Here is a 57,671-nt window from a genome sequence, read left to right on the forward strand (position 1 = left end):
AGTCTCAGTTGGAGTGATTTATGCGAAGAAGCCATCTGGTGGGCAGATCACGGCAATCATGTTTCGGAATTTGAGCGGGAAGCAACTATGGATATGCATGCTGTCTTTACCTATGATCCCGAAGCCAGAGAATACTTCAAACCCAACGGACGGCTGGTAAAAATCGGTGAACGTTTCCCCAAACCGGGTCTGGGCGACACCCTGCGCGGCTTCGCCAGGGAAGGACCCGACTATATGATCCGGGGCGATTGGGCCAAAGCTTACGTGGCAAAGGCCAATTCGCTCGGCTGGCAGATCAATCTTGCTCATATGACAGAAAATCCGCCCCGTTGGGTCGAGCCATACCGTTTTCGGATAAAAGATTACGAGATCGCCTGCCTGGCTTTACCGCAGCAGCAAGGGCAGCAGCAAGCCCTGATTTTAGGAATTCTGGATCAGCTGCATCTCGAGCAATACGAACCTTATTCCGGCGAACATCTCTATTACATGGCGCAAGCCTTACGCATCGGAAATTTTCATACCGGTTACATGAATGACCCCGTCATAGCCAATCCGGATTTTGATCTCTTCCGGGATCCTGCTTATCATGCTTATCTGGCCCGTCTGATCGAAAGCAACAAAGCCAAAGTCGATTTAAGCGAGCATCTGAAACTGACAGTCAAACCCGGTCCGCGCGGCAGTCTGGCCAGTGAGTGCTTTGCTTCTGATGACCGGCCGAGGGCAGCCTGCGGCAGCTGTGAAATCAGCATTGTCGATACCTACGGTAATTGGCTGCAAATCATGAATACCATTCAGGGCAGCGGCATTGCCGGTGCAGTGGTGGGCGGCGTGCCGATGGGCGGCAGTTCTGCCGCTGTCAATGGCTTTGAAGGCATGCAGGTCAAATTGGTCCCCGGCGCCCGCATCCGCATGATCATGGGGCATACGCTGCTGTTTAAAAATGGTCGGCCGGTGCTGATGACCGGCAGTCCCGGTAATCCTTCCTTCTCTCAAGCGCAGATGCTGACCAATCTGCTCTTTTACAAGCTGGACCCCTATACAGCCGGTTATCTGCCGCGCATGTATGGTTTTATCAACGATACCACTATCTTAATGGAAGACCGGATCCGCCCTGAGGCAATCCGGACGCTGCACAAACTCGGTGTTGATCTGGTGGTTTCCGAGCCCTGGGACTCTCACACCGGCTCTTTCCAGACTTGTTTTCTGGACGAGAACGGCGCTCTCTGTACAACGGTCGATCCGCGCCGCTGCGGTGTGGCAGACGGACTGCAATAATCATTGTCTGCCTTCCGCATCGGCAAGAACGAGAGGCTGCAATCAGCGGTAAAAGTGAGGGGATGAAACGATGATCTCAATCGCAATCCCGGGCAAGGATAATCGATAAAAAAAGCACCGCTGCCTGTTCTCGACTTTTGAAAACAGGCAGGGTGCTTTTCAAAATGCGACCTGCGGCGCTGTACGCTTTCAGCGTTATCGATTACCGCTCAATCGACGCAATAAAGCGATTTCGGCAGCATATCCCTCCAACTCATTGGGGGTTTCCAGATTGAACGGCAGGCCGGCTAATTCCGGCTGATTGATAAAATTAACAATGGCCTCTGTGCCGATCGTGCCTTCTCCAATCGGCGCATGCCTGTCCTTATGACTGTTCAGCTGATTCTTATTGTCGTTGACATGCACGCCCATCACCTTTGACAGCCCGATCACGCGATCCAATTCGCCCAAAACCTGCCTGGGTTGGTTGACGATATCATAACCGGCGGCATGCAGATGACAGGTATCAATGCAAATACCGAGTTTTTTCGTATGGGTGACCCCCTCCATGATTTGCTTCAGCTCTTCAAAAGTCGAGCCGATTTCAGAACCTTTGCCGGTCATGCCTTCCAATAAAACCCAGGGGCCGTCTTCTTCTTTGATCACCAGATTCAGGGCTTCAACGATATGATCAATCCCCTGCTCCGTGCCTGAGCCAATATGGCTGCCCGGATGGAACAAATAACGCGCTTCATAGGGAAGACGCTGCACACGCTCATAATCGTCTTTCAGGGTATCCAGCGCGAATCTGCGTACCTCCTCCTTGGCGGAGCCTAAATTCATCGTATAAGGCGCATGGGCTAATAGCGGTCCGAACTGATGTTCCTGCAGCAAGTCCGCGCATTCTGCCAGATCCTGCGCAGCATATGCTTTGGCTGCGCCTCCGCGCGGATTACGCGTAAAAAATTGAAAGCTGGTAGCATCGATCCGGATTGCATCGTGCGCCGCAGCCGTAAAGCCTCTGGCAATGGAAAGATGACAGCCTAAATAGAGCTTATTCACAGAGTTCCTCGCTGTTCTCCGTTGGCGTTTCTTTCGGCAGTCCTTCAAACAGATAACCGCCTTTGACACGGGCCCAGCGCGTGATTTTTAAGTCCCGCGGGATCAGGGAAGAAAAGGTTTCCAAATCAAGTTTATAATCGTCACAGATTTTTAACTCCGATTCTGTTTTATCACGATGCGGCCCCATACAAGAACGTTGTTCCAGAGAAAACAAATGACAGGCCGGACAATTATCTTTGTATGCAACCATAACCCTTTTCTTCTTTTTATAACTAAACAAAACGATCGCCTCCCGCTCTTAAGCACGTTTCATATTGATACCTAAATTCTTATTTAACATCTTACAAATTCTCGAACAGTAAGGGAATTTCCTTTATTTCATTCTCTCTTTCTTCAGTATTTTTTACAATAACCGCGGCGAAAGCCCTGATCACGCTAAATTTCTCCGTTTTGTAAAAAACAATAAAATTCTCTCGCCCGAAAGGATTTCTTCTCTTAGGCGGCAAATAAAAGAGAGGAAAATGTAACAAAGGATGAGAAGAATGCCGGAATTACCAGAAGTCGAAAATATACGCCGCAGTTTACTGCCTTATTTACCGTCCGCTCCAATTTGCCGAACCGAGGTTCTCCGGGAAGGGGTGATCGCGCCGCTGGATGCGGCTGCCTTTGCCAGCTGTTTGCAGCATAAGACTATCGTTGCTGCCAAACGGCGCGGTAAATATCTGCAGCTCTGTCTGCAGCCGGAGGGTTGCCTGCTGATCCATCTGCGTATGACCGGACAACTCTACTGGCTATCGGCCGAACGGAAGGCAGTTACACCTTTGCTGCCGCATACCCATGTTATCCTGCATTTTGCAGACGGCAGCTGCCTGCGCTATGTGGATGTGCGGCGGTTTGGTAAAATTCGGTTTTGGCCGGCAGAACCGGAGGATCCGGGTTATCTTGCATTGGGTCCGGAACCGTTGGAATCTGATTTTAATGTTGCTTATCTGAGCCGAATCTGTCAAAATCGCCAGACGCCGATCAAAAGCTTGTTGCTGGATCAGCATCAAATCGCCGGCTTAGGCAATATCTATGCCGATGAAGCACTTTTTCGGGCAGGCATTCACCCGCTCGAAACAGCCGGCAACCTCAAATTCAGTCAGATCCGGCGCTTGCAGGCAGCGATTACCGAAGTTCTGCAGGAAGCGGTGCAGGCGAAAGGCAGCAGTATGCGGGACTATTTGGATGTAAATGGAAACAAAGGCAGTTTTCAGGAGCAATGGTCCGTCTACCGGCAAACCGGTAAACCTTGCCCAATTTGCGGCAGCCTTATCGAACGCTGCAAAGTAGCGGGCCGCAGCAGCCATTACTGCCCGCACTGTCAGGCAAAACAGGAAGCACAAGGTTTGATTATCGGCTTGACCGGCGGCATTGCCAGCGGTAAATCCAGTGTCGTCCAATGGCTGGCAGCCAAAGGAGCCAAAATTGTCGATACGGACGCCATCTCGCACCGGATTACAGCGGATCAATCAGCCGCCGTGACGGAAATCAGCGAGGCATTTGGCAGAGACGTACTCCTGGCGCCGGGCGTCTTAAACCGCCGTCGGCTGGCTGAGCTTGTCTTCCAGGACCCGGCAAAGCTGGCCCGGCTCAATGCCATTTTACATCCCAAAATCGAAGCGGAAATGCAGCGGCAGATTCATGAGTATCGTCAAAGTAAGAGCGGGCTGCCGCTGGTCCTCGATATTCCCCTCTTATTTGAAGCCGGTCTGACACGCTACTGCGACACCATCTGGCTGGTTTGGCTCGATCGTCAGAGTCAGCTGCAGCGTTTGCGGCAAAGAGATCAACTGAGCGAACCGGAAGCACTCGCCCGCCTGGATGCACAGTGGCCGATGGAAAAGAAAAAAGCGCTGAGCGATGTGCTGATTGATAACAGCGGCAGCTGGCCGGAAACCGAAAATCAGCTGCAAATCCAATGGGATCGTCTTCGCCTGACGATGGAAAAGCAAACAGCGCAGAGCAAGCACTCCCCCGCTGCAAATCCTGACGGAATCCACGCCTTGTCAGCTTCTGATCCCTGCCGTTATCATTGACTTTTATCGGGGATGACCCTATACTAAAAGCAGATGATTCGGGCAAAATTCTGAAAAGAGTACAGTCATATGAAACATGCAAAGAGAACCTACTTGATCCTTCTAACTTTGCTGATCCTGCTGCTTTCCGGCAACCTATTCGGCAGAAACAGGATCATGAATGAAAAGAACCAGGAAATTCCTGTGCTGACTTATCACTGTCTGACCGATGATCCCGCCATAGCGAAATCCGATCCCCTTTCTGTCTCCGGCTAAAAATTTGCAGCAGAATAAGCGAAGATATAAGAAAGACAAATGAATGCTTCGAGCAATACCTGGGTTATCGTCCCCGTGCCTTTGCCTATCCCTACGGAGCTTATAATCAGATCAATGATGAAATTTTGAAAACGGCCGGCTATACCGTCGCCTTTACATCGGAAAACAAAATCGGCAGGCAAAATGACAGTCTTTATTTGTTCCCCAGAGTGGAAGTCTACGAACAGACCAGTTTGGGCTGCCTCTTGCTGAAATATAGCCTGATCAACCTTTTCCGTTAAAACAGCGCACTGGCTTTTCTCTGTTTCCCGGTCTGCCTTGCTCTCTGATCCGCCGTTACAGCGGATCAAAATGATCAAATACCGCCAAAAGGAGTGACGAGACTTGAACCAACTGAGCGAAAAACTAAACGGCATCCTGAAAATGAATCTGGCAAAGAATTACACTTCTGTTTCCTATGCCATCCTGAAAAATGGCGAATTGCTGGCGGCCGGCGCAATCGGCAACAGCGGCGGGCCGCATAAAAAGCCTTCCACCATCCATGATACCTATAATGTGGCTTCCATATCAAAAATTTACTCTACGCTCGCCGTAATGAAACTGGTGGAACAAGGTAAGGTGTCTTTGGATGAGCCGATTGTCAAGTATCTTCCCCGCTTTCGCATGCCGGACGAGCGTTATCGATTGATCACGCTGCGTCATTGTCTCAGCCATACCAGCGGACTGCCCGGCACACAATGGAAAGGGTTTTCCGTGTCCGATACCACCGATGCGCATTACTATGATGATGTCTACGATTATCTATCGTATAATTACCTGAAAGCCAACCCCGGTGAATACGCGGTTTATTGCAATGACGGCTTTACCATGGCGGAATTGGTGGTCGCAGAAGTCAGCGGCATCCGCTTCTCCGCTTTTTGCGAACAATTTATGATGCAACCTCTGGCGGCCGCTACGACCAAATTCTCCGAACAACTGACAGGCGAAAACACCTTGGTCAGCGAAGGCGGCAAACCCGCCGAATTGCTCTTAATTCAGGGCGCCGCCGGCATCACGACCAGTATGCCTGATCTCTGCAAACTGGGTCAAATGATCCTGCACCCGGGAGAACTGTTTCTCCCCAGCTCTCTCGAAGAAATGGCAAAACCACATGGCGTTAGTTTCCTGACGGAAGACGATCGCAGCACAAGTTTTGGTTTGGGCTGGGACAACGTCAATATGCAAGATCCGGAATATGATTTGGGGGAAGGGGTGCTGCAAAAAGGCGGCAACAGCTTTCAATTTAATAGCCAATTCATAGTAATCCCAAAGTTTGAGGCAGTCCTCGCGATTTCAGCCACACATGACTGCAAATGTGATGTCAGCGAAACCATCCTGCGTCTGTTTGCCGTTGCCTTGTTGGAAGAAGGCATCAATATTTATCAAAAACAGAAGCTGATTCCGCAGGAAATGATCGGGCGATATGCCGGCCTCTATCTGCTACCGAACGCGATTTATCAGGTACATCTCTACGCTACAACCTGCAATATCACGCATGACACCACCCGCGGTGAAAGCGAAGGCGTGTATAAAAACCTGAAATTTAACGGCAATGTCTTCGAGGCTGCGGATGGTCAGACTTTTTACTTCAATGAAAGTAAGGGTTCTGTCTACCTGATCACCAATCTGAAAGGCAGACGGATTCCGCTGGCACAGAAAGCAGCCAACTATCCGGCCATCTCCGCCGCCTGGCAGAAACGTCTCGGCAAGCAATACATCGTGATCGATGCCTCCCCTTATGATCTGGTCATTCGGGATATCGCCACCGGCTTACAGGTGGCTTCGCTGCCGGATCACTCCGGTATTTTGATTGCCTCTCTTTCCGCCCGTGATGACAGTGAAATTTATGGTGTTTTTGAAGGTTCTTTTGTGCCGGCTACGGATGAGATCGGCAAGGGATTTATCAACACGCCGGCAAACGGCAGCCGCGACCTGCTTTTTCCCTGTTTTGAAGTGAAAAACGGCATCGAATACTGTCACGTCGCCTCCTATCTTTATCGTGATGTCGCAACACTTGCGGATTACTGCGGTCAGGGTTTTCATCAGGGCAGGATCAATCAGGTTTATCGCCTGAAAGAGGAGCTCAGCAGTCTGCCGGAGGTTCCAAATGGGCGCAGGCTGTTTGTACTGAACAAAGACATGTCGGTCGTCTATGATTCCCTTAGCAAAGATAGCTTCAAACCGGTCAAAGAAGGCTATATCTCATTCATTTAAGCAAGAACCATGTAAAGTTTTTTTCATTTTTACTTCACAATTTGATGATACATTTTTCTCTTCCATGGCTTATACTATCGTTGTTGCAGTGATTCGCTGCCGCTGAACCGATTCATAATCCTGTAAGGAGGTATAAAAAATGGCACAACAAAACGACATTCCGGAAAAAACAAACGAACCTGAAATGAACCGTGCAAATGCTCCTGACGTTGCCGATGCTTTGTCCGATTCCGCTGTCCCCGTGACAAAAGAAGAACTGTCACAGCCGCAGAATAAGGAAGACACAGCGCCGGAACATGCGGTTGATTTTATCCTGATCGGAAAACCAATCGACAATGACAGGAAGGACGAAACGGAAATGATGAACCAGGCAGAGCCGGCTGCTTTTTTGCCGCCGCGGCGTGCGGAGCATAACGAAAGCAAGCCGCCGGCAGTTGATTTGTCTTTGCCAAAAGGTCCTTATATCACGGCGGATCGATTGTCCCGAAAATTGAAACGTCAGATTTTTGCTCTGGTCGCCGTCTGTATGCTGGTCACCGGTGCGCTTGGTTTTGGCGGGGGTTATTACCTGTCACGCCAGAACAGAAATGCTTCCTCAATCAGTCTCTATGAATCCTCTCGGGATCACAACCGTGATGCGGCGCTCACCAAATTCAATTATATCCAGGAAGACGGCCTCAGTCAGCCCTTGAGCGTCAGTCAAATCACAGCGCTCGCGGCGGATTCCGTCGTAGAAATTCAAACCGAAGCGACGATTGAAAATTGGCGCAGCGTACAGTATGTCACAACCGGCGCCGGCAGCGGTGTCATTATTTCCGAAGACGGCTACATTATCACCAATCAGCATGTCATCGACGGAGCCAGCGTCATTGCCGTTTCCCTGCGCAACGGAGAAGCCTATGAAGCGAGTTTAGTCGGTTCCGACAGTAAGATCGATATTGCTATCTTAAAAATTAATGCGACCGGGCTTACACCCGCTGTCTTTGGGGATTCGGATCAACTGGTGGTCGGCGAACTGGCGGTTGCCATCGGCAATCCGCTCGGTCAGCTGGGAGGGACGGTCACAGACGGCATTATCAGCGCTTTGGACCGTGAATTGGAATTTGACAATGCAACCATGAATCTGCTGCAAACCAATGCCGCGATCAATCCGGGCAATTCGGGCGGCGGCTTATTCAACGCCTACGGTGAACTGATCGGCATTGTCAACGCCAAATCCACCGGTACCGGCGTGGAGGGTTTGGGCTTTGCGATTCCAATCAATGATGTCAAAGCAGTACTCGGCGACCTGATGACCTACGGCTATGTCAGAGGCCGCATCGATTTGCATCTGACTTTGCAGGACGTCAGCAGCTACTACGGCATATTTTACGGGATTGCCAATCCCGGTGTCTATGTAGCCGGGGTGGATACCGGCTCCAATGCTGAGAAAAATGGTATTAAAGCAGGCGACTATCTGCTTTCAATCGACGATACCCGGGTTAATTCGGTTGCCGAAGTAAACAAACTGCTGCAAAATTACAGTGTCGGTGATCAAATCAACTTCCAAATCATGCGCAATAACCGCACTTATAGCGGTTCGATGATTCTGGAAGCGTATACCGGAGAATAAATACCGGACTGTGCATTAAAAAATTGCAAGCCATAAAAGGAACACCGGGCGGTTCGCAACATCGCCCGGTGTTCCTTTTATGGCTTATGAGCGTCTTGGCTCACTGCTCCGGTTGTAAATACCTGACGAAGTATTCCAGCAAGCGACGACGATAATAGGGGTGGTCGTGTAAATCATGATGACGATTGGGAATGATCAGCAAATCAAAATCCTTATCGGCATTGATCAGGGCGTTGACAATCCGCATGGTATTGGCCGGATGCACGTTGTCGTCCAAATCGCCGTGAATCAGCAATAAATGCCCGCTCAGCCGGTCCGCTAAGAATTCCGCATTCTGCGCCCGCCATAAATCGCGCTCAAACTCCTGCATAAACAGTTCCGACCAGCCGGCACTGTAGATTTCCTGCGCATGATTGCCGCTGGAGGAAACCCCGACCCGATACAGTTCCGGTTTTTTCACCATGTACTGAAAAGCGGCGAAACCGCCGCCGGAATGCCCCCAAATCCCCAGCCGCCCCAGGTCCAGAAAGGGATATTTTGCCGCCAGGGCATAGAGGACCGCCGCGTGATCTTCAATGCCCGCGCAGTCACCCATGTGGTTATAGCAGGCGTCATGGAATTGCTTGCCGCGCAGCGGGGTGCCCCGCCCATCGATAATCACGCAAATAAAACCGAGTTTGGCAAAACTTTGACTGAAGCCGGCATGACGGCCGATTGTTTCGCTGAACGTCTGCGGCGCCAGCATTTTCTGATTACCGCCGTAGCAATATTCCACAACCGGATACTTTTTGCTCCGATCCAGATCAGGCGGTAATATCATTACACCATAGATCTCCGTTTGTTGGTCGGCAGCCTTTTCTGTAAAACCAATGGGGTAACTGTAACCGGCCGCCAGGAGCCGGCTGCAGTCGCAGCTGCTGATCGTGCGCAGCAGGCTGCCGTCGATACGATAGAGTTTCGTCACCGTCGCCCGATAGAAGGCGGAAACGGAATCGATCATATAGCAGCCGTCCGGAGAGATTTGCGTTTCGTGATCGCCGTCTTCCTGCAGCAGGATCCGCAGCTCTCCCGTTATAAGGTCAAGACAATAAGGAAATTTCTGATACGGTGTCTTGCCCATACCATGATTGCTGGCGGAGAAATACAACTTTTGCCGTTCCGCATCGAGATACAACAGCTGACGAACATAATATCCGTCGGTCAGCTGCGTGCAAGTCCCGTCGCTGAGATCGTAACGGTATAAATCAAGACTGCCGTTGCGTTCACTCAGCCAGAACAGACAGTGCAATTTCTCTGAGATACAGTATTTTCTTTTGCTGAATTCCGTGGCGTTCGGTCCGATACTCTGCATTTTCAATTGTTCGGCAAAAAGAAAGGTCTCCGCCGTTTCCGTAAACAACAGGCGGACTTCTCCGGTGCTGTGCTCGGTCAGATAAACATAACTGCGTGTATTGCTGCGGTTTTTCACTTCAAAGACCGTATAATTTCCCTCCAGCGAATCAGCAAAACCGCCCGGCATCGTGCCGGAAGAGGTGATTTGACCCAAGCCCAGCGAACGAAAACGATTCATCGACAAATCCGCCAGATAATATTCCACGACCGGCAAATTGGCGTCGCCGGGCAGAGGATAATGATAGGTATATACGACAGGACGGACCGCCTGATCGCCCTCCGGAACACTTTGCACCAACGTCAATTTTCCCACTTTTTTCAGATTCATGCGGTAGGTGAAGATTTGCCGGCTGTCCTGCGTCCAATATGCCCCCACGGGAGTGGCTGTCCCTTTCAGCTGCGCCGCGATCACACCGCTGGCATTGGCGCATAGGATGCCGTAGCCATCTTCCGCTTCTCCATCTTTGGTGAGGGCGGTGCTGACACCGGTCAAGAGATCCATGACGAATAAATTGCCTTCCGCAGCATAAACGGCTTTGCGCTGATCCGGGGAGATGCGGGCATCGGCAGGCGCTTCTTTGATCAAGTCTATGATTTGCTTCCCGTCAAAAGCAAAACGCAGCTGATACTTGCCATCCGGCTTCAGGGAAAAAACGGGGATCTCATCAGCCTGTAACTCCTCAAATACAATCGGCAGCTGATCGGGCTCCGCTTCTTTTCCCAAGCGCTGCCCTAGCGCTTGGGCTAAAGCTTCGTGATCGAACAGTTCCCGCTCTTTCCCGTCCGACAGATTGTGCAGAACGTAGCGGACTTGTTTGTGATCATTGATGAATTCTTCCCGCAAATAAAGCAAACGATCCCCGCCGACAAACCAGGATTTGAAAACAGCATTCGTAATTAAAGCTTCTGCTTTTTCCGGCATCAATTGATAAGCGGCAGTCATTCTATCCTGTGCACTGGCCATGCTTTCGATTCCCTCCCGTGCCGCAATTCCGGCTGAATCAACCGGTTAAAACGCCCAGTCAATGCGCTGATCCGGACAGAGCGTTTGATACACTTCATTCAGTATTGCAAGGTAAGCGAAAAGATCGGCTTCACTCTGCGCTTCACAGCGGCTGACAATCGCCGGCTGCGTATTGGAAGCGCGGAACAGTCCCCAACCATGCGGAAAAATCACTCTGACACCGTCGACCGTAATCACGGGATACTCCCGGCTCAAACGATCTTTCAGCTGCTCGACGAAACGGAATTTCAAATCATCCGCGCAGGCGATCCGTGTTTCAGCAGTGCTGTAATATTTTGGTATACTGTTTACCATGTCAGACAGTGTTTCTTCGCTATGGCTTAAGATCCGCAGCAGACGGCCGGCGGCATAGAGCGCGTCATCAAAACCATAATATTCATCGGCAAAAAAAAGATGTCCCGACATTTCACCGGTAAACAATGCCTTGGTTTCCCGCATTCTAGCTTTGATCAACGAATGTCCGGTGCGGCAGAATTCAGGCCGACCGCCCAGACGATTGATTTCATCAACCAGACTTTGTGAACATTTCACTTCCACCAGGCATAGCGCTCCCGGGTGTTCCGCTAAAATCTCACGCCAGTAAATCGCCATCAGGGTATCACCGTAGAGAACAGTGCCGAACGGATCCACCACACCCAGACGATCTCCGTCACCGTCAAAGGCGATCCCCAAATCCGCCCGCTCCGCCAGGACTTTTTCCCGCAGGAACTGCAGATTTTTGGCTTTGGTGGGATCCGGTTCGTGATTGGGGAAGGTGCCGTCCGGTTCAAAGAAAAGCGGTGTGAAACTCAGATTGCGGTAATTTTGCAAAAAAGCCCGGCTGACCGCTCCGGCACTGCCGTTGCCGCAATCCACCACCACATGCAGCCGGCGCTGACCCAAACGAATTCGCCGGGTTAGTTCATTGACATAAACAGCCGCCAAATCAACCTTGGTGAAAAGCCCGCGGCGGGGCGGAACGATCGTCTGCAAAGTGCCCGCCTCGGCTTGCTGGGCCAATTGACATACCTTTTGAATTTCCTCGCCATAAATAGTCGACGGACCACAGGCAACCTTCATACCGTTATCCTGCGGCGGATTATGGCTGGCCGTGATCATGATACCGCCGTCAATAGCCAGTTTTTTACCCGCATAATAAAATAAAGGGCTGGTACACATGCCAATGTCTGTCACATCGAAACCAAATGTTAAAAACAATTCGATCATGGTCTGACTGATGCGGGGAGAATGGGTGCGACAATCGCGTCCGACCAATAAATGTCGGATCTTTTGGCTTTGAAAATAAGCGGCCAGCCCTTTTGCCAAAAACCGCAGTGCTTCGGTAGTCAGATCCGTTTCCGCAATCCCGCGAATGTCATATTCCCGAAAAATGCCCGGATTGATAGCAGTCATCATTTAATCCTCTTTATTCAAAAAATAATGCTGAGGTTCGTTCAGTAAGCGCAGCTTCTCAGGATCCTGCGCAATCAGACGATACATTGGCTCCCCGCTGACAAAACCCCAGTAGGGCAAATCGATTGGTGTCAGGCTGCGAATCTGCGGCACTTCGCTGTAATAGGGATTCACTGTCCAAACCGGCTGACCGGACTGCTCCCGCAAATAATAACCGCCGCCATGCAATTGCGCAATCTCACCGTAGATCGAATCAAACCGGGAAGACACCCAATTTGCCATCACCAGGACTTCGGGTCCGGCATTGATGGTGATGTGACCATAACCGGGCGGAATCACCGCTTTCTCTCCTGCTTTGACCTGCATTACCGTCACATCGCCCAGGGTGCCGGCAGTTTTGCCCGGACTTTGCAGCAAATAAGTTGCTTCTCCGTGTAAAACTTCATAGACTTCCGGCCAGGTCAAGGCAGAGCCCGCGATCAGAGGATGATAATGACCAATGGTTTTGATATACTCATCACCGATTTTGCCCGGTCGAATCACGGTAATATCAAAGCGTAAACCCATTTTCTGCATGGTTGTTCGGTGTTCCGGCAAAGCCAAATCACGATACATCCAATAAAGTTCCTGCGGACCTGCCGCCTGCGGCTGTGCCAAGACATTGAGACAGTCGTTGAATCGGCGCACGTTCGGCTGCGGATTGCCCAGAATCGGAGCATAACTCAAATGCATATCCTCATGCAGAACGAGATCGAAGCCTGCGGTTGCTCTTAAGTTTTTCATCGCAAAATCCATTCCTTTCGCAGTGCTCAAGGCACAAATAGAGATGAAAAGGATGCAAACAGTTCCTTTTCACGCTAATTCTCCTGGATTAATTTGCCGCCGATCCAAGTCTGCAGCACCCTGGTATCCTGAATCGCGCCGGACTCGAGGCTAAAAATATCGCGGTCCAGCAGAATAAAATCCGCCAGCATATTCTCCATCAGGCGGCCCTTCTCCGTTTCCTGAAAACAGCTGTAAGCGGAGCCAAAAGTATACATGCGCACCGCTTGCTCAATCGTAAGGCGCTGTTCCGGCAGCCAGCCTCCCAGCGGAAAACCGTTTGGGTCCTGTCGTGTCACGGCACAAGCGATTCCGATGAAGGGGTTAAACGGTTCGACCGGAGCATCGGAACCGCCCGCTACGGGGATACCCAGCTCAAGCATGGATTTCCAGGCATAAGAACTGGCAGCGCGCGCCGGACCGATGCGCTCCTCCACCACATGCAGGTCTGTACCGACAAAACCCGGCTGTGCGTCAATCACAACACCGAGACGCTTGATCTGTTCCAGCTGGGCAGGGGTGGTAAGCTGCGCATGAATGATGCGCGGCCGCGCATCACCGCTGGGATGGGTTCCCAAGGTTTTTTCAAAAGCGTTCAGTATGCCCTGAATTGCGGCATCTCCGATGGCATGACCGCTCATTTGATAACCTAAGACATGTCCCAGGCTGAGCAGAGCGGTTTTCTCTGCCTGTGTCAGGGTTTCCACGCCGCAGTTGGTCGGATCATCACTGTACGGCGCCAGCAGATGGGCAGTCCGGCCGCCCAGCGAACCGTCGCACATTATTTTCAGCGGGCCAAAACTCATCCGCTCCGCATCCACCTGCGGTTGATTGAGCTGCCGCCAGGCATGAAAATTCAAGAAGGTTTCAACCTTGGCAAAGAGCAATTGATGGTTGACACGCAAGCCCACCGGATTGGCCTGGATCCAATCAGTATAGGCAGTCAGGCAAGTCTGCCAGCCCTCGTTGCCGGTATTGCCAACATCATTGGTCTGCACGCTGGTCAGACCGGAGGCAGTCACTGCCTTTGCGGCATTGCTGATATAGCGCTGCACATCCGCAGTCGTATCTTTGGGGTAAAAAGCCGAAATCAAAGCAACGGCAGACTCCCGGAAAATCCCCAACGGTTCCCCCTGGGCATCCAAATCGACTTGCCCGTCCGAACCGCAGCGATAGCCATGGCCAACCCCGGCCAAACGCAGCATCGCGCTGTTGCAAACCGCAATATGACCGCAAGCGCGCACAATGACGACCGGTTTATTTTCCGTTACCTGATCCAAATCATAACGGGTTGGCATTGCCCTGTCATCAAAAAGGTCCTGCAAAAAGCCACGGCCGGTGATGATCTGCCGCTCCGGATGCGCGGCGGCATATGTCCGGCAGCGCGCCACCACTTCCGCTCTGGAAGCGGATCCGTTTAAATTCACCCAATCCATCATCCGTCCGATATTGACCAAATGCTGATGACTGTCGTGTAGACCGGGAATCACCCTTGCTCCAGCCAAATCTATCTTTTCGCAGCCCGTCACTTGATTGATTAAGTCAAGATTCTTACCGATTGCCCGAATACGTCCGTTTTCAACCAGCATGGCCTCGGCTTCCGGCTGATTTTGATTCCCGGTCCAGATCCGGCCGTTATAAAAAAATGTTTTCTGCCGCACTTACCGCTACATCCTTTCTCTATCCGGTTTCCACAATTTCTATCTGTTTCAATTCCCAGTCCGACGCAGAAAATCCTGCTTCTTCGCGAAGAAAACAGGCAGCTTCTTTTTCTAAAAAAACAGGGAGGAATTATATTTTGTATGGCGAAATACTATTTGTCTTGATTATTCAGGATCAGACAAAAAACAAACGGAAGGGTGAAAAGATGTATGGCTTCTCTGAAACTGGACTATACCCGCTATTACCGTTACCATGCGCTGGTGGAAGCGCTGGAGAATTTCTGCCTGGACCATCCGGAACTGACCCGTCTTTTTTCTCTCGGCAAAAGCTCGGGCGGCAGAGATCTTTGGTGTATGGAGCTGACCAATCATGCGACCGGCAAAGCTGAGGAGAAAGCGGGTTTCTATCTCGATGGCAACACGCACGCCGGTGAAGTCGCCGGCAGTATGGCCTGTCTTTATACCATCGATTACCTCTTGAGCAATTATGGCGAGGATACGCAGGCAACCTGGCTGCTTGACCACAAAACCTTTTATATTATCCCCCGCGTTTCTCCCGACGGAGCGGAGTTCTATCTGACGACACCCTATACCGTACGTTCCTCCGATAAAGAATTCACTTTCCCGGCTTACGCCGATCCCAGCGGTCTGGTGGGTGCCGATCTGGACGGTGACGGTTTGATCCTGCAAATGCGTGTGCGGGATGACCTGACCGGCTCGATGAAAATTTCCGAAAAAGATCCCCGCTTAATGATCAAACGCCGGCCCGATGATTTCGGCGGCGCCTATTATAACGTTTATACCGAAGGTACCATCAACCAATATAACGGTTACGAAATCAAAATGGCGCCCAACAAATGGGGTTTGGATTTCAACCGTAATTACCCCATCAATTGGAAACCGCCTTACCTGCAAAACGGAGCGGGCCCGCGACCGAATTCAGAACCGGAAACCCAGGCGATCACTGATTTTTTACTCAAACAAAAAAACCTGGCCGGTTGCCTGTATTATCACACAGCCGGCGGCGAACACCTGCGCGCGTTCTGTATCGATACCGATGATAAAATGAATCCGGATGATTTGACCATGTATACCGCAATCGGCAGCATGGCGACCGGTTTTACCGATTATCCCGTCAAAAGCCTCTTTGCGGATTATTGTGATTATCAGCCGCAGTGGGGCACTTTCCTCGATATGACCTTTACCTATATCGGGATGTTTTCTTATGCAACGGAATTGTGGGATCTGCTGGGCCGAGCCGGTATGAAGAATCTGACCTATGCCAAGATGATGAAAATGACGCCTGCCGAACAGGAAGAGATGCAGCTGAAATTGCTCAAGTGGAACGACGATGTCATGGCCGGCGACTGCTTTATCGCCTGGCATGAATTCGAGCATCCGCAGTTTGGTAAAGTGGAAATCGGCGGCTGGAACCCGAAATTCGGACGCCAGAATCCTCCGGCTAAGCTGCTGCAGGAGGAGTGTCATAAGAATATGCTCTTCAGCCTTTCCTTTGCTGCCGCCACGCCCGGATTAGCGGTGCGTGACCTGACAGCCGAAAAAATCTCCGAAGGCATCTATCAAATCAGCGGTTGTGTGGAAAATACCGGTTTTATGCCCACCAGCGGTACTCTGCAGGCAGTCGCCACGAAGATGGCAGCCACCGTCAAAGCCACACTCAGCGGCGGTCAAGTCCTGCAGGGCGAAGCAGAACTGGATTTGGGGCACTTAAAAGGGCACGGAAATTCCGGCGGCGGCTACGGCAATGTCAGCGGCAGTGGTTCCCGCAAGAAAGTAGCCTGGATCATCCAGGCTGACGCCGGCAGTAAAATCTGCGTCACCGCCCTGGCTCCCCGCGCCGGCAAAGCCGTCGGGGAACTGGTCCTGGCTTAACGAAACCGGATCAACATTGCTATTCCAAAGAATGATCAAAAATGAAGGAGGATCTCTATGAAAGTCGCTTATGAAGCCGCCAAATATTATGTCTGGGCAGAAATTTTAGATTTGATTGAAAAATGGTGCGCTGCTTTTCCGGAATTAATCAAACAATATCCAATCGGCAAGACTTACGAAGGGCGGACCATCCTCTGTTTGGAATTATCCTCACCGAAAGGCATCGCCGCTGAAAAACCCGGGTATTATATCGATGCCAACTTCCATGCCGGTGAGGTGACCGGTTCCGCTGTCGCGCTCTATACGGTCAGCTGGTTGCTGGAGAATTATGGTACGGATGCGGATGCCACCGCCCTATTGGATAACCGCACCATCTATGTGGTACCCCGTGTTTCCATTGACGGATCGGAAATGTATTTCCACACCCCCTATACGCCGCGCTCTTCCACCCGTCTCTTCCCATTCACCGAAGATCAGCCCGGTTTGCATGCCGAAGACATGGACGGCGACGGCTGGATTACCCAAATGCGCATCAAAGATCCCAACGGCGATTATAAACTTTGCCCGGAAGATCCCCGTCTGATGGTCAAACGGGAGCCCGATGAAGTAAGCGGTGATTTTTACCGTGTTTATCAGGAAGGTAAAATCGTGGAATTCGATGGGGTTGAAGTCAATGCCGCCCGTTCGCGCTGGGGTTTGGATGTCAACCGCAATATGCCCGCGTTCTGGGATATCGATGCCAAACAAATCGGCTCCGGTGATTATGCTCTTTCCGAACCGGAAACCAAATCCGTAGCCGATTTCCTGATCAAGCAAAAAAATATTGCCGGCGCCCAAAGCTATCATACCTCCGGGGAAGTCCATCTGCGCCCCTGCGCCACCATACCGGATAAAGCGATGAATCAAGACGATGTGGCCGCCTATAAGGAGTTAGCCACCCGCGGCGTGGAATTTACCGGTTACGGACACTGCAGCATTTTTGAAGGTTATCTTCCTCCCAGCCAAAGAGATAAACCTTTGCGCGGCGTTTATCTCGATTGGATTTATAATCATCGCGGTATTCTCTCCTGGTCAACCGAACTGTGGAGTTCGACCAATGCAGCCGGCTGCCAGAAGAACGATTTTTCCAAAGAACGCAAAATTCAGACTGCCAAGGAACGGGAAGCCGACATGCTGAAAATGGCAAAGTGGCATGACGAAAACAAGCTCGACTGCTTTGTGGATTGGCACGAGTTCAATCATCCGCAATTGGGTAAAGTGGAAATCGGCGGCTGGAAATCAAAATTCCTGATTCAAAATCCGCCGGAGCGCTACCTTGCCGATCTCTGCGAACGCAATATGCGCTTTACCAACGTTCAGATCAAAGCCATGGCCGAAGTGGATGTCCGCAAAGTCAAAGTGGAAACTATGGCCGATGGTTTGTATAAAATCAGCTGCGGTATCGTCAACAAAGGCTACTTGCCTACCGGCGGTACTCATCTCGCCGAACAAATCAAAATGGTTCGTCCAATTGAAGTCTCAATCAGCGGCGAAAACATTGTTGTCCCCAACGGCAAAGAAAAAATTAAACTGCCGCAGTTAAAAGGACGAGAAGAAAAGAAAGCCGAATGGCTGCTGCTCGGCAAAGCCGGCGGCAAAGTAACGATCACTGCCAGCAGCGAACGGGCAGGTACGGCCAGAGTTGAAGTAGTGCTGCCGTAATTTTCCCGGCAGGCAGCAAAATTCCCTATCACAGCCTAGGCTCCAAAAAACTCGGGTTGCATATGCCTCAAGCCTCTCCACCCTTTCCGTGAGATGGCTCCGGAATACACCTCGAGTTTTTTATGTTTTCATCTCTCTCAGCGCAACAGCATCACCATCCCCAAAGCAAGCGGCTGTCTCCCGCAGCGCAGCATCAGCCTCCGGCTGCAGCTGCCGGAAGGAGATTGCCGTTTGCGGCCAAAAAACAATTTACCCAACTCAGGAATAAATCCACCCCCTCGCTATCCACTCACTCCCCAAAGCAAGCGGCTGTCTCCCGCAGCGCGGCATCAGCCTCCGGCTGCAGCTGCCGGAAGGAGATTGCCGCTTGCCGATCTCTCCTGCATATTCTGCTTGACAAAAGATCTCAGTTTCGCTATAATAAATCAACTTCATCCACATTAAACGATGACGCGAAGAGTAACAAACAAACTGATTTTTCAGAGAGTCGGGAATGCTGCGAACCCGATAAGTCAATGTTTGCCAAGAACACCGCCGAGTTGCCGCCCGAACAAAAAGCCGGCTTCCTTTGCTTTTTCAGTAGACGCGGCCGGGTTCGCCCGCTGCAGCGATTCATGAGTTGGGAGATTGCCATCCGCAAATATTCGTCAGCGGGCAGCATCTCCAAAGTGGGTGGCACCGCGAATAGCAGCCCTTCGTCCCGCTGTAAAGTTTACAGCGTCAACGAAGGGCTTTCTTGATAGCAAGAAAAAACAGGAGGTACTGAAAATGACTGTCACCAAAATCAAACAACTCTACCGCATGGCACAGCCGCCTTACGGCCAGACCATCACCGTCGCCGGCTGGGTTCGCACCACCCGCTCCTCCAACAGTATCGGTTTCATCGAACTGAACGACGGCAGCTTTTTTAAAAACCTGCAAATCGTATTTGAACCGCAGCAAGTCGCTAATTTTGCGGAAGTCGCGAAAATGCCCATCGCAACAGCCCTCAAGATCAGCGGCAGCTTACTTCAAACTCCGGCTGCCAAGCAGCCCTTTGAACTGCACGCGCAGGAAATCATTGAGCTGGCGTCTTCCTCTGCCGATTACCCGCTGCAGAAAAAACGTCATTCCCTGGAATATCTGCGTGAAATTGCCTGGTTCCGTCCGCGTTCCAATCTCTTCTCCGCTGTCCTGCGCGTCCGTTCCGTGGCGGCTTTTGCCATCCATCGTTTCTTCCAGGAGCAGGGTTTCGTTTACGCCAACACTCCTTTGATCACCGACTCCGATGGCGAAGGCGCCGGCGAAATGTTCCGTGTCACCACACTGGATCTGATGAACCTGCCTCATCAGGCAGACGGCAGCATAGATTACAGCCGGGATTTTTTCGGCAAAGAAACCCATCTCAACGTCACCGGTCAGCTGCAGGCCGAAGCGATGGCGATGGCTTTTCGGGACATTTACACCTTCGGACCAACCTTCCGGGCTGAGAATTCCAACACCACCCGTCATGCAGCGGAATTTTGGATGATGGAACCGGAAATGGCATTTGCCGATTTAGAGGACAACATGGCCAACATCGAAAGTATGATCAAATATGTCATCAACTATGTCCTGCAGGAATGCCCGGAAGAAATGGAATTCTTCAACCAATTTGTCGATAACAATTTACTGACTCGCCTGAACAATGTGGTCTCCAATGAATTCAAACACCTTTCCTACACCGCAGCGGTCGAGCTGCTCCTGCAGAGCGGACAGTCGTTCGATTTCCCCGTCTCCTGGGGAATGGACTTACAGACAGAACATGAGCGTTACCTGACTGAGCAAATTTTTCAAAAGCCTGTCTTTGTCTACGACTATCCGAAAGAAATCAAGGCTTTTTACATGCGCCAAAATGACGACGGCAAGACCGTGGCGGCAGTCGATTTGCTGGTACCCGGCATCGGTGAAATTGTGGGAGGCAGCCAACGGGAAGAACGTTATGATGTGCTGATCCAGCGGATGAAGGAATTGAATATGGACCTGACACCTTACAGTTGGTATTTGGAATTACGCAGATACGGCGGGGTATATCACAGCGGCTATGGTCTCGGTTTTGAACGATTGGTGATGTATCTGACGGGAGTCAGCAACATTCGCGATGTCTGCCTCAGTCCGCGCACAGTCGGCAGTATTTCATTCTAAGCAAAACGAAAGGAAGTTTTCCATCCCATGAAAAAAATCACCCTGTTCTATTTACCGCATTGTCCCTATTGCCAAGAAGCCCTGCGGATGCTGAATGAACTAATCGAACAGCATCCGGAATATGCTGCCATCGAAATCGAAAAAATCGATGAAAGTCAGCAAATGGAACTGGCAGCCAAGTACGATTATTATTTTGTTCCAACTTTTTATCTCGGCAGTCAAAAAATGCTGGAGGCGGCTCCGTTCAAAGGCGTCGGCAGCAAAGAAGCCGTTGAAGCAGTCCTGAAGGCTGCGCTGGCAGAGGCGTAATTTCTGCTAAAAATTGAACCGTCCCTACAATCAAAAGGCAAGACCGCGTTCCGACTGCTTCCCGGAATGCCGTCTTGCCTTTTTCATAGAAAAAATACGACAATCTGTCTTTCTCTGCCGGAAAAATTCGATTATTTTCTGAAATAAAACAATTCGTAATTGACAAATACTGTTGGAAGATTTATCATGAAACTATTACGCAATATAAAAAAAACTTATTTGTTTTTTTATCTGTCGATAAACATAGAAAAGCGCTCCTCGTGTTTTTGCTTCACGCTCGACGATCCTAAAAAACAGATCGCAAGATGCCGTTCGGAGGAATCCAGGCAAAAATCAATTGCGGACCACGGATCATGCATCTTTGGAGGTGTTTCAACTTCATGCGTCTCATTCGAAATGATGGATTCTTAACCAACCGTCATCACTTTACCCCCAGTCACCCGGAATACCGCAGCGTGATTCTGCTCAATGTGGTCCTGCTGGCCATGATTCCCATATCTGTCTTTTGTGCCTTCAGCAATCTGTTTTTTTTTCAAAACGCCACCCTGGCAGCTGTCAACCTGCTGGTCATCCTCTTCGCCTGCGGTCTGCTCTGTTATTTTCATAAGACCAATCAATTTATCAAAGCCAGTCATCTTACCGTTTTGCTTCTCCTGTTTTCTTTGAGTCTATATATTGTTTTCAATGGGACCGCCAACTATGCCCTTTATTGGATTTGCTGTTTCCCTCCCTATCTCTACTTCCAGCTGGGGTTAAAGGTTGGCCGGCGTCTGACTCTGATCTATGGTTCGGGGCTCTTAATTTATCTTCTCAGCCGGCATGAACTATGGCAGCCTGCCGGCATGAACTGGAGCGCTATCGGCAATCTATTCTTCGCCACCTTGATGCTAATCCTGATCATCGATTATTTCGAACAAAGCAGGAATGAAGTATCCGCTTTTGTGAGAGAAAAAAACCGTGAATTGAACCTCACCAATGAAGCGCTGCAAAACAGCCAGGAGCAATTGCGGCTGATTCTGGATTCCACCGCCGAAGCGATTTATGGCATTGATCTGCAGGAAAATTGTACTTTCTGCAATCAAAGCTGCCTGGCTTTATTGGGCTATCAAAGAGAAGAAGACTTGCTGGGTAAAAATATGCACAGTCAAATTCTGCATAACCTGCAAGACGGCAAAGTATGTCCGCCGGAAGAATGCCGCATCATCGCATCCCTGCAGGAAGCCAGTACTTTGCATGTGAAGGAGGAAGTTTTCTGGCGGGCCGATGCCAGCAGTTTTGATGCGGAGTACCATTCCTATCCTCAATATAAGGACGGAAAAGTAACCGGTGCCGTGATCACTTTTATGGATATTACCGAACGCAAAAAAGATGAAGATCGGATCAGATTTCTTAGTTATCACGATTCTCTGACCGGTCTTTTGAATAAAAGCCGCTTTTATGAACAGGTTGCCGCAATGGACACCGAGCAGAATCTGCCGATCTCCCTGTTATTCGGCGACATCAACGGTTTAAAATTAATCAACGATATCTTCGGTCATAGCCTTGGTGATCAATTGATCCAAAAATCAGCGGAAATCCTGCAAAAAACCTGCGGGGACTCGGCAATCATTGCCCGGGCAGGCGGAGATGAATTTATTCTGCTCTTGGCGAAAACAGATGCCGCAGCAGCAGAAAAAATCACAGACAAAATTACGGCGGAACTTTTTAAAGAAAAAGTATCCGGCATTCCCTGCAGCATGTCTATGGGGTTCGACACCAAAACAGACTGCTCCCAGGATATTGAACGGACGATTCTCAATGCGGAAAGCAATATGTACCAGAATAAAACCAGCAACCGCAAACAAATCGACTCAGGCATACTCAACACGGTGATCTCAACCCTGCATAATAAACATCCCCGGGAACGTCAGCATTCCCTCAACACCGGCAGGCTTTGCAGCCAAATTGGGGCGGCTTTGCAACTGCCCGAAACCCGAATTAAGAAACTGGGACAAGCCGGCTATCTGCATGATATCGGCAAAATCGTTTTAAAGGATGAAATGCTGCGGACCGATACGATGACAAAAGAAAAACGGGCAGAGCGGCAAAAACACCCGATCATGGGTTACCGTATCCTCAATTTATTTGACGAAACCTTGGATTTAGCGGAGTCGGTTTACAGCCATCATGAAAACTGGGATGGTTCCGGTTATCCGAAGGGATTGCATGGTCTGGAAATCCCGGAAATGTCCCGTATCATAGCAGTCGCTGAGGCTTATGATGCCATGACGAATATTTATTGCAGCAACCCTTTATCCAATGAAGAAGCGCTGCTGAAGATGAGCGAAATGGCAGGCAAAGTCATTGATCCCAACATCACCGCCGTATTTATCGCACTGATGTCAAAAAAACCGGAAACGGCATAAGATTGGCGCTCCTTGTTAATTCACTGCAAAAAAATCCCAGCTGTTGACAGTCTGACTGTCAACAGCTGGGATTTTTTATTCTTTTGGCTGATCGTCCTTGTTACCCTGTTTTTCCGCCAGTTGCTGACGCATTTTTTCCAACTCGGCTTCCAATGCCTGAGTCTGCCGGTTCTTCTTACGGTTGAAAAGCATGCGGCGCAGAACATCATATAAAATAAACAATACCAGCGGACAGGCGATAAAAATTACCATACCAATCGGTGTCTGCATAAAAATCGCGAAATTACCCAGTTTGGAGACATGCAGCAAATATTGCCCTTCCACCATGCTCTCCAGGACCGGATTTCTGTCATTGACGTTGTTGTTATCCCCTTTGGTAGTAAATTTACGCCCGTCGGTGCTCTCGGTGATCTCGACGATTCTATGGGTAATGACTGAATTCCCCTCGCGATAGGAAATGACATCGCCGACCTGCAGGGTATCAGTCGCTACTTCTTTCACCAGGACAAGATCTCCTGAGTAAAACTCCGGTTCCATTGAGCCGGACAAAACAATGAACGGTTTATAACCGAGAAAGCTTGGTACTTCGTTGGGATAGACAAAGGATTTCACGATCAGCGTTGCATTGATGATCAGAAGCGGTAATAATAGGATACAAAGCAGGATGCCGATCACCGTCACGGTTTTATCCCATGTTTTTTTGGTGTGATCCGTCGTGTTCATCTCAAAACCCCCACTCAATTTTTTCCGGATTGGCATAGCGGAATCGTTCCTGCCGGACCAGCGTTGGCCGGATCCGGCGCAATCGATTCTGACCTGATTTGTAACCTTGACTCTGGATCTGTCTTGCAAAGGAACCGCTTACCGTTTCCTTTATCAACCAACCGATAATGTGATTATATGCCGGCAAAGTCACTCAGTCAATAGTTTTTTGCGATATGAAAAGATTTTATACGGTGTTGTCCCATTTTGTGCTCTAGTCGTTACCCGTTTTTGGAAAAATCGCGCTGACCGTTCCGGAATCAGCGGAGTTTGTCACCGTGACTGCACCGGCGATGCTGAAATAATTGTCAGGGATGCCAATGGTTGTATAGCCTTCCGCTGCTGTCAGGCTAATCACAGCCGTGTAAACAATGTTTTTTTTGAACTTATCTCCGGGCGACGGATTCCAGACGATGGTGGCTGTATATTGACTGGTAGCATCTACCATCAGATCGGGTGCGGCATTTTTAACGGGCGGCGTAATACCGGAGATGACGGTCAGGTCAATCGGTTTCGCTGTGACAGCCGCCGTGGCAGCACTTTCTACGGCGCTGCCGGCGGTGATTCCCGTTGCGGCTATTGGCGTCACTTCAAATTTCAAGACAGCGCCGATCACAGCCGCCGTTACCAAATACGTTTTTGCCTCGGCGCCGGTGATCAAAACCCCATCGGCATACCAGCGGAAAATAGAACTACCTTCGAGATCACCGTTCACATCACTGTAGCTATAATTGCCTGTTAGCGTTTGACCAAATTGCGCCATGCCGCTGATTGTCACATTGGTAGCTTGCGGCGCTGCTTCGGCCGGTAGCACGGCGGCTGTTGCGGTGCTGATTGCCGCCAAACCACTGCTCGTGCCCGTTGCTGCCATCGGTGTCACTTCAAATTGGATCGCTTTCCCCAGTTCATTCGCCGATAGCACATAAGTCCGCTCCGTGGCACCGGAGATTTCCGTATCATCGGCAAACCAGCGGAAAATAGAACTACCTTCGAGATCACCGTTCACATCGCTGTAGGTATAATTGCCTGTCAGCGTTTGCCCTACCTGCGCCGTACCGCTGATGCCGACTGCGTCGGCAGTCGGAGCCGCTTCCGCTGCCGTTTCCGCCACTGCCGCAGTCGCTTCGCTCAGTACAGCACTGCCGGCGAGTATGCCGCTTGCCGCCACCGGTGTGACTTCAAAGCGAACCGCTTTCCCCAATTCATTCGCCGATAGCACATAAGTCCGTTCCGTGGCACCGGAGATTTCCGTATCATCGGCAAACCAGCGGAAAATAGAACTACCTTCGGGATCACCGTTCACATCACTGTAAATATAACTGCCTGTCAGCGTTTTGCCAACCTGTAAAAGTCCGCTGATGCTGACCAGGCTGACGCTGGGCGCCGTTTCGGCTGCCACAACGTTCGCTGTCGCAGCGCTTTGCACGGCTGTACCAGAGGTGATGCCGCTTGCGGCTATCGGTGTGACTTCAAATCGGATCGCTTTCCCCAATTCACTCACCGTTAGCACATAAGTCAGCTCCGTGGCACCGGGAATTTCCGTATCATCGGCATACCAGCGGAAAATAGAACTACCTTCGAGATCACCGTTCACATCGCTGTAGGTATAATTGCCTGTCAGCGTTTGCCCTACCTGCGCCGTACCGCTGATAGCGACGCTGCTCACAAAGGGAGCCTCCTCTGCTGCCCGCACCGGCCCGACTGCCTCGCTTGTTTTCACACCGCTGTAACTACCGGAACCAGTGATAATCACCCTAAGATAAGAGGAATCATCCGTCTCTGTCGGCGTATAATTCTTGTCTGTTGCTCCCAAAATATCTTCAAAATTACCGGTTGAAGCGGTGCCTCTTTGCCATTGATACGTTGCCGTCGCCGCTGCCGGGGTCAGATTGCCCGCAGTCAGCTGACTGCCAACCTGTGCGGTACCCTGGATCGCAGCCATCGCTGAAATTGCAGTGGCCGGCGCAGAGGTTACTCTACCCGTAGTATAAGCACTCTCTATTGTGCCGCTATAAGCTCCGCTGCCGGTTACCACCACTCTGAGGAAAGACCAACTGTATTGCAGATTCACAACATAAGTATTGGCAATGGCTCCGTTGATTAAGTCAATAGGACCGCTGTCCGGTGTCTGACAAGCTTGCCATTGATAGGTGACAGTTGCGCCCAGCGGCAGGACCGTTCCTGCGGTTAAAGTTTGCCCTTCTGTGGTGGAACCGATAATTGGCGAGATCGCTGTGATCGGGCAGCTCGCTACCGCAGCTGTTTCTGCGCTGATTTGCGTCCCGTTATAAACGCCTGCACCGCTTACTTTCACGACCAGGAATTTGTTGTAATCGTCCGCCGTCAGCATGTAGCTCGCCGCAGTCGCACCGGCAATGTCACTGTAGCTGCCGCCGGCAGAATTCGCTCGTTGCCACTGATAGGTTACACTAGCGCCGTTTGGAGTGACGCTGCCCGCCGTCAGCAATTGTCCGACTTGTACCGTTCCACTGATAGGTCCGAACGCCGTGATGGGAATTGCGCTATTCACGACCGGACCGGTAGCAACGCTGTATACACTGCCAAAATAGCTGCCGGTGCCGCTCACCATCACTCTGAGATAGCGATTCAGATCAGACTCCTGCATGGTATAACTTTCTTGTGTCTCGCCGGCAATATCCGTAAAGCTGCCGTTTGATGCATTACTGCTCTGCCATTGATAATTGACCGTGGCGGCAAGCGGCGTAATGCTGCCGGCTGTCAAGGTTTCTCCCTTGATCGTGCTGCCGCGGATCGGACCGATTGCCGTAACCGGGGCCAGACTGACCGGCCCGACTGCCTCGCTTGTTTTCACACCGCTGTAACTACCGGAACCGGTGGCGACGACTTTGAGATAATAGTTGTAATCCGCTGCCGACAGACGATAGGTCTTGCCGGCCGCACCGGGAATATTGGCATAAACGCCGTTTTCGGTCTCGCACTTCTGCCATTGATAGGTGGCAGTCGCGCCGCTCGGGCTCAAAACCCCGGCAGTCAACAAGCTGCCGACCTGCGCTCCGCCGCTTGTGGCAGCGATGGAAGACAATGCTGTGGCGGTTCCGCCAGTGATGATGCTGACGGAATAGGCACTGGCGACACTGCCCGTATAGGCTCCCGTCCCTGTCGCGACAACCCGGATATAGTTTTGGCTATAGCGTAAGTCCGCGATGTAATAGGTAGCCGCGGTTGCCCCGCTAATCACCGCAGGCGTTCCGCTTCCCGGTGTTCTGGTTACCTGCCATTCGTAGGTAACCGTCGCGCCAAGCGGGCTCACACTGCCGGCTGTCAGCGTCTGGCCTTGCCTCGTTGTGCCGATCAGATCGGAAATTGCCGTCAGCGGGCAGGCAAGTACCTGTCCTGTGGCTGCGCTCGTAACCGTTTCCGCATAACTACCGGATCCGGTTGCTCTGACCCGGATATACTTCGCATAATCCTCAACCTGCAAGGTATAATTTTTGGCGGTTGCTCCCGGAATATCGTCATACGTGCCGTTCGCTTCGGCTGCTCTCTGCCACTGATATGTGACTGTGGCATTCCCCGGCGTCAGACTTCCCGCGGTCAGCACGCTGCCGACCTGTGCGGTTCCGTTGATTGCCGTAATGGCGGTAATCGGTGTCAGGGTCAGACCCACCGGACCACAATAAGCGCTGGTGATGCTTCCCGTGTAGCCGTTGACGCCAGTGATCACTACCTTCAAATAGTAACCGGCATCCTCCGCTTGCAGAACATAAGTATTTTGCTGAGCACCGTCGATATTGAGATAGGCCCCCCCCACTGCCGCGCTTCTCTGCCACTGATAGGTCAGGTTAGCGGTAGCCGGCTGCGCCGTGCCGGCAGTCAGAGCCTGACCGACAGCCAGTGAACCGGCTGTCGCGCCGATACCGGTGATCGGACAGGCAGTAACCCCGGCGGTAGCGGAACTGATCACGCTGCCGGTATAAACTCCGGAACCGGTCGCCACCACCTTAAAAAAGTAATTCAAGTCAGCCGCCGTCAGGACATAAGTCGTTTTGCTGGCTCCGCTGATATTTTCAAAACTGCCGTCGGCTGTAGCGCAGCGCTGCCATTGATAAGTTGCCGTGCCGTGCGGTGTCAGCCCGCCGGCTGTCAGCGTTTGTCCTACCACAGCGCTGCCGCTGATGGCGGCAATACTTTGCAGCGGAGTCAGTTCACCCGCACTCACTCTGGCGACGGTGGATTCACTGATCACAGTGCCGCTGTAAGCGCCCTTGCCCGTGGCAATGACGCGAAGATAACGATAGCTGTCCTCGCCGGTCATGGTATAGTTTATCGCCGTGGCGCCGGGGATATCGCTGTAAGTCAAACCATTGCCGGTGTCGGAACGCTGCCATTGATAATCGGCGGTCGCTCCGCCTGGCGTCAATTCGCCGGCAGTCAGGGTTAAGCCGATTTTTGTGCTGCCGATTAGATCCGCAATGGCCGTGACCGCCGCTTTTTGCACCAAGCCTGTTGCCAAACTGCTTAAGCTGCCGCCATAGTTACCCGAACCGTTGACCGCCAGGCGGATATAATAACCGTATTCGCTGGCGGTCAACAGATAATAACTCTTGGTGGCGCCGACAATGTCTTCGTATTGGCCATCCGGCGTCAGACACTTCTGCCATTGATAGGTTACCGTCGCCCCTGCGGGAGACACTGCCCCGGCCGTCAGTTGCTGCGCTACGGCAGCCGTACCATGAATCGCTTCCAGCGCAGTCAGCGCAAACGATGCATTGCTGATTTTACTGCTGGGCGCACTGCTGATGCTGCCGCTATAACTGCCGCTGCCCGTAACCGTCACTTTCAGATAACTGTTATAATCGGCTTCGCTGATTGTATAATGAGCAAAGGTCTCACCCGTTAAATCGGTATAGACGCCGTCTGCCATCGGACTGATTTGCCATTGATAAGTCACCGTCGCGCCGCCCGGTTCGATGGTTCCCACGCTTACTGTCTGCCCGATTGCCGCCATGCCGCCGATCGGTCCCAGCGCTGTTATCGTTCCGGCTTCGACCGGTCCTGCAACCGCGCTGACAACTTTGCCAATATAGCTGCCGGAAGCAGTGGCGACGACCCGCAGATAGTATGGATAATCAGCCGCCGTCAGCCGATAAGAATTGTCTGCCGCACCCGGAATATTCTCATAAGTGCCGTCGGCAACCGTACACTTTTGCCATTGATAAGTTGCGTCCGTACCGGTCGGACTCAGATTCCCCGCAGTGAGCGTATTGCCGACTTTGGCCGTGCCGACAATCGGATCCATTCCGCTGAGGGTAGCAAGCACGGTTCCAACCACGCGGCTGGTTGTTTGGGCGCTGGCGATCGTTCCGCTATAAGCGCCGCTGCCGGTAACCAGCACTCTGAGATAGCGATAATTATATTCCGCAAGCACAATGAAATTCTGCGCGGTCGCTCCGGCGATATCAATAAAACGGGTCTCATCGGTTGCATCTGAAGTCTGCCATTGATATGTGACCGTCGCGCCCAGCGGCGTGACCGTGCCGGCGGTTAAGGTTTCTCCCGCGGTTGTGGTTCCGATGATATCCGAAATGGAGGTGATGGGGCAGGCTGCCGTCAAAGCGGAAACCGCACTCGTTACACTGCCGCTGTAACTGCCGGAACCGACAGCAGTGACCTTCATATAACAATTATAATCCGCAGCGGTTAGGCGATAAGTCGAGCCGGTCGCCCCTGCAATCGGTTCATAGCTGCCTTCTTCTGTAGAACAGCGCAGCCATTGATAGGTCGCGGTGGCAGCGGCAGGCGTTAAAGCTCCCGCGCTGATCGTATTGCCGACCTGTGCAAGACCAACAATCGCGCCGATTTTGCTGATGGGCGTATGGGCACTGCCTACTCTACCGGCGGTCGGCGCGCTGGTGGCGGCAGCGGTATAACTGCCGTAACCGGTAGCAACAACGCGGAGATAGTAATTGAAATCAGCCGCTGTGATCGTATAGGTCGCCGAAGTGGCTCCGCTGATATCAGTATAGCTGCCGCCGGCTGTTCTGCATTTTTGCCATTGATAGGTTACGCTGGCTTCAAACGGTGTCAGAGCGCCGGCGCTTAAGGTTTGGCCGATCATGGTCGTACCCTTGATGGCGGCAATCGCAGAGACAACACCGGTAGTGGCCGGGCCGACCGCGATGCTGGTCAGGCTGCCTGTATAGAGGCCGGAACCCAGCACCGTAACCCGCAGATACTGATTGCAGTCTGCCGCTGTCAGCGTATAAGCCGCATTGGTCGCGCCGGCAATTGGTTCATACTCGCCCTCTGCTGCCGCAGAACGGTACCATTGATAGGTCACCGTCGCTTCGTAGGGAGTCAATTCGCCTGCAGTCAGCGTGCGGCCGACCTGGGCGCTGCCGCCGGTGGCTGCAAGGCTGATCAGCGCAACGCTGCTTTGCGTGACCTTATGCACGGTGGAGTCACTCGTCACGCTGCCGGTATAAACGCCCGTGCCGGTCGCAATCACTCTTAGGAAGAACTGACTGTCCGAACCGGTGATCTGATAGCTGCTCGCCGTAGCACCTGTAATATCCACATAGGCCCCGGTGGTGCCGCATCTCTGCCATTGGTAGGTCACCGAAGCGCCGAGCGGTGTGACTGTTCCGGCTGTCAGGATTTGTCCGATTACGGTGGTACCAATTACATCGGAGATGGCGGTCAACGGCCCTTTCTGCACTTGCGCCGTAGCCGCGCTGGTAATCACGCCGGAGAAACCGGCGGAGCCTGTCGCGACTACCTTCAGATAAGCTTGATAATCGTCGGCTGTCAGCAGATAACTGCTGCCGGTGGCTCCACTGATCGCAAGATATTCGCCGTCTATCGTGGCGCATCTTTGCCACTGATAAGTTGCGCTGGCGCCGGCTGGCGTCAGAACCCCCGCAGTCAGAAGGTTGGCTACCTGAGGCAGACCCCCGATTGCCGTGATACCGTTGAGAACTCTACCTTGCGTACTGACCGGTCCGATAGAGACACTGCTCAGCGTACCGGTGAAATTTCCTGAACCACTGACCGACAGACGCAGATATTGCAGATCATCCTCTGCCGTCAGCACATATTGATTTGTATTCGCCCCGGCAATATCACTGTAACTACCGTCAAAGGCCGTACTTCTTTGCCATTGATAAGTTACCGCAGCGTTAGCGGGCAGCAATTGATCCATTGTCAGAGTTTCACCGATGACCGGGTTGCCGCTGATTGAAACGCTGATCAGCGTTTCTTTTGCAGTAGCCGGAAAGACTGCCGTTACGCTGCCGCTATGAGCTGCGTTGGCAGCAACCGCTCCCGTCACCGTAAAGCTGTTATGCTTGACTTTCGCCAGACTATAGCCTGCTTTCGGCGTAACCTGAATGGTCGCAGTATAAACTGTATTGGCGGCAAAAGTAGATACTGCAGGAGACCAGACCAGGGAAAGCGTATATTCCGTTGTTTCGGCTAGACTCACCACCGGAACGGCTCCTTTCACCGGAGCAGTCACCCCATTAATGGTAAGCAGGCTGATATCCGTTGTTACCGCGTTTGTTTTGGCGCTGCGGGCAGGATTTCCGATTTTTTTACCCCTGGTCGCCACCGGAGTGACTTCCACATCGATCTGTTTTTGCTGCAGTGCTGCTGTGATAACTAAGGTTCTTGCGGTAGCGCCGCTAATTGCCGTACGATTCGGATTTCCTGCCAGTATCAACATTTGTGAGCCATCACTGAGGTCACTGGCATACCATTGAATCTGGCTGTCGCCTTCCGGATCGCCATTGAAATCCAGATAAGTATAATCTACGCTCAGCGTTTCGCCAACCATAGAGGTTCCTAAGATACTGACATTGAGCGCCAGCGGCGCCATTTCTTCCACCAGTACAGCCGGGGTCGGCAGACTTCTGCTGGCTGCGCCGGGTGTCGTGCCGCTTTGCGCTGCCGGCGTCACTTCAAAGCGAATGGTCTTACCGCTTTCCGCTATCGTCAGCAGATAAGTGAGGGAGGTCGCGCCGCTGATGGGAGTATCATCCGCATACCACTGGAAAGTACTCGTTGCCTCCGGATCGCTGTTGCTGTCGCTATAAGTATAGGAACCGGTCAGGGTTTGTCCAACCGAAGCGCTGCCGCTGATGCTGACATTGTTGGCCCGCGGGGCGTCCGCTGTCACCACCGCACAACCGGCAGTACTTCTGACTGCCGTACCGCTTAAAGTACCGCTGAGCGCGATGGGGGTTACTTCAAATTGAATCGTTTTGCCGAGCTCAGCCGCCGTGATCAGGTAGGTATTTGCCGTTGCGCCGCTGATCGCGGTATTGTCCGCCAGCCAGCGGTAAGTCGAAGTTCCCTGCAAATCGCCGTTCAGATCGCTGTAAGTATAATAGCCACTCATCGTCTGACCAACTTGCGCCGAACCGGTGCTGCCGACATTACCGGCGACCGGTGCAGCTTCCGCATAGACGACCGGTCCGACGGCAGCGCTGGTATAACTGCCGGAATAGGCACCGGAACCGGTCAGGCTAACCCGCAGATATTGACCAAGTTCGTTGGCGCTCAGCGCCAATGTGGCATTGGTTGCCCCGGCTAGATCCGTAAAGTCAGCCGCATTGCCGGTAGCGGAAATTTGCCATTGGTAAGCACCGGTGGCCGCCGCCGGGGTCAAGCCGCCCGCCGTTATCGTATTGCCCACAACGGCTGTGCCGCCGATCGGCGCCATGGCCGAAATCGGGAAAGCGGCGATGCGATCCGTAGAAGCGCTGATCACTGTCCCGGTATAGGCACCGGACCCGATGGCGACAACGCGCAGATAGTAGTTGTATTCTACCACCGTGACAAGGAAGGTTGAAGCAGTGGCTCCGGCTAGATCGGTATAGGTCCCATTGACTGTGGTTGAAATCTGCCACTGATAGGTTACGGTGGCATTGGTCGGCTGTACAGCGGCTGTCAGAGTCTGTCCCGCCTGCGCCGTACCGTTGATTGCAACACTGGTCAGGGGAGTAGGAGTTTCTACGACTGGCCCGGTATAATTGCTGGTGACGGTGCCGGTATAGGAACCGGAACCGGTCGCTTTTACTTTGAAATAATAGCCATAGGTTTGAGTCAAAGGTATTGTATAGGTGTTGGCTGTCGCACCGGCAATATCGGTATAGCTGCCGGATATACTGCTGCTGACCTGCCACTGATAGGTCACAGTAGCCAGCAATGGCGTCACCGTGCCTGCGGTCAAAGTCACGTTGCGGGCAGTGGTATAAAGGATATCCGAAATGGCAGTAATCGGCGTCGTTTGACTGAGTGCGATGACCGGCCCCTTAAAGCCCGAAATCACAATACCGGTATAAGCTCCGGTTCCCGTTGCGCTGACCTTGAGATAGTAACCTAAATCCGTATTTTGGATGGTATAGGAAGCAGAAGTTGCAGCTGTGATCGTTTCATAAGTTCCATCGGAAGTCAGGCAGCGCAGCCATTGATAAGTAACCGTGGCACCGTTCGGCGTCAGACTGCCTGCACTGACCAGCTGTGTTGGCGCTGTTGTACCAATGATCGACCCAATTGCAGTCAGCGGAGTCAGGGAGGTTTTTGCGCCGATGGCAACACTCACCTTTTCTAAACTGCCGCTGAAAGCGCCAGAACCTGTGACCACTAACTTAAGATAATAGCCTACTGTATTTGTCCCCTGACCGGAACCCAGTTTATTTTCCGGAACAACGATGGCTGCGGTCGTTGCTCCGATCAAATCCCAACCTTGTGGATTCGGACTATTGGAAAGATACCACTGATATGTCACGGTTGCGTTGGCAGGGGTAATTACTCCCGCAACGAACGCTTGCCCAATATTGCAGCTGCCGGTAAAATCTCCGAGCGCGGTGATAGGGCAGGCGGCAATGGCTCCTTTCACAGCAGCATTCTCCACACTGCCGGCATAAACACCGGAGCCGGTGGCGACGACTTTGATAAATTTACCATAATCAGCAGCTGTTAAAGTGTACTGCGAATTCGTTGCTCCGCTGATGTCGGTATAGTTCCCTCCGCTTGAATCCGCCCGCTTCCACTGATAGGTCACACTGGCATTAGTCGGTACGATAGCTCCCGCTGTCAGGGTTTGGTTAACAGTCGCTGTCCCTGTAATCGGTCCAATCGAGGTGAGCGATTGAAAGGTTGCACTGACCGGTCCGGCCGCAGAACTCGTCACTGTCCCGGTATAGCTGCCCGTGCCGGTTGCAATGACTTTCAAAGAACAATTCAAATCGGACGCTCCCAGGAGATAAGTTTTTTCGGTCGCGTTGGCGATATTGCTGAAGTTCAAACCGGAGGAATCGGAACGCTGCCACTGATAAGTGACCGTGGCATCAAGCGGTGTCAACGGTCCGGCTGTAATGGTTTGTCCCGTAGCGACGGTGCCGCTGATGCTGCCGATAGCAGTCAGCGGTGCTGCCGCAATCAAAGCAGTCGGCGCGCTTTCTACCCAACCGGAAAAGGAACCGGCACCGGTGGCAATCACCTTAATATAAGCATGATAGTCACTGCTCGTTGTTGTATAGCTGCTGGCGGTTGCTCCGATAATTTCAGCATAGGTTTCCGCTCCGGCAACTTTGCGCAGCCATTGATAGGTGACCGCCGCGCCGTAAGGTGTGGTGGCACCGGCATGCAGGAGCTGACCGACCTGTGAAATCCCGGTGATGGCACTGATTGCGGTGATCTTAAAGGGGTAAGGTTCGATGCGACCGTAAGCGGCGCTGAGTAAACCGGCCGTCGGATTTGTCTCATAAGCTCCGGTGCCAACAATTAAAACTTTCAGATAACCATCATCATCCGCATCGACAATCGTATAGCTTCTGCCGGTGGCGCCGGCAATATTGCTATAATCTGTACCGTTTTTACTGGCGCGCTGCCACTGATAGGTGACCGTGGCATCAGCAGGCGTCAAGACACCCGCAACCACTGTCTCACCAACCGCCGGTGTACCGGTGATATTGCCGGCTGTGACCAGTTGCTTCAGGGTAATTGACGTACCGCTGGGATTGACCGAACCGCTGAAGGTGCCACTGCCGGTCGCGACCGGTCTGACATATTTACCAAAATCGGCTGCTGTCAAAACATAACTGCTGGCAACAGCACCGCTGATATTGGCATACGCACTGTCGGACGCTCCGGCAGAACGCTGCCACTGATAAGTCACTGTTGCATTGCTTGGTGAAACGGCTCCTGCCGTTAAGGTTTGCCCTACTCTCGCCGTGCCACCGGTCGCTGCAATGCTGATCAGCGCCGTGGGAACCGTACCGCTGGGTGAAATCACAGCCGTCGGTAAACTGGTTACTGAACTCTCATACGATTGACTGCCGGTGACTAGAACCCGCAGATAACATGCTACATCCGCATTTGTTAATAAGTAGGTGTTGGCTGTGGCATCCGTGATATTGGTGTAATTGCTGCCGGAGGTATCGCTTCGCTGCCATTGATAGGTGACAGTCGCTCCGAGAGGAGTCACTGCACCGGCAGTCAGCGTTTGACCGGAGATCGTTGAACCGCTAATGTTGGAGATTGCTGTGATCGAACCCTTGCTGATCAGATCGGTCGGCGTACTGATGACTTCGCCAAAATAGACACCAGTGCCTTCGGCAATTACTTTCAAATATTTCCCATAATCGGCAGTGGTTAGCGTATAGCTGCTGCTCGTCGCTCCGCTGATATTAGCGTAAGTACCGTCGGCTTCACTGGAATTTTGCCACTGATAGGAGACGGAAGCACCATACGGCAGCACGGTACCGGCTGTCAGCACCTGACTGACTTTGGTTACGCCGGTAATGGCGCTGATCGAGCTGATGGCATTGGGGCTGCCGACCGGTCCTGTGTTGTTGCTGTACACCATACCGGAATAACCGGAAATCCCGCTGACCGCTACCCGAATATAATAAGTGTTATCCGCTGTGACCAACGTATAGGTGCTGGCGGTTGCACCGCTGATGGCTGCATAACTGCCGTTGACATAACGCTGCCATTGGTAACTGACAGTCGCTCCGTAGGGTGTTACTGTACCGGCAGTTAGAATTTGATCTACTTCCGCCTTGCCGATGATATTGGAAACAGCGGTGATCGGACACACCGCCACAGGGCCAAGGGCTGTGCTGCTGATGCCCTCGGCTGGCGTAGCATAGATACCGGCACCGTGAACAACCAATTTGATGTACTGATTGAGATCACTTGGTGTCAGCGTGTAGGTTGCCGTTGTCGCTCCGCTGATGTTACTGTAAACTCCGTTGATTTCCGTGCAGCGCTGCCACTGATAGGTAACGGTCGCTCCCAAGGGTGTGGTCGTACCTGCGTTTAAAGTCTGGCCGACGCGGGCAATCCCGTCGATGGCGCTGAGTGCTGTAATTGGCGTTGCATTGGTTAATACCGGACCGGTGCGCAGACTAGTCAGAGTTCCACTGTAATAACCGAAGCCGGTCACGGTAACTTTGAGATATCGGTTTTCATCGCCGGCAGTCAGGGTGTAGGTATTGGAGGTTGCGCCGGTAATGTCGCTGTAATTCTCACCGTTCAGATCGGATCTCTGCCACTGGTAATTGACTGTTGCGGCGGATGGTGTCAGATTGCCGGCGGTAATCACCTGCCCGATCGTCGCCGTACCGCTGATCGAACCGATCGCGCTGAGAGGGGCTGCCGTGATGGGACCGGCATAACGGCTCCAAACCGTACCGCTGTAGGAACCGGAGCCGGTTGCTTCCACTTTGAAAAAATAGCCTTTATCAATTCCTAAGATATTATAAGTTTTCGAAGTTGCACCATTCACCACAGCGTAAGTACCGCTTGCCGTATCGCAGCGATACCATTGATAGGTGACGGTAGCACCGTAAGGTGTGACTGTACCTGCTGTCAGCGACTGAAATACTTCCGTCAAACCAATGCTGTCTGCAATGGCAGTGATGGCGGTGATTCCGCCGGTATTGGCTTTCGGCACAATATAATTGCTGAGCACTGTTCCGGTATAAGGCAAGATTCCGGTCACTGCCACTCGGATATAGATAGTGTTAGTCAAATTGTTATCCGCGGCGACTAAGGTATAGCTGGCTGAAGTTGCTCCTAGAATATCTGAATAAGTGCTGCCGCTGTTAGTGGATCTCTGCCATTGATAACTCACCGTGGCACCGGCAGGGGTTACCGTTCCTGCAGTCACCGTGTAGGTGATCACCGTGGTACCGCTGATATTGGTGATCGAGATTAACGGACAGGCGGTGACTGAACCCACCGCACTGCTTTCCACGCTGGCAGCATATGCGCCGGAGCCGGTCGCTTTGACGCGGAGATACTTGCCTAAATTTGCGGCGGTTACCGTATAGGAAGAAGCTGTGGCATAACTGAGATCCGTAAAGGGCCCGCTCAGGCTATCCGCTGTCTGCCATTGGTAAGTCACCGTCGCATTCGTCGGTGCCACAGCACCGGCGGTCAGCATCGAACCAACTTGAGCGGTTCCTGTAATCGCACCAATGGACGTGATATTCTGTGTGCTGGTCGCTACCAGACTGCTGCGGGGGCTGATGACTGTGCCGGTATAAGCACCATAACCGGTTGCCACGACTTTTAAATAGCAGTTTAGGTCAGCATCACTCAAGGTATAACTGGCGGAAGTTGCACCGGCAAGATCTGTATAGATACTGCCGCTGAGATCGGATCTTTGCCATTGATAGGTAACCGTCGCCTCGGCCGGAGTCAGGGTGCCGGCGGTCAAAACCTGTCCGGATACCGTGGAACCACTAATCGCACCGATGGCGGTAATCTGCTGCGCCGCCGTTTTAATCGGACCGATGCTGGCGCTGACTGTGCCGGAGAAGGTTCCCGAGCCGGTCGCCACCACGCGGTAAAATTGATTCAAGGCAGCCGCGGTTAAGTAATAGCTGCTATTGGTTGCTCCGCTGATGTTGGTATAGGTCCCATTGAGAGCAGTGCTTTGCTGCCACTGATAGGATGCTGTCGCTTCCGCTGGGGTCAAGGCGCCGGCGGTCAAGGTTTGACCAATATAAGGCGTGCCATTGATTGCAGCCATAGCGGTGATGGCCGTCGCCGCAAAGACAACCGGTCCGGAGCTGACGCTTTCCACACTGCCGCTATAACTGCCTGTGCCGCTGATTCTCACTTTGATATAGTGGTTCTTATCATCAAAAACCAAAGTATAGGTGGAAGAGGTGGCGCCAACAATCTCGCTGTATTCGCCGTCCGCACTGTCTGCACGCAGCCATTGATAACTGACGGTCGCTTCCGCCGGTGAGCAGGCTCCTGCGGTTAAGGTTTCATACTGACGGGTGGTGCCGCTGATTTCTCCGATACCGGTTAAGGGAATGCCGCTTACTTTGGCGCTGGGGCTGCTGTAAACCGTCGCGCTGTAATTGCCGCTGCCGCTGGCAGCGACTCTGAGGTAATTGTTCTTATCGGCAAGCACTAGGGTATAAGCAATGTCCGTTGCTTCGGCAATATCGGCATAGCTGCCGTCAATCGTCTCGCAGCGCTGCCACTGATAGGTTGCCGTGGCGCCGGAAGGAATGAGGTCAACAGCCGTCAGCTGTTGGCCGATGATTGCGGTTCCGCTCAGATTGACACCGGTTAGATTTTCTTTGGCCGTTGCCGGGAAGATTGCCGTGATCAACCCGGAATTCGCTGCGTTGGCAGCGGTCGCACCCGCTACCGTAAAGAAATTCTCGGCGACACCGGCTAAGGTGTAGCCGGATTTTGGCGTGAGCGAGATCGTTGCCGTATAAACGGTATTCGCCTTAAAGGGAGAATCCGCCGGTGACCAGGAAATGGCAGCAGTATACTGCTCGGTAGCCGTAACGCTTGCTGCCGGCAAGGCGCCTTTGACCGGAACGGTTACGCCTTCGATAGCAGGTAAGGAAATCGGCAGCAATGCTGTTATGGGGAAAACGGCCGTTACCACCCCGCTGTCGGCGGCATTGGTTGCGGCAGCACCCGCCACGGTAAAGAAGTTTTGCGCAACGCCGGTTAAGGTATAACCCGTTTTCGCCGTCAGTGTGATGGTCGCGGTATAGATCGTATCGGTCAGAAATTGGCTGTGCGCGGGGGACCAGGTAATGCTTGCCGTATATTGCTCCGTAGCGCTTATGCCGGCGACCGGTGTCGCACCGATCACCGGCGGCGTCACGCCGGCAATCGCGGCCAGGTTAATCACGGCAGGCGCCGTTCTGGGGAAGACCGCCGTCACTGCGCCGGAATTCGCGGCATGGGAGGCGGCGGCGCCGTCTACCGTGAAAAAATTCTCGGGCACCCCATCCAGGGTATAGCCGCTATTTGGCGTAATGGTGATGGCAGCGGTATAGACGGTATATGCTTTGAAAGGAGAATCCGCGGGAGACCAGCTGATGCCGGCCGTATATTGCGCATTGGCGGTGACGGTGAGGTCGGGCACTTCCCCTCGGACCGGTACCGTGATCCCCGCAAGGGCGGCAATCGTGATGGGAGCCGCGCTGACCGGACCCACAGCAGCGCTGGTCAGTTGGCCGCTGTAACCGTCGCCGCCGGTGACCGTCACTTTGATAAAGCGGCCGTATTCGGCAGCCGACAGCGTGCAGGAGGCGGCAGTGGCGCCGCTGATTGCGGTATAGCTGCCGTCAATGGCGGCACTACTGAACCACTGATAGGTGGCGTCGGCCATCGCATCAGCGGGAGTCAGCGCGCCGGCTGTCAGTAATTGCCCCACTTGCGCCGTGCCTTCTATCGGCGCCATTGCCGTTAACGGAAATTGCTGCGCGGAAGTAAGCGAAATCGTGTAAGTTTTTGGTTCCAGTACATATTTAGAAAGCGACAGCCGAGCTGCCGCCGGTGAAAGGAAAAATGTCAATACAATCAGAGCACAGAGAAGCAAGATCCGCTTTGGCGCCGAACCCGTTCTCATCCGCTTTGGTTTTTTCAATTTCTCATCCCCTTTCCGCCGATCGGAGCGTCTGTCGCCGAGGTTTTTTAGACTGCCGGCTATTTTTCTGTCTAATCGACCCGGTCCACAATGCGTGCCACAAATAAGTCTGCAATGGTCGGATCAAATTGGCTGCCGGAAAATTTCTTGATTTCTGCAATGGCAGACCGCTTGTTCATCGCCTTGCGGTACGACCGGTTATTGGTCATGGCATCATAGGCATCCAGAATCGATACGATGCGGGCGAGCAGCGGTATTTCCGTTGCTTTCAGACCAAGCGGATAGCCTTTTCCGTTCCAGAATTCGTGATGACAAAGAATGTCATAAGCGATCGGTTTCAGCTCTTCATAAGAGAGCGCCATGCGATAACCAATTTCGGTATGCTCGTGAATCACCTTATTTTCAGCTGCCGAGAGGGCAAACGGTTTGGTTAAAACGGAATCGCTGATAATAAATTTCCCGATATCATGCACAATGGAAAGTAATTCCAAATTGTTCATCTGATGATTTGATAAATGCATTTCAGTCCCGATTGCGCGCGCATACTTGATCAGGCGCAGGGAGTGTTCTTCCGTTTCCCGGCTTTTTTCATGCATGACCGTGGCAATGAAATGGATTAAAGAAGTACACTGTTCCCGATTCTGCAGCAGCTTATGCTGATTCATGTTTTCTATTGCGGTTTTGATGATCGTTTCCAGCGCTTCCTGCGGTTTGCTCTTGGTGGCGCAGCCGCAGGACAGGGTGATGACGACCGTTCCGTCGCCGATATTGCTTTGAAAGGTACTGAAACGATGAATAATTTGCGTTAGAATACGGTCGGCTTCCAGATCATTGGTCTCTGGTAAAAGAATGCTGAAACTTTTACCGACAATAGCTGCCAAAACACCCGCTTTGCGGCAGCAGTCTTTCAGTATTTCCACCGAGCGGATCATCAGCCTGTCTTCTTCATCGCAGCCCAAGGAAGCGGCGTCAAAGCCAGGACCATTGATTTCACCGATGATCAAGGAAAAAGGCAGCCGGTTCTCATCATCCAGCTTCTTCATTTCCTGCCTTAAGTAATTATGGCGATATAAACCCGTTCTGGGATCGCGATTGTTAAAATATCCGGCATCAATCCCCGGCCCGGTCGCCTGATCCCACGGATAATTCTCATCCATCGTTCCATTCATTGCCCGACTCCCCCCTTTCTCTGCCGCGCGAGATTTTCTATCTTTGCAAAAAAGTGTCCCGCTTTTGTTCTTAGGTCAAACTGTCTACCTGCTCTGCTTCAATCTTGATCTGCAGTGTCTGCTGCTTGTCGAGATAAGCGGAGCCGGCATCGGTCTCATCCCAGGTGATGGTCAGCGTATAGCTGTGCGTAATCTGTCCGCCAAACCCCAGATAAACATAGCCATCGCCGGCAGAATCATAAGTCGCAGCGGGTTCCAGCGTATACGAAAAGGGTAAGTTCGGCAAAACCGGATTCCATTCAACCGTGACTCTATATTTCAATAAAACCTGATTCAGGTTGCTGTTTTCAAAATTAACGATGTCAAAATGATAAACCAAAATATCGCCGGGCAAGAGGTCGCCGACATGCAAACCGCTGCCTATCTCTAAAATCTCAGTTCCGTTGAGCTCTGCGCTCTGCGGCAGATAGCTGAGGACAGGTTTCGCGACCGAAACCGTGTCCGTTCCCTCTCCGGTGGTACTGAATTTGGAAAGAGAAACGGCGGCAACCACGACGGTCACCATCAGCAAATAAAGAAGATAGACGACATAGCTTTTTTTCATTTTCATCACTGCTTTGGTTTATTTTTATACTCCCGGATGGCGTCTGCCGCATAGGGTACCGCAAACAAGAGGATCGCCAGCAACGCCGTCAGATAAATGCCCTGTTTCGTTTTGAGAAAATAGATCAGCTTACCCAAACCGGACAAGCGCAGCACGACTTTCCCTTCCACTTGCGACAAAGCAATGGCCGGATCCGCCACATTATTGGCATCGCCTTTGGTCACCAACTGATCCCCCTGCACAGAAAGAAGACGGTGCGTCACTAAGCTCGCACCGGAACGGTAAGTGATCACATCGTTCACGGCATACTCTGCCTGCTGATGAATGATCAAAAGATCGCCGACCTGGATTTCCGGCAGCATGCTGCCGGAAACCACGACGACCTGGGCATAACCGAAAATCTTCGGCAATTCGTTTTTTTGAAAAAACTGTGCGCTGATTACATAAAGATTAAACAGAATGATCAGACTCAAAAAAACAAGGAACAGATTGCGTAGGACAATTTTCCAACCCGGTAATTTCAGCGCTGTCCTTGTTTTCATTGAAAGGTACCTCCAATCAAAATATCCAGAATATAGAGAGGATTCCCCTGCTGCATCCCGATTGTGGTGTCGATGCTGTCGGAGGTATCCTGCCACTGCCATTCCAATGTGTAAAAAGTCTCACTTTTGGCAGCCAGCGTCAGATTGAGCAGGCTGACATCCTCTGCCGATTTCCAGTCGTAATACTGATTTGTGCCTCTCGGGATCACACCTTGCGACAGGCGGTAACGCATCGGCAGCCTGGGAAAATTCTGATCCTCTTCCCGGAGCCGGATCTGGAAAACAACGGCAAAGTTCTCCGGGTTTTTGATCTTAAAGATATATCTGCCGGTGGCGCCGGGCGCAATCACGGTTTGCCCGCCGATTTTGCTGACGCCGGTATTGCCGTCGCGCGGCGCAAAAATATCGACGGCGGTGGCCTGCTGCCAGACCCGGGCGGGGGCAATGGTATCCGTGACAATCAGGTTGGGAGCCCTGTTTGGGGTTTGCGCAGCCGGCAGACCGGGATCAGCCGGCAGCACAGGGGTGGTCGGGTTGGTTGGCGTGGATGGCTCCGCCGGAATCACCGGGTCCGGCTTGCCCGGCACCGTTGGCGTCAGCGGCCCTTCCGGCGGCAACGGCTCGCCCGGGTTGGTGGGATTCGTCGGATTGGTCGGATTCGTCGGATTGGTCGGATTGGTGGGATTCGTCGGGGTGCTGCTGCCGCCGTCCTGCGGGCTGAGATCACCCGGCAGGATTGGATGAACGGACAAATCGGGCTGACCCGCTTCGCTTGGCAGCACCGTATCCGGATCCAGAACAATCGTCTCCTGCTCCCCTTCGCCTTTTAATTCCACCACCAGGTTGATGACCGTGACTTCCAAAGGAATCTTGATCAGATAATGGCCATTGCCAAGCCGGATGGTTTGTTTGATTCTTAAGGAATTGACGCCGGTAAAGGTGACCGTGCTGGAGGCAAGCCGCCTGCTTCCCTCAATGACGCTGATCGTATGCTGCCCTTCGCTGACACGTAAGAATTCAAAGTTGCCGTTCGCATCGGTAACGGTATAGCGCACATCGCTTCTCAGTTCGACGATACCGTTGCGATACGGCCTGCCGTCGGTATACATAACCGTGCCCGAAATGTCAAACTGGTATAAGGTGACCGGCTGTGCTTCGCCGCTCTGTCCGCTTTCACCCAAGTCGAGCTCAATCGTATCCACGATGCGCCCGGTGAAATCATCCAGATTTGCCTGCTTGCCAATCAAGTAGCCGATATAGCTGAAAGAAAGGGAGAGCAGCAGCAACAACAAAAGCAGCAGCCACCATAAACGCCGGAGTGTGGTCTGCTTTTCCTGCGTTTCCGTCATTTTTATTGTCGTTTCATGATTCGACTGAGCCAGGCAGATCACCTCCTCCGCAGTTTTTAATTTCGGCAGCAAGAAAGAAAACCCCCGGCAAAGCTGGTCTTATTCACCTTTGCCGGGGTCTCTATGCCAGCTTTTTGCTGCTCTGAGTCATTAACTGGGTAAGTCATTAAAGAGTTATATATTACGGGTTAACGTTAAGTTGAGTCACTGTAACTTCAATCGACAGAGTTATTTCTGGAGTCCCATCTATACCAAGAGCTGTATCAATAGCGTCAGATTGTTGAACTGCTGCACCAACAGCCTCGAAGTCCCATGTCCAATGTAATATTTGGGTAGATGTCCCATCCGTATCTTCAAGGGAAGCGATCGCAAGAGCAGTACTTAAGTTAGCTAAAGTCTTATAGCTCGCAGGAGTTACAGCATCGTATACTCCAGTTAAAACGGCAGAATATCTTTGTGTATTTGCACCTATAGTATAATATACAGGTACAAAATCTGTATTAGTTTCAGAAATTACAAAATCTGCTTTTACATCAACTTCGCCAGTGTTGTTTACTTCAATTGGAACTTCTCCGGTTGTTCCCGGAGCAATCACTTCATTTGCTGCGCCATCACCGATGATACCAGTGTCCTCCGCCATGGTGAAAATATCAAATGTATCAGTTGCAGTCGCAGTATCGAGTAACCCAGCGTCAGTATCGTTGACATCAAATTCGAATAAAGCTACCCGAATCGTATCAGTTGCAGTTACTTCCTTCGTATACTTGGCATACGTTCCAGAGACGAGCGGCAGGGTTACGAGCGTTAGAACCATGACCAGGACGCTCAGTTTTAAGAAAAGTTTTTTCATTACTTACACTCCTTTTATTATTTTGAATTTTATTTACAGCCATTTTGCCGGCTATATTCACGTTTTCTAGGTTATTCTCATCATTTTCTTGATTTTTTGTCAGCTGCCGGCAGATTAGCACCGGTTTGACGTTCTATTTTTGCTTTTTAAGGTTTTTCTGTGGTTCGCATGGGATCTTAGTGTCTGATTAGTAAGGATCAATAAAAACGAGCATCTCTCCGCTTGACTCGGGCACCGCCGGGTCCAACTCACATTCATCTGAGCCCCCTTTGTTCTGAATTTTCGTTCCCTGTTCTTCTGTCATTTCAAGAATTCTATGAGTAATAACCGATTGGCCACCCTAGAAGAGATCAAATCTCCAACCTCGAGGTCAGTGGTTAGAACTTCCCTGATTCAAATGCGATGACCGATAAAAAAAGTCCGGCCGCAACGAAAACTTGCGGTCGGACGGTCATCACATCGTAATGTTTTAGACTCCTGACTTTGCGTCCTAACCTTTCGGTTAGTTTGCCCGGGAACACCGATTCATTTTGTAAATGCTCTGATTTGCTGAGGTTGCAATATACCCTATGGCAAGAATTGTCAATTGCAATGCTCAATTTTTCGCTGGATCCACGACCGATAAAAAAAGTCCGGCCGCAAATAAAGCTTGCGGTCGGACGGTCATCACATCGTAATGTTTTAGACTCCTGACTTTGCGTCCTAATCTTTCGATTAGTTTGCCCTGAAGTTTGATTCAATTGGATCACTCTTGCTTACTGACCACATCTTATAACAGTAAAGACCTCTTGTCAATAGCCTTAATGCGTTTTTTGAAAATTATTTTTTTCTTGCTGCCCGGCAGCTGCCGTTTTGTACCCCGGGCGTTCCCGGTCTTCCGTCTTTTTCCGAACCGACCGGTTTGCCGGTCCTAGCTTTGACTTTTTGCTTGCAGGAGATCTCTGATTTCAGCCAGCAGCACTTCTTCTTTGGAAGGAGCCGGCGGAATGACCGGCGCTGCTTTCTCTTTTTTCTTAAAGGAGGAAAGCAGTTTGATCATCAGAAAAATCGCCAGGGCGACAATCAAAAAGTCGATGACGGATTGCAGAAAAGCGCCATATTTCAAGGCGACTTCTCCGCTTGTCGCGCTGGCGGGATTGATGATCACTTTCAAGCCGGCCAGATTAATCCTGCCTAAAATCACGCTGAGCAGCGGCATCACGATATCGTTGACCAGCGACGTGACGATTTTTCCGAAGGCGCCGCCGATAATCACGCCGACTGCCAGATCAATAACATTTCCCCGCATAATAAATTTTTTAAATTCCGAAATCATTTTCAAACCTTCCTTCCGATTCGCAGTGCTGCGAATGACTTCGCTCCCTCAATTTCCGCATGCCGCGCAGAAATTCCTTCCCGTTTGTCTGAATTCTTTGCTCAGGTTCTGTCATCCCGCCAGGCGCTGTCCCTTAGCGGTGCTCATCCGGCGGCGCAGCTTCTTTCCTTACCGGCGACTGCCTGCACATTGCGATAAAAGCCTGCGCCGCGACGGAAAGCAGCTTGTTCTTGTGCCGGATGATCGTGAATTTACGTTTCAACTGCAAACCCTGCACCCGAACCAGCGCAATCTCCTGCCGCTGCAGTTTTTCTTCCACCAGAATGTAAGGCAAAACGGAGAGCCCCAGCCCGCGGCTGACCGCATTGACCAGCGCGGTTGTGCTGGTACTCTCCCAGATTGGCCGCACGGCAAGGTTCTGGGCTGCCAGAATCTGATCGAATAATTCTCTGGTGCCGCTGCCTTTTTCCCGCAGGAGGAAGGGTTCGGCCAGAAATTGATCCAGCGCGATCGGCTCAGCGTTGCTGAATCGATGGTTGACCGGGCAGACTGCAACCAATTCATCGTCCAGATAAGTTTCCGAAACAATACTGTCCAGATGCGTAACGCCTTCAATCAAGGCAAAATCCAGTTCGCTGGCCGCAATCATTTTTTCAATGGTTTCGGAACTGTCAATCGTCACGAAAATGGCTGTCTGTGGATAACTGATTTTGAATTGCCGCACGTAATCGGGCATAAAGTAGCTGCCGATGGTAATGCTGGCGCCGATGCGCAGTTTTCCGGTGCTGCCCTGGCTGCGCAGATTTGTTTCCATCTCTTCCAACAAATCGAGGATCGGTCTGGCATAGCCGAGTAAGTTCTTGCCGGCTTCCGTCAGATAGAGGTGCCGGGAAATCCGGTCAAACAGCTGAAGATCATATTCTGTTTCCAATTCCTTGATGGTCCGGCTGACTGCCGGCTGAGCCAGGTAAAGCTGTTCGGCGGCTTTGGTAATGCTGTTCCATTCACAGACGGTGACGAATACTTTTAAATGATGCAGTGTCAGGCTTACCCTCTCCTTTCATAACATAATTGTTATGACATTTATCTTATTATACTATTTTACTTGAGTATTGGCAAGCCTTATACTGGACTGAAAGCAAAAGACATGGGAGGCAGCCTCTTGAAACGTGATGCAAAATTTTATACTCTGCTTTTCTTTACTACTTTTCAATTGAGTGCTTTTACCTTTGGCGGCGGTTATGTGATTGTGCCGCTGATGAAAAAGCAGTTCGTGGAAAAACTCGCCTGGATTGATGAAAAAGAAATGCTCGACTTTGCCGCTATCGCTCAGGCCACACCCGGTCCGATGGCAGTCAACGCCGCCACTTTGCTCGGTTATCATCTCGCCGGCATCAAAGGCGCGCTCGTGGCAATTTTCGGCACGGTTCTGCCGCCGTTTATTTTATTATCGGTGATCTCACTCTTCTATACTGCTTTTGCTGCCAACCCAATCGTGAAAAATGTGCTGCGCGCCATGCAGGCTGCCGTCAGCGCGGTGATTTTGGATGTGGTATTTGGCATGGCCGGCTCGATCATCCAAAAAAAGCAGCTGATTGCCTTCTTGCTGATGATTGCCGCTTTTCTTGCCAGCGCGTTCTTTGAGGTTGACGTGATCACGATCATTCTGGTCTGCGCGGCGGTTGGTCTCTTATCTACCCTGATCTCAAAACGGAAAGCAAAGGGGACCTCTGATGATCTATCTTAATTTATTCTGGTCGTTTTTCCAGATCGGTCTCTTCAGCATCGGCGGCGGCTATGCAGCCATGCCCCTGATTCAAAATCAGGTTGTCCGGCTGCACGCCTGGCTGACTCTGCAGGAATTTGGCGATATCGTCACAATTTCCCAGATGACGCCCGGACCGATTGCCATCAATGCAGCCACCTTTGTCGGCACCCGCATCGCAGGATTTGGCGGCGCTCTGACAGCCACCCTGGGCTGTATCCTGCCCTCCTGCCTGATTGTCCTGCTGTTCGCCGCTCTCTACAAGAAATATCAGAATCTGGACACGGTGCAGGGAATTCTCGGCGGCTTGCGCCCGGCGGTGATCGGGCTGATCGCCTCGGCCGGTCTGACCATTCTCAGTCTGGCCATTTGGCATGGTGAAGCGGCTTCGCCGGATCCTGGCAGCATTGATTTTTTGGCGGTTCTCCTGATTGCGCTCTGCCTGTTCTTCCTGCGCAAAAGCAAGCTCAATCCCACCTATATTATGCTGGCAGCCGGTGTGATCGGCGGTCTGCTTTATACTTTATTGCCGCTCGCCTAAAAACTTCAGCGCTCCGCTGCGGCGGAGCAGCCGACGTTCTCCCTAAAAAAGTGTCTGAAGCCGCTTGCCTCAGACACTTTTTTTTATCTATGCTTCATTGACAAAACGTAAACTGATATCCAGGGCTTTGACCGAATGGGTTAGGGCCCCGATGGAGATAAAATCGACCCCGGTTGCCGCAATTTCCCGCAGATCCTTCTCGCCCATGTTGCCGGAGGCTTCCGTCAAGGCTCGGCCGGCGACGACTTGCACCGCCTCTGCCATCTCTGCCGCACTCATATTATCCAGAAGAATCACCTCGGCACCGCCTTGCAGCGCTTCCGTCAGCTGCAGCATATTCTCCACTTCAATTTCTATTTTCATGAGATGCGGCACTTGCCGGCGCACGCCGGCGATGGCCGGCGCAATCCCTCCCGCTGCCGCGATATGATTGTCTTTGATCAGGACACCGTCCGCCAGATTATAGCGATGATTCAGCGCGCCGCCAATCTGCACCGCGTATTTTTCCACCCAACGCAAACCCGGCATGGTTTTACGGGTATCGACAATTTTGGTTTTCGTGCCCTGCACCTGCAGCACGGCAGCGCGGGTCCGGGTCGCGATACCGGACAGATGCTGCAGAAAATTCAAGGCGACACGCTCGCCGCTCAAGATACTGCCGGCCGGTCCGCTGATCTTTGCTAAAATCGTGCCTTTGCTGATCGGATCCCCTTCATTTAGGCAAAATGTACATTGAATCTGCGGATCCAGCAAGAAAAATATGCGCTGCATGACGAACAAACCGCAGACAATTCCCTCTGCCTTGGCGATGACGTTTGCCCGCGCCCACCGCTCGGGAGCAACGGTCGCATTCGTCGTGATATCGCCGTGACCGATATCCTCCTCCAAAGCCAGAAACAATAATTCATCCAACTGCCGGGAATTTTGCATCACAATTTCCTCCTTCGTCCGAATTATTTCTTGATCATTGCTTTGCCGCTTCATTTCTAAAAACTGCTAGGAAAGCGCCAGCATGCGTTCCAGACTGCGCGCCGCTTTTTGTCTGATCTTTTCATCCACTTGCACAACAAATTTTAATTCCTCTAACGCCGCCGCCAGATTCGGCAGCGTCGTTTTTTTCATATTGGCGCAGATCAGGCGCGGGGCGGCCGGATAAAATTGTTTGCCGGGACAAGCCAGCTGAAGCTGATGTAAAATGCCTGCTTCGGTCGCAATGATAAATTCCTGCGCCGGGGAATGAGCGGCAAAATCGATAATCTGAGCCGTGCTGCCGGTGAGATCGGACATCCCTGAGATTTCCGGAGGACATTCCGGATGCACCAGCAGCAAGGCTGCCGGATGCTGCTGTTTGGTCTCGTTCACCTGCTGCACGGTGATAAAGTGATGCGTCGGGCAGAAACCTTTGGCTAAAACGATCTGCTTTTCCGGGCAGAAAGCGGCAAGATAGCGGCCGAGATTTTGGTCCGGCACAAAGATCACTTGCTGTTCCGCTAAGCCCCGCACGATTTTCACGGCATTGGCGGAGGTGCAGCAGATATCGCTGACCGCCTTGACTTCGATGGAGGAGTTGACATAGCAGACGACTGCCGCTTTGGGATACTGCTCTTTCAGCCGCAGAATTTCCTGCGCGTCGATACTGTCGGCCATGGGGCAGCCGGCGCTTCGGTCCGGCAAAAGCACCATGCGCCCGGGGTTCAGGATTTTCGCGGTCTCCGCCATAAAGGTAACACCGCAAAAAACGATCACCTCCGCGCCGGTTGTTTTGGCCATGCGGCTCAATTCCAGGGAATCACCCACAAAATCGGCAATATCCTGAATTTCTGCCGGCTGATAGAGATGCGCCAGAACCACGGCATGGCGTTCCTTTTTTAGTTTTTCAATTTTCTTGATCAGTTCCGTATTCGGCAAAGCTGTTTCCCTCTTCTTTCTGTTTTGTTGCTTCCGCTTTTTCATAAAGCAGCCCGGCGTTGCGCAGGGCGGACTCAATTTGATTCAGCGTTTCTTCGTCTGCCGCTTCCACGGTATGCATGTGGATGCCATCGGTGATGGTGGTGAGCATCAGCGAACGGCTGGCGCGGACTCTCTGCAGCCAGGACTCAACGGCCGCCAATGAGCCGAGCATCAGGCTGCCGGTAATTTCCCCGTAGATCGGATGATCCACAATCACGTCGCGCACCAGACCGCCCTGCCGCACGATCATTTTCAGTTCCACCTCTGCTTCCGGCAGCGTTTTATGATAACAGGTGAACACCTTCAGACAACGGTTTTTGGCAGCGCTGCCCAGATAAATATAACCGGCAACGGTAGAAAGCAGCGGCTGACCGCCTGCTTTGAGCAAAGCGATATCTTGCACAACGATCTGTCTCGTCACACCCAGCAGCAGCGCCAGTTCGCTGCCGGTGATCGGTTTATCCGCCCGGCTGATGACCTCCAGGATCTTTTCCCTTCTGTTGTTTGCATCCATCCGCTCACCCCTCCCGGTTTGTTTTCTATTTGCATTATAGCGGAGTTTGCGGCAATGTCAACAGCTGTATATACAGCTGACAAGAAATGCTGGCAAAGCCTGAATTCAGACAAAAAGAAAGGCATAAAGAGCAAAAAAACAAAGAATCTGTCCGGCTCGAACCATTCTCTGCTTTCAGCTGAAAGGAAAGAGCAAACCACGCTCAGATTTCTGTTCGATTTTTTAGACATCAACAGAGGGTAAGGCACCGTTCCTGAAGATCCTTTTACTTCGCTTAAAAAGCCGGCCGCTTGCTCCTGCGTTTTACCGGCCGGGCGATTCCAGTACAGAGTTTAACTGCCGTCGTCGTTCCATGCACAATCGGCCCGGCTGCTTTTTTGAGATAAAAAAAGAACCTTCGGTTGAGGCGCCGAAGGTCCTGCTGTTTGCCATGGACTTGCTTTATTCGAGATTGAGAAAATTCTTCTTGCGCAGATACTCTTCTTCACTGATCTCGCCTTTGGCCAGTTTCATTTTCAATAAATCCAAAATATCCGCATTTGCTTGATTCTTGCTTTTCTTTCCGGTAAAATGCAGAATGGTAAAAATCACAAGCAGCAAAACCGCTGCCATGATCAGCATCATCCAGCCACCCATCAAGAACCTGGATCCGAATCCAAGACAGCGGCCGATTTCGTTGGTCCCTCTCAAAAACATCATTTGATTCACTCCTTATTTGCACAATTCCGCTAATCTTGTAAAGGTTTCCTCGTCGATTTCTCCGTTGATATATCTTAACTGCAGAGTTTCCATCGGATTGATCGGATTACGTTTACCGCTTTTTGTATTCTGATGATCCTTTGCAGCTAAGTAGAAGAGATAAGCTAAAATCAGCAGTGGTATGAGCATGCTGGCATCCCCTTTCGGCTTGATAAAGCGCTTCATTCGTTCCCGGCAGCCGCTCATTGCCGCGCTGCCGGGAACGTAAACTTTATTCTGTGCCGATTATAGCGAAACCTTATGAAGATTTTGTGAAGAATCAGATCCCGCCGGGGATCTTTTCTACTTTCTTTGCACCTGTCCCGCGTGATTGAGATAGCAAAGCAAAGGACTGCCATAGGTTGTCATTTTGCCCTCCGCATCCACACGCAGCAGACTGCCGCTGGGAATGCCGTAACCGCAGGCTCCCTCCCCTTGCAACTGTAATACTTTCTTCAGTTCAACCCAGTCCTCGTCTTCGGCATGGGTGTCAAAGACAGTCGGCACAAACCCGAGACAATCGAATAACGCCGCTGTGCTGTCATCCGCGGGATCTTGCCAGCGCACCCAGGCAGACCCCATCATAATGCTGCCCGCTGACATACCAAAAAACAGCTTCCCCCCCTGACGCAACTGAGCCAGAAAATCAATCAATTGATGCCGCTGCAGCCAGCGCATGCCGTCCTCCACTTCTCCTCCCGAGATGAAAACAGCGTCCGCGTTTTCCAGCGCCTGCTTTACGGCCGCCAGATCGATTTTTGGCCGGGCTAATTGCAACAAGAAGACTTCACCCGCGCCTGCCTCCTGCAGCATACTTTTGATGGATTGAAAAAAGCCCACCTGATCCCCGTTGGCTGCGCCCAGATAGGCAATCCGTGGCCTGACGGTGCCGCATTCGGCGAGAATGGCTTTGATGGCAGCGAGCATAGCCTGCGGGTCACGCGGCCGGCCGCCGGCAAGTAAATAAAGCGGTTTGATTGTACTCATCGGAACATCCCTTTTGCATCAAATTCAAAGTTTGCCTGCGTGCGGCGATATTTCCCTGCCGGTCCGGGCCAAAGATTTGCTGTTGGGGTCAGTATAAATTCGCCGTCTGCGCCGTAGAGCGAAGCCAGCGCTTGCCGGATACGCCGGAAGACGGCTTCGCTTCGGTCTGTCAAAACCAATTCCGCTTCATATTTACTCCCGGTATGCTGTTCCAAATGATAATCGCGAATTTCCGGAATGCCAGCCAATTGCCGGTCAAGCGCCAGGGTGGTCACCAAATCACCGCTTGTTGTAAAAGTGGCGTTCGCGATGCGGCCTTCCACGGCCTGCACCAGGTACCCTTCGCTGTAGTCGCTCATCGGCTGCAAGCGGATCAGATCACCCATATCGAAGCGCACAATTGCCGCCCAGGGATTATCGAAGGTAGTGACCAAAATCCGCCCCAGCTGCGGTCCGCCATGCCGCGCCGCCAGCGGATAAAAGTCGATCCGGCAGAACTCCGTGTTTTGACGGAACAAACCGTCTTCCCCCTGCATCAGGACAAAACCGGTTTCCGTACTGCCGTAAGAGCTGATCAGGGGCGAGGCAAACGCTTTGCGGATTGCCGCCAGATGAATTTGAGACGGAAACTCATAGGTGAAGATAATAGCGGCCGGTGAAAAGAGTTTTTGGCCGTGATCCATCGCCCACCAGGCCAAACGTGCCAGCAAGGAAGGATTGGCTTCCAGAATCACCGGCTGAAAAAGCGCCAGCTCTCTCGCCATGCGTTCCAGATGACGGGGCTGCCAGGCGATCACGTTAATCTTCTCGTTGAGATATAACGTATTCCCCAAAATACGATGATCCATCGGTAAATCTTCTTCGCAGTGAATGCCAATGTTCAGGGCGCTGGCAAGCTTCGCCTGCTTCTGAGGATAGCTTAGCCGGGCGGTATGGGCGTTCAAGCGCCAGGACGCCGCCTCCGAAGCATTCCACCATTTCTGATTCCAAAGGTTGATCACTTTCTCACCGGTACTGCCGCTGGTAAAGGTGTATTCTATTTCGTCCCGGGCCAGCGCCTCCTCCACCTGCAAGGAATTGGGCACCAGACCATTCGGAAAATTCTCTCTCATTGTCTGCTTGGTCAGTTCCGGCAGCGCGGCATATCTTTGCTCCAGCGCGGTTCCGCTGCCGGGATCAGCAGCCCGCCAGGATGCGTAGACAGGTACCGAGTTCAAAGCAATTTCCAGCGCCCTCAGCGATTTTTTTTGATATTCCGATTGGTTAAACTCTTGCTTTTGCATTGTGTTTGGTCTGTCCTCCTTTGCTGTCTCCGCCCCGGCAACCCAAAAATCGCTCATTTCCGGGCGGCGACAGCCTGTTTTGTCATTCTGCCTGCCGATTCGCCTGCGTGCTGTCAGACTTTTTCCACGAGCTGGCTGATCTGCTCACTGATCGGCTGGCGTGTCAGCGTTTGTCCCAGCAATTCCTGAATGACAATTTCACAAACAAATAAAATACGGCTTTCTTCCAAATGGCCGGCAACCGCTTTGTCGGCGTCGGAAACCACCACATGCAGATGCGGTATGCCATCCGCAATTACCCCTTGAATCGCGCAAACCTCCAGCGGTGTATCCAGCCATTCCGGATAAACAAATTCAGGCGGCAGCTTTGTGTTGACCGCCGTATGCAAGCGGCAACGGTCAAATGTAGCGATACCGGAGGCAATATAGCCGTCGCGGATTCCCGCTTCGGCGATGACCTGCCGGATCCCTGCCAAGATCAATTCACCCGGTTCCAATCTGACAACAATCGTGCGGCCCGGTTTCGCCTGGTCAAAGTACTTCATAAAAAAATCCCCCTTCGTGTTGCTGATCACCGATCTGGGCTCAGCGAATTGATTTGATCTTTCCATTGGCATGGCGCCAATTGCGCAGCAATCCCCAAAGTGGCAGCAGCCAGAGAAAGACTGCCCATGGAATGGCAGCCGCCGTCACACCCAAAAGGCTCAAAGGAATCGCGCAGGCCGTATTCCAGGGAATCAGACCTGCGATGGTCACTGTGGAATCCGCCATATCCAGCATCAACTGATTCGGCGCAATGTTGCGCTTTTCGTAAATCGGCCGCATTAACTGAGCTTCCAACAGTAAGGACAGGGTTTGGTTGCAGGCGATGGCGGATACCGGCAAACTGGTTAGGACCATGACGGGAAACAAACCGATTTGAGCGGCAAATTGATCCAGGCGGGCAAGAACGCCGGCCAGCATGTTCGTGCCTTTGAGAATACCGGAAAAAGTGGCGGAAATCCCCATGATTAATATCGCGTTCTTCATACTGAACATGCCGCCGCCGTTGAAAATTGCCGTGGAATTGCCGGGAGCCGTATAGCCGAAAAACAAGATTCCGAGCAGATTAAGCAACGTCTGCCCTTGCAGCAGCATCGCCAGCAAAACAGCAAGAACGATACTGACCGCCATGGCAGATTTGATTTTTATTTTGAACACTGGCGCCAGCAAAATCACCGCCACCGGCAGCAGCATCCAGAGGGACAGATGAAAGGAAGACAAAATGGAAGCGGTCACCCGCTCCACACTGCCATTGAGCGGGGAAAAAAAGCTGACGACGGCATAGAAGGCGGTTGTGAGCAGCATCGGCGCGAGACAGTCGCGCAGCATCAGCTTGACATTGGCATAGAGCTCTGTTCCGGTCAGATAGGCAACCAAGTTAGCGCAGCTGGAAGCAGGACTGGCGCGGTCGCCAAAATAAACGCCGGAAATAACCGCTCCGGCCGTCAGCACCGGATTGACACCACCGGCATTGGCCAGAACCATCAGCACGACGCCAATCGTACCGCAGGTTCCGATACTGGTGCCGATCAGATAGGAGACGGCAACCGAAAGCAGGAAAGAAAATAAGATAAAAGTTTGCGGCGCAATCAGATGAATACCATAATACACCAGAAACGGAATCGTGCCGCAGGCACGCCAGACGCCGGTCATACTGCCGATCAGCAGCAGAATACTCATGACCATCAAGCTGTCGCGCACCCCGCGCCACATCATTCGTCCCACAGCAAGCGGTTTATGTCCCAAAGCAAGCGCAGCAAAGACAAAAGCAACGGCGCCGGCCGTCAGACCGTAAAGAATGCTGCTGCCGGAGATCACACAAAACATGAGAGAGCCGATCAGTACGGAGATGGCAATCATAAAAGGCATAAAAGACCTTCTTTCTGTATCTGCAGCATTACCCGGAATCCTGAAAAGCGCGATCAGGCCCTACCCTCCGGCTCTCTCTGCATACAGGAATGCCTGCAAATGTTCCTAAAGTTTTTTGAGACTCATTCTGTTGCCTTCTTGATGCGCCATTGCCAGCTGATAATAATGTTGGGCATGCTCCCTTCTGGCGCTGATTGATTCCTCCGGCAGCGTTTTCACCACTTTCGCCGGCATGCCCAAAACAACGGAAAAGGGTGGGATCACCGTCCCTTTGGTTACCACAGCCCCCGCCCCCACGATCGACCCCCTGCCAATGACGGCGCCGTCCAGAATGACCGCGCCCATGCCGATCAGACAATAGTCTTCGACCAGGCAGGCATGCAGAATACAGCCATGGCCCACTGTGACATACTCGCCTAAAATCGTCGGCAGTCCCTGCGTTAAACCGCTGCCTTCTCCGCTGTCTTCGTGTATGGTGCTGTTGTCCTGGATGTTGCTGAACTTACCGATGCGAATTGGATTCACATCGGCACGCAGGACCGCGTTATACCAAACACTGACGCCTTCCGCTAAGGTTACCTCACCGATGATCTTCGCGCCGGGTGCGAGCATGGTATTTTGATGGATGACAGGACTTTTATTTTGAAACTGATAAATTTCACTCATCCGGTTCCCTCCGATATTGGATTTGTTGAGGCTTGACTGCCCAAGACAGGGCACTGTCTGCTCTTCCGCTCCATTGTTCGATAACCGGGAGGATATTTCCTTTTGTCTTCGCTTGATCTGTTAAAAAAGAGTTGGTCCGCATCAAAACCAGAAAAAATGCTCATTGTCTGTGCAGTTACAAGACGGTAAGCTGCAAATTCCCTGTTTCTCCCCATGCAAAACGGAATCCGCTGAGATGGAAGGGCAGTTTCCGGCGCCTCCCTACGCATTGATGCGGTTTTCAAAGGATTGTCTCGCTAGAGTGATTCTGCCATTTTTCTAATGCCTCCAAATCATTGGAAAACAATCCAGAATAGACTAGAAATAATTTATCGGGTCTCTCGTTTACGCTATAATACCGCAGCGCAAGCGTTTGTTGCTTTAGTGATAAAATTCAGTGCAGGCATCCATCGTCATCTCTGAAATTCTTCCTAAGCTTGTATCTCTGAGCTTGCAAAATACTTCGCTGATCGTTATAATAAGAATGCGGAGCAAATCTGCACGAGATTCAATTTGATAGAGGAGGAACTGCTCATGTTGAAAACCGATGTTTTTACCCCTTCGGCATTCACTTCAGAAGGCAGCCTGACGCTGCGCGGTGTGAAGGTACCCTACCATACCGTCTGCGAAGACAACGTCTTTTATGATGATGAAGGAAAACCGATGGCATCCATCTTTTCTTACTCGTATTTCCGTTCCGATGTCACCGATTTGAAATCCCGTCCGGTGCTGTTTGGCTTTAACGGCGGTCCGGGCACCTCTTCGATGATGGTTCATGTAGGATTTTTAAGTACAAAGCGGGTAAAATACGGTGAAGTCGATGCCGATGGCCTGCCGCTGCCGCCTTACGAATCCTGCGATAATGCGCAGTGTCTGCTGGATATTGCCGATCTGGTCCTGATTGATCCGGTTGGTACCGGTTTTGGCCGTTTGCTGAACGAAGCGAACAAAGATCAGTTTTACGGCATCGAACCGGATGCGGAAGCCATCCTCACCTTCATTCAAGCGTGGTTGGCCCGCTACAACCGTTGGGAAAGTCCCAAATATATGGTCGGCGAAAGTTATGGCTGCACCCGTGCCAGCACGGTTGCCGGCATGGGATCTCTGATTGGTTCCGACCGCGCTTATAGTGTTACTTTCGACGGTATTATTATGATTGGCAACACCGTCACGGTTGGCAAATCCTTCGGGGATAAAGCTCCGGTCTATCCGGCGGTCTTGGCCTTCCCGACGCTCGCCGCTGTCAACTGGTATCACAATCACCCTTCCGGGCAGACAGTGGAAGCATTCGTTGCCGAAGCAAAACAATTTGCCGACAGCGAATATTTATTGGCGCTGTATCAAGGTGAAGCATTGAGCGCAGAAACCCGTGAGCATATCATCGAACGCGTCATCTACTATAGCGGGGTTTCCCGCGAATACCTGGAAAAACGCAATCTTGTGGTGGAAGATGTTGAGTATCGCAGCCAGGTAGCCCGCAAGAAAGGCCGCTCCGTGGCCCGC

Annotated in this window: 39 protein-coding genes, 2 riboswitches and 1 other annotated feature (1 of these 42 running past the window's edge); of the genes, 14 read left to right on the top strand and 25 right to left on the bottom strand. The window is 51.9% G+C overall.

Annotated elements, in window-relative coordinates:
- Positions 1 to 1,275 (top strand): gamma-glutamyltransferase (locus tag LLG09_01750; protein MCE5195843.1); only part of this gene is annotated, 1,275 nt, incomplete at its 5' end.
- A gap of 195 nt (positions 1,276 to 1,470) precedes the next feature.
- Here the strand turns inward: LLG09_01750 and LLG09_01755 are convergent.
- Positions 1,471 to 2,316 carry a deoxyribonuclease IV gene (locus tag LLG09_01755; GenBank protein ID MCE5195844.1) on the bottom strand — a complete coding sequence of 282 codons (846 nt, stop codon included), beginning with the start codon at positions 2,314 to 2,316 and terminating at the stop codon, positions 1,471 to 1,473.
- Positions 2,309 to 2,566 carry a hypothetical protein gene (locus LLG09_01760; GenBank protein MCE5195845.1) on the bottom strand — a complete coding sequence of 86 codons (258 nt, stop codon included), beginning with the start codon at positions 2,564 to 2,566 and terminating at the stop codon, positions 2,309 to 2,311. Before LLG09_01760 ends, LLG09_01755 begins: the two co-directional genes overlap by 8 nt.
- Positions 2,567 to 2,858: 292 nt before the next feature.
- Here LLG09_01760 and mutM point away from each other — a divergent pair, with 292 nt between their 5' ends.
- The 5 genes from mutM to LLG09_01785 all read left to right on the top strand — a co-directional run bounded on the left by mutM (position 2,859) and on the right by LLG09_01785 (position 8,514).
- A complete protein-coding gene (mutM, locus tag LLG09_01765; GenBank protein MCE5195846.1) occupies positions 2,859 to 4,394 on the top strand; it encodes a bifunctional DNA-formamidopyrimidine glycosylase/DNA-(apurinic or apyrimidinic site) lyase in 1,536 nt (511 codons plus the stop codon).
- A gap of 69 nt (positions 4,395 to 4,463) precedes the next feature.
- Positions 4,464 to 4,649, top strand: a complete 186-nt coding sequence (locus LLG09_01770; protein ID MCE5195847.1) for a hypothetical protein — start codon at positions 4,464 to 4,466, stop codon at positions 4,647 to 4,649.
- Positions 4,650 to 4,663: 14 nt separating this feature from the next.
- Positions 4,664 to 4,930: a polysaccharide deacetylase family protein gene (locus LLG09_01775; protein ID MCE5195848.1), complete on the top strand. Its 267-nt coding sequence runs from the start codon at positions 4,664 to 4,666 to the stop codon at positions 4,928 to 4,930.
- Between the two features lie 103 nt (positions 4,931 to 5,033).
- Positions 5,034 to 6,902, top strand: a complete 1,869-nt coding sequence (locus LLG09_01780; GenBank protein ID MCE5195849.1) for a beta-lactamase family protein — start codon at positions 5,034 to 5,036, stop codon at positions 6,900 to 6,902.
- 139 nt (positions 6,903 to 7,041) lie between these two features.
- Positions 7,042 to 8,514, top strand: a complete 1,473-nt coding sequence (locus LLG09_01785) for a trypsin-like peptidase domain-containing protein (GenBank protein MCE5195850.1) — start codon at positions 7,042 to 7,044, stop codon at positions 8,512 to 8,514.
- Between the two features lie 100 nt (positions 8,515 to 8,614).
- On the opposite strand, the gene LLG09_01790 is transcribed toward LLG09_01785, so the two are convergent.
- The 4 genes from LLG09_01790 to LLG09_01805 form a co-directional block, all read right to left on the bottom strand.
- The gene (locus LLG09_01790) at positions 8,615 to 10,870 is read right to left on the bottom strand and encodes a S9 family peptidase (protein ID MCE5195851.1); all 2,256 of its coding nucleotides are present in this window, start codon (positions 10,868 to 10,870) and stop codon (positions 8,615 to 8,617) included.
- Between the two features lie 45 nt (positions 10,871 to 10,915).
- A complete protein-coding gene (locus LLG09_01795; protein ID MCE5195852.1) occupies positions 10,916 to 12,322 on the bottom strand; it encodes a phosphomannomutase/phosphoglucomutase in 1,407 nt (468 codons plus the stop codon).
- 3 nt (positions 12,323 to 12,325) lie between these two features.
- On the bottom strand, positions 12,326 to 13,105 hold the full coding sequence (locus LLG09_01800; protein ID MCE5195853.1) for a glucose-6-phosphate isomerase: 780 nt from the start codon (positions 13,103 to 13,105) through the stop codon (positions 12,326 to 12,328).
- Positions 13,106 to 13,179: 74 nt separating this feature from the next.
- Complete coding sequence (locus tag LLG09_01805) at positions 13,180 to 14,805, bottom strand: amidohydrolase (GenBank protein ID MCE5195854.1); 1,626 nt, start codon at positions 14,803 to 14,805, stop codon at positions 13,180 to 13,182.
- 210 nt (positions 14,806 to 15,015) lie between these two features.
- Between LLG09_01805 and LLG09_01810 the strand changes: the two genes are divergently transcribed.
- From LLG09_01810 to LLG09_01830, 5 genes are all read left to right on the top strand, one after another.
- Positions 15,016 to 16,698 carry a M14 family metallopeptidase gene (locus LLG09_01810; GenBank protein ID MCE5195855.1) on the top strand — a complete coding sequence of 561 codons (1,683 nt, stop codon included), beginning with the start codon at positions 15,016 to 15,018 and terminating at the stop codon, positions 16,696 to 16,698.
- A 57-nt stretch (positions 16,699 to 16,755) separates the two neighbouring features.
- Positions 16,756 to 18,399: a M14 family metallopeptidase gene (locus LLG09_01815; GenBank protein ID MCE5195856.1), complete on the top strand. Its 1,644-nt coding sequence runs from the start codon at positions 16,756 to 16,758 to the stop codon at positions 18,397 to 18,399.
- 438 nt (positions 18,400 to 18,837) lie between these two features.
- Positions 18,838 to 19,105, top strand: a binding site (T-box leader).
- A 62-nt stretch (positions 19,106 to 19,167) separates the two neighbouring features.
- On the top strand, positions 19,168 to 20,562 hold the full coding sequence (gene asnS, locus LLG09_01820; GenBank protein MCE5195857.1) for an asparagine--tRNA ligase: 1,395 nt from the start codon (positions 19,168 to 19,170) through the stop codon (positions 20,560 to 20,562).
- Positions 20,563 to 20,589: 27 nt separating this feature from the next.
- Positions 20,590 to 20,871: a thioredoxin family protein gene (locus LLG09_01825; GenBank protein ID MCE5195858.1), complete on the top strand. Its 282-nt coding sequence runs from the start codon at positions 20,590 to 20,592 to the stop codon at positions 20,869 to 20,871.
- Between the two features lie 380 nt (positions 20,872 to 21,251).
- Positions 21,252 to 23,276: a diguanylate cyclase gene (locus LLG09_01830; protein ID MCE5195859.1), complete on the top strand. Its 2,025-nt coding sequence runs from the start codon at positions 21,252 to 21,254 to the stop codon at positions 23,274 to 23,276.
- A gap of 75 nt (positions 23,277 to 23,351) precedes the next feature.
- Here the strand turns inward: LLG09_01830 and LLG09_01835 are convergent, their stop codons facing one another.
- The 9 genes from LLG09_01835 to LLG09_01875 all read right to left on the bottom strand — a co-directional run bounded on the left by LLG09_01835 (position 23,352) and on the right by LLG09_01875 (position 46,813).
- Positions 23,352 to 23,999 (bottom strand): signal peptidase I, encoded by a 648-nt coding sequence (locus LLG09_01835; GenBank protein ID MCE5195860.1) that lies wholly within the window; start codon positions 23,997 to 23,999, stop codon positions 23,352 to 23,354.
- A gap of 253 nt (positions 24,000 to 24,252) precedes the next feature.
- Positions 24,253 to 39,945: a hypothetical protein gene (locus tag LLG09_01840; GenBank protein MCE5195861.1), complete on the bottom strand. Its 15,693-nt coding sequence runs from the start codon at positions 39,943 to 39,945 to the stop codon at positions 24,253 to 24,255.
- A gap of 71 nt (positions 39,946 to 40,016) precedes the next feature.
- A complete protein-coding gene (locus tag LLG09_01845) occupies positions 40,017 to 41,114 on the bottom strand; it encodes an HD domain-containing protein (protein MCE5195862.1) in 1,098 nt (365 codons plus the stop codon).
- 70 nt (positions 41,115 to 41,184) lie between these two features.
- Complete coding sequence (locus LLG09_01850; GenBank protein ID MCE5195863.1) at positions 41,185 to 41,718, bottom strand: hypothetical protein; 534 nt, start codon at positions 41,716 to 41,718, stop codon at positions 41,185 to 41,187.
- Between the two features lie 5 nt (positions 41,719 to 41,723).
- A complete protein-coding gene (locus LLG09_01855; protein MCE5195864.1) occupies positions 41,724 to 42,260 on the bottom strand; it encodes a signal peptidase I in 537 nt (178 codons plus the stop codon).
- Positions 42,257 to 43,681 (bottom strand): carboxypeptidase-like regulatory domain-containing protein, encoded by a 1,425-nt coding sequence (locus LLG09_01860; protein ID MCE5195865.1) that lies wholly within the window; start codon positions 43,679 to 43,681, stop codon positions 42,257 to 42,259. The genes LLG09_01855 and LLG09_01860 overlap by 4 nt, the downstream gene beginning before the upstream one ends.
- 109 nt (positions 43,682 to 43,790) lie before the next feature.
- Positions 43,791 to 44,459, bottom strand: coding sequence for a hypothetical protein (locus LLG09_01865; GenBank protein ID MCE5195866.1), 669 nt, complete (start codon positions 44,457 to 44,459; stop codon positions 43,791 to 43,793).
- A gap of 435 nt (positions 44,460 to 44,894) precedes the next feature.
- A riboswitch (cyclic di-GMP riboswitch) is annotated at positions 44,895 to 44,981 on the bottom strand.
- Between the two features lie 125 nt (positions 44,982 to 45,106).
- Positions 45,107 to 45,193, bottom strand: a riboswitch (cyclic di-GMP riboswitch).
- 176 nt (positions 45,194 to 45,369) lie between these two features.
- Complete coding sequence (gene mscL / locus LLG09_01870) at positions 45,370 to 45,774, bottom strand: large-conductance mechanosensitive channel protein MscL (GenBank protein MCE5195867.1); 405 nt, start codon at positions 45,772 to 45,774, stop codon at positions 45,370 to 45,372.
- Between the two features lie 133 nt (positions 45,775 to 45,907).
- Positions 45,908 to 46,813, bottom strand: coding sequence for a LysR family transcriptional regulator (locus LLG09_01875; protein ID MCE5195868.1), 906 nt, complete (start codon positions 46,811 to 46,813; stop codon positions 45,908 to 45,910).
- 123 nt (positions 46,814 to 46,936) lie between these two features.
- On the opposite strand from LLG09_01875, the gene LLG09_01880 reads away from it, so the two are divergent.
- Both LLG09_01880 and LLG09_01885 read left to right on the top strand, forming a co-directional pair.
- The gene (locus LLG09_01880) at positions 46,937 to 47,521 is read left to right on the top strand and encodes a chromate transporter (GenBank protein MCE5195869.1); all 585 of its coding nucleotides are present in this window, start codon (positions 46,937 to 46,939) and stop codon (positions 47,519 to 47,521) included.
- Positions 47,508 to 48,080 carry a chromate transporter gene (locus LLG09_01885; protein ID MCE5195870.1) on the top strand — a complete coding sequence of 191 codons (573 nt, stop codon included), beginning with the start codon at positions 47,508 to 47,510 and terminating at the stop codon, positions 48,078 to 48,080. The genes LLG09_01880 and LLG09_01885 overlap by 14 nt, the downstream gene beginning before the upstream one ends.
- A gap of 87 nt (positions 48,081 to 48,167) precedes the next feature.
- Here the strand turns inward: LLG09_01885 and nadC are convergent, their stop codons facing one another.
- The 10 genes from nadC to LLG09_01935 all read right to left on the bottom strand — a co-directional run bounded on the left by nadC (position 48,168) and on the right by LLG09_01935 (position 56,129).
- Positions 48,168 to 49,010 (bottom strand): carboxylating nicotinate-nucleotide diphosphorylase, encoded by an 843-nt coding sequence (gene nadC, locus LLG09_01890; protein ID MCE5195871.1) that lies wholly within the window; start codon positions 49,008 to 49,010, stop codon positions 48,168 to 48,170.
- Between the two features lie 66 nt (positions 49,011 to 49,076).
- A complete protein-coding gene (nadA, locus tag LLG09_01895; protein MCE5195872.1) occupies positions 49,077 to 50,033 on the bottom strand; it encodes a quinolinate synthase NadA in 957 nt (318 codons plus the stop codon).
- A complete protein-coding gene (locus LLG09_01900) occupies positions 49,957 to 50,544 on the bottom strand; it encodes a transcription repressor NadR (GenBank protein ID MCE5195873.1) in 588 nt (195 codons plus the stop codon). Before LLG09_01900 ends, nadA begins: the two co-directional genes overlap by 77 nt.
- 441 nt (positions 50,545 to 50,985) lie before the next feature.
- Positions 50,986 to 51,243, bottom strand: a complete 258-nt coding sequence (locus LLG09_01905; GenBank protein MCE5195874.1) for a hypothetical protein — start codon at positions 51,241 to 51,243, stop codon at positions 50,986 to 50,988.
- A 12-nt stretch (positions 51,244 to 51,255) separates the two neighbouring features.
- Positions 51,256 to 51,432, bottom strand: coding sequence for a hypothetical protein (locus tag LLG09_01910; GenBank protein MCE5195875.1), 177 nt, complete (start codon positions 51,430 to 51,432; stop codon positions 51,256 to 51,258).
- A gap of 153 nt (positions 51,433 to 51,585) precedes the next feature.
- On the bottom strand, positions 51,586 to 52,269 hold the full coding sequence (locus LLG09_01915) for a Type 1 glutamine amidotransferase-like domain-containing protein (protein MCE5195876.1): 684 nt from the start codon (positions 52,267 to 52,269) through the stop codon (positions 51,586 to 51,588).
- Positions 52,266 to 53,552 carry a hypothetical protein gene (locus LLG09_01920; protein MCE5195877.1) on the bottom strand — a complete coding sequence of 429 codons (1,287 nt, stop codon included), beginning with the start codon at positions 53,550 to 53,552 and terminating at the stop codon, positions 52,266 to 52,268. Before LLG09_01920 ends, LLG09_01915 begins: the two co-directional genes overlap by 4 nt.
- 113 nt (positions 53,553 to 53,665) lie before the next feature.
- Positions 53,666 to 54,097: a DNA-binding protein gene (locus tag LLG09_01925; protein MCE5195878.1), complete on the bottom strand. Its 432-nt coding sequence runs from the start codon at positions 54,095 to 54,097 to the stop codon at positions 53,666 to 53,668.
- Positions 54,098 to 54,137: 40 nt separating this feature from the next.
- Positions 54,138 to 55,463, bottom strand: coding sequence for a sodium:proton antiporter (locus LLG09_01930; protein ID MCE5195879.1), 1,326 nt, complete (start codon positions 55,461 to 55,463; stop codon positions 54,138 to 54,140).
- Positions 55,464 to 55,568: 105 nt separating this feature from the next.
- Positions 55,569 to 56,129 (bottom strand): gamma carbonic anhydrase family protein, encoded by a 561-nt coding sequence (locus tag LLG09_01935; protein ID MCE5195880.1) that lies wholly within the window; start codon positions 56,127 to 56,129, stop codon positions 55,569 to 55,571.
- Between the two features lie 573 nt (positions 56,130 to 56,702).
- Between LLG09_01935 and LLG09_01940 the strand changes: the two genes are divergently transcribed.
- Positions 56,703 to 57,671, top strand: the 5' portion of a protein-coding gene (locus LLG09_01940; protein MCE5195881.1) for a hypothetical protein. Its footprint extends 468 nt past the window's final position; only the first 969 of its 1,437 coding nucleotides appear in the window; its start codon is at positions 56,703 to 56,705; its stop codon lies beyond the right edge, outside the window.

This window comes from Negativicutes bacterium (assembly GCA_021372785.1).
Classification (GTDB): Bacteria; Bacillota; JAAYKD01; order JAAYKD01; family JAAYKD01; genus JAJFTT01.

Bases quoted from the DNA above. Each gene is read 5' to 3' on its own strand.
- LLG09_01760 (MCE5195845.1), bottom strand. From the start codon at position 2,566: ATGGTTGCATACAAAGATAATTGTCCGGCCTGTCATTTGTTTTCTCTG.
- mutM (MCE5195846.1), top strand. From the start codon at position 2,859: ATGCCGGAATTACCAGAAGTCGAAAATATACGCCGCAGTTTACTGCCT.
- LLG09_01770 (MCE5195847.1), top strand. From the start codon at position 4,464: ATGAAACATGCAAAGAGAACCTACTTGATCCTTCTAACTTTGCTGATC.
- LLG09_01785 (MCE5195850.1), top strand. From the start codon at position 7,042: ATGGCACAACAAAACGACATTCCGGAAAAAACAAACGAACCTGAAATG.
- LLG09_01790 (MCE5195851.1), bottom strand. From the start codon at position 10,870: ATGGCCAGTGCACAGGATAGAATGACTGCCGCTTATCAATTGATGCCG.
- LLG09_01795 (MCE5195852.1), bottom strand. From the start codon at position 12,322: ATGACTGCTATCAATCCGGGCATTTTTCGGGAATATGACATTCGCGGG.
- LLG09_01800 (MCE5195853.1), bottom strand. From the start codon at position 13,105: ATGAAAAACTTAAGAGCAACCGCAGGCTTCGATCTCGTTCTGCATGAG.
- LLG09_01810 (MCE5195855.1), top strand. From the start codon at position 15,016: ATGGCTTCTCTGAAACTGGACTATACCCGCTATTACCGTTACCATGCG.
- LLG09_01815 (MCE5195856.1), top strand. From the start codon at position 16,756: ATGAAAGTCGCTTATGAAGCCGCCAAATATTATGTCTGGGCAGAAATT.
- asnS (MCE5195857.1), top strand. From the start codon at position 19,168: ATGACTGTCACCAAAATCAAACAACTCTACCGCATGGCACAGCCGCCT.
- LLG09_01825 (MCE5195858.1), top strand. From the start codon at position 20,590: ATGAAAAAAATCACCCTGTTCTATTTACCGCATTGTCCCTATTGCCAA.
- LLG09_01830 (MCE5195859.1), top strand. From the start codon at position 21,252: ATGCGTCTCATTCGAAATGATGGATTCTTAACCAACCGTCATCACTTT.
- LLG09_01835 (MCE5195860.1), bottom strand. From the start codon at position 23,999: ATGAACACGACGGATCACACCAAAAAAACATGGGATAAAACCGTGACG.
- LLG09_01845 (MCE5195862.1), bottom strand. From the start codon at position 41,114: ATGAATGGAACGATGGATGAGAATTATCCGTGGGATCAGGCGACCGGG.
- LLG09_01850 (MCE5195863.1), bottom strand. From the start codon at position 41,718: ATGAAAAAAAGCTATGTCGTCTATCTTCTTTATTTGCTGATGGTGACC.
- LLG09_01855 (MCE5195864.1), bottom strand. From the start codon at position 42,260: ATGAAAACAAGGACAGCGCTGAAATTACCGGGTTGGAAAATTGTCCTA.
- LLG09_01865 (MCE5195866.1), bottom strand. From the start codon at position 44,459: ATGAAAAAACTTTTCTTAAAACTGAGCGTCCTGGTCATGGTTCTAACG.
- mscL (MCE5195867.1), bottom strand. From the start codon at position 45,774: ATGATTTCGGAATTTAAAAAATTTATTATGCGGGGAAATGTTATTGAT.
- LLG09_01885 (MCE5195870.1), top strand. From the start codon at position 47,508: ATGATCTATCTTAATTTATTCTGGTCGTTTTTCCAGATCGGTCTCTTC.
- nadC (MCE5195871.1), bottom strand. From the start codon at position 49,010: ATGCAAAATTCCCGGCAGTTGGATGAATTATTGTTTCTGGCTTTGGAG.
- nadA (MCE5195872.1), bottom strand. From the start codon at position 50,033: ATGAAAAAGCGGAAGCAACAAAACAGAAAGAAGAGGGAAACAGCTTTG.
- LLG09_01900 (MCE5195873.1), bottom strand. From the start codon at position 50,544: ATGGATGCAAACAACAGAAGGGAAAAGATCCTGGAGGTCATCAGCCGG.
- LLG09_01905 (MCE5195874.1), bottom strand. From the start codon at position 51,243: ATGATGTTTTTGAGAGGGACCAACGAAATCGGCCGCTGTCTTGGATTC.
- LLG09_01910 (MCE5195875.1), bottom strand. From the start codon at position 51,432: ATGCTCATACCACTGCTGATTTTAGCTTATCTCTTCTACTTAGCTGCA.
- LLG09_01915 (MCE5195876.1), bottom strand. From the start codon at position 52,269: ATGAGTACAATCAAACCGCTTTATTTACTTGCCGGCGGCCGGCCGCGT.
- LLG09_01920 (MCE5195877.1), bottom strand. From the start codon at position 53,552: ATGCAAAAGCAAGAGTTTAACCAATCGGAATATCAAAAAAAATCGCTG.
- LLG09_01925 (MCE5195878.1), bottom strand. From the start codon at position 54,097: ATGAAGTACTTTGACCAGGCGAAACCGGGCCGCACGATTGTTGTCAGA.
- LLG09_01930 (MCE5195879.1), bottom strand. From the start codon at position 55,463: ATGCCTTTTATGATTGCCATCTCCGTACTGATCGGCTCTCTCATGTTT.
- LLG09_01935 (MCE5195880.1), bottom strand. From the start codon at position 56,129: ATGAGTGAAATTTATCAGTTTCAAAATAAAAGTCCTGTCATCCATCAA.